50 protein-coding genes and 1 riboswitch (2 of these 51 only partly in view) are annotated in these 57671 nt (G+C 72.5%); of the genes, 30 read left to right on the top strand and 20 right to left on the bottom strand.

Going from position 1 to position 57671, the window contains the following annotated elements; translation table 11 throughout:
* The 4 genes from DEJ48_RS21915 to DEJ48_RS21900 form a co-directional block, all read right to left on the bottom strand.
* Positions 1-744, bottom strand: the 5' portion of a protein-coding gene (locus DEJ48_RS21915; RefSeq protein ID WP_150217797.1) for a DUF5707 domain-containing protein. The gene continues 96 nt to the left of window position 1, outside the view; the window shows 744 of its 840 coding nt (coding positions 1-744); its start codon is at positions 742-744; the stop codon falls past the left edge of the window.
* A gap of 204 nt (positions 745-948) precedes the next feature.
* Entirely contained in the window at positions 949-4170 is a 3222-nt protein-coding gene (locus DEJ48_RS21910; protein WP_150217796.1) for a sacsin N-terminal ATP-binding-like domain-containing protein, read from the bottom strand.
* Between the two features lie 170 nt (positions 4171-4340).
* Positions 4341-4784, bottom strand: a complete 444-nt coding sequence (locus DEJ48_RS39800; protein WP_190537523.1) for a hypothetical protein — start codon at positions 4782-4784, stop codon at positions 4341-4343.
* Positions 4785-4831: 47 nt separating this feature from the next.
* Positions 4832-5770, bottom strand: a complete 939-nt coding sequence (locus tag DEJ48_RS21900; protein ID WP_150217795.1) for a DUF3027 domain-containing protein — start codon at positions 5768-5770, stop codon at positions 4832-4834.
* Positions 5771-6738: 968 nt separating this feature from the next.
* Between DEJ48_RS21900 and DEJ48_RS21890 the strand changes: the two genes are divergently transcribed.
* From DEJ48_RS21890 to DEJ48_RS21875, 4 genes are all read left to right on the top strand, one after another.
* Positions 6739-8136, top strand: coding sequence for an MFS transporter (locus DEJ48_RS21890; protein WP_150221305.1), 1398 nt, complete (start codon positions 6739-6741; stop codon positions 8134-8136).
* Positions 8137-8211: 75 nt separating this feature from the next.
* Entirely contained in the window at positions 8212-8721 is a 510-nt protein-coding gene (locus DEJ48_RS21885; protein WP_150217794.1) for a DUF2771 domain-containing protein, read from the top strand.
* 70 nt (positions 8722-8791) lie between these two features.
* Positions 8792-9418 carry a futalosine hydrolase gene (locus tag DEJ48_RS21880; RefSeq protein ID WP_263399449.1) on the top strand — a complete coding sequence of 209 codons (627 nt, stop codon included), beginning with the start codon at positions 8792-8794 and terminating at the stop codon, positions 9416-9418.
* On the top strand, positions 9408-10313 hold the full coding sequence (locus tag DEJ48_RS21875) for a 1,4-dihydroxy-6-naphthoate synthase (protein ID WP_190537521.1): 906 nt from the start codon (positions 9408-9410) through the stop codon (positions 10311-10313). Before DEJ48_RS21880 ends, DEJ48_RS21875 begins: the two co-directional genes overlap by 11 nt.
* Positions 10314-10355: 42 nt before the next feature.
* Here DEJ48_RS21875 and DEJ48_RS40965 read toward each other — a convergent pair whose 3' ends face one another.
* Positions 10356-10739, bottom strand: coding sequence for a cold-shock protein (locus DEJ48_RS40965; RefSeq protein WP_076685560.1), 384 nt, complete (start codon positions 10737-10739; stop codon positions 10356-10358).
* Between the two features lie 194 nt (positions 10740-10933).
* Here DEJ48_RS40965 and DEJ48_RS21865 point away from each other — a divergent pair, with 194 nt between their 5' ends.
* Complete coding sequence (locus DEJ48_RS21865) at positions 10934-11185, top strand: hypothetical protein (protein WP_150217793.1); 252 nt, start codon at positions 10934-10936, stop codon at positions 11183-11185.
* 12 nt (positions 11186-11197) lie between these two features.
* Here DEJ48_RS21865 and DEJ48_RS21860 read toward each other — a convergent pair whose 3' ends face one another.
* Positions 11198-11827: an HAD family hydrolase gene (locus tag DEJ48_RS21860; RefSeq protein ID WP_150217792.1), complete on the bottom strand. Its 630-nt coding sequence runs from the start codon at positions 11825-11827 to the stop codon at positions 11198-11200.
* A gap of 83 nt (positions 11828-11910) precedes the next feature.
* Here DEJ48_RS21860 and DEJ48_RS21855 point away from each other — a divergent pair, with 83 nt between their 5' ends.
* The 4 genes from DEJ48_RS21855 to DEJ48_RS21840 are packed head-to-tail and all read left to right on the top strand — an operon-like array spanning position 11911 to position 15834.
* Positions 11911-12909, top strand: coding sequence for a FecCD family ABC transporter permease (locus tag DEJ48_RS21855; RefSeq protein WP_150217791.1), 999 nt, complete (start codon positions 11911-11913; stop codon positions 12907-12909).
* Positions 12906-14003, top strand: a complete 1098-nt coding sequence (locus tag DEJ48_RS21850; protein ID WP_150217790.1) for a FecCD family ABC transporter permease — start codon at positions 12906-12908, stop codon at positions 14001-14003. Before DEJ48_RS21855 ends, DEJ48_RS21850 begins: the two co-directional genes overlap by 4 nt.
* On the top strand, positions 14000-14839 hold the full coding sequence (locus DEJ48_RS21845) for an ABC transporter ATP-binding protein (protein ID WP_150217789.1): 840 nt from the start codon (positions 14000-14002) through the stop codon (positions 14837-14839). The genes DEJ48_RS21850 and DEJ48_RS21845 overlap by 4 nt, the downstream gene beginning before the upstream one ends.
* Positions 14840-14850: 11 nt before the next feature.
* Positions 14851-15834, top strand: a complete 984-nt coding sequence (locus tag DEJ48_RS21840; RefSeq protein ID WP_150217788.1) for an ABC transporter substrate-binding protein — start codon at positions 14851-14853, stop codon at positions 15832-15834.
* Between the two features lie 31 nt (positions 15835-15865).
* Here the strand turns inward: DEJ48_RS21840 and DEJ48_RS21835 are convergent, their stop codons facing one another.
* A complete protein-coding gene (locus tag DEJ48_RS21835; RefSeq protein ID WP_150217787.1) occupies positions 15866-16960 on the bottom strand; it encodes a DUF2157 domain-containing protein in 1095 nt (364 codons plus the stop codon).
* A gap of 196 nt (positions 16961-17156) precedes the next feature.
* Between DEJ48_RS21835 and DEJ48_RS21830 the strand changes: the two genes are divergently transcribed.
* The 3 genes from DEJ48_RS21830 to DEJ48_RS21820 all read left to right on the top strand — a co-directional run bounded on the left by DEJ48_RS21830 (position 17157) and on the right by DEJ48_RS21820 (position 18962).
* On the top strand, positions 17157-17345 hold the full coding sequence (locus DEJ48_RS21830) for a hypothetical protein (RefSeq protein WP_190537519.1): 189 nt from the start codon (positions 17157-17159) through the stop codon (positions 17343-17345).
* Between the two features lie 89 nt (positions 17346-17434).
* Positions 17435-18649, top strand: coding sequence for a glycosyltransferase 87 family protein (locus DEJ48_RS21825; RefSeq protein ID WP_411757472.1), 1215 nt, complete (start codon positions 17435-17437; stop codon positions 18647-18649).
* Positions 18582-18962, top strand: coding sequence for a hypothetical protein (locus tag DEJ48_RS21820; RefSeq protein WP_150217785.1), 381 nt, complete (start codon positions 18582-18584; stop codon positions 18960-18962). Before DEJ48_RS21825 ends, DEJ48_RS21820 begins: the two co-directional genes overlap by 68 nt.
* A 16-nt stretch (positions 18963-18978) precedes the next feature.
* On the opposite strand, the gene DEJ48_RS21815 is transcribed toward DEJ48_RS21820, so the two are convergent.
* On the bottom strand, positions 18979-20619 hold the full coding sequence (locus tag DEJ48_RS21815; RefSeq protein WP_150217784.1) for a DNA repair helicase XPB: 1641 nt from the start codon (positions 20617-20619) through the stop codon (positions 18979-18981).
* A 120-nt stretch (positions 20620-20739) separates the two neighbouring features.
* Between DEJ48_RS21815 and DEJ48_RS21810 the strand changes: the two genes are divergently transcribed.
* The 3 genes from DEJ48_RS21810 (at position 20740) to DEJ48_RS21800 (ending at position 26590) form a co-directional block, all read left to right on the top strand.
* Complete coding sequence (locus DEJ48_RS21810) at positions 20740-21495, top strand: metallophosphoesterase family protein (protein WP_150217783.1); 756 nt, start codon at positions 20740-20742, stop codon at positions 21493-21495.
* A 70-nt stretch (positions 21496-21565) separates the two neighbouring features.
* Entirely contained in the window at positions 21566-24136 is a 2571-nt protein-coding gene (locus tag DEJ48_RS21805) for a helicase-associated domain-containing protein (RefSeq protein ID WP_150217782.1), read from the top strand.
* Between the two features lie 360 nt (positions 24137-24496).
* Positions 24497-26590, top strand: coding sequence for a HelD family protein (locus DEJ48_RS21800; RefSeq protein WP_223832142.1), 2094 nt, complete (start codon positions 24497-24499; stop codon positions 26588-26590).
* Here the strand turns inward: DEJ48_RS21800 and DEJ48_RS21795 are convergent.
* The 3 genes from DEJ48_RS21795 to DEJ48_RS21785 all read right to left on the bottom strand — a co-directional run bounded on the left by DEJ48_RS21795 (position 26587) and on the right by DEJ48_RS21785 (position 30465).
* Complete coding sequence (locus DEJ48_RS21795) at positions 26587-27228, bottom strand: DUF2165 domain-containing protein (RefSeq protein WP_150217781.1); 642 nt, start codon at positions 27226-27228, stop codon at positions 26587-26589. The two genes, DEJ48_RS21800 and DEJ48_RS21795, sit on opposite strands and share 4 nt — an antisense overlap.
* A gap of 87 nt (positions 27229-27315) precedes the next feature.
* Entirely contained in the window at positions 27316-28014 is a 699-nt protein-coding gene (locus tag DEJ48_RS21790; protein WP_150217780.1) for a copper homeostasis protein CutC, read from the bottom strand.
* 147 nt (positions 28015-28161) lie between these two features.
* Complete coding sequence (locus DEJ48_RS21785) at positions 28162-30465, bottom strand: heavy metal translocating P-type ATPase (protein ID WP_150217779.1); 2304 nt, start codon at positions 30463-30465, stop codon at positions 28162-28164.
* Between the two features lie 166 nt (positions 30466-30631).
* Here DEJ48_RS21785 and DEJ48_RS21780 point away from each other — a divergent pair, with 166 nt between their 5' ends.
* Positions 30632-31576: a hypothetical protein gene (locus DEJ48_RS21780; protein ID WP_150217778.1), complete on the top strand. Its 945-nt coding sequence runs from the start codon at positions 30632-30634 to the stop codon at positions 31574-31576.
* A gap of 805 nt (positions 31577-32381) precedes the next feature.
* Here DEJ48_RS21780 and DEJ48_RS21770 read toward each other — a convergent pair.
* Positions 32382-33059 carry a maleylpyruvate isomerase family mycothiol-dependent enzyme gene (locus tag DEJ48_RS21770; RefSeq protein ID WP_150217777.1) on the bottom strand — a complete coding sequence of 226 codons (678 nt, stop codon included), beginning with the start codon at positions 33057-33059 and terminating at the stop codon, positions 32382-32384.
* Positions 33060-33138: 79 nt separating this feature from the next.
* Here DEJ48_RS21770 and DEJ48_RS21765 point away from each other — a divergent pair, with 79 nt between their 5' ends.
* The 5 genes from DEJ48_RS21765 to DEJ48_RS21745 all read left to right on the top strand — a co-directional run bounded on the left by DEJ48_RS21765 (position 33139) and on the right by DEJ48_RS21745 (position 41551).
* Positions 33139-33783, top strand: coding sequence for a hypothetical protein (locus DEJ48_RS21765; RefSeq protein ID WP_150217776.1), 645 nt, complete (start codon positions 33139-33141; stop codon positions 33781-33783).
* A gap of 26 nt (positions 33784-33809) precedes the next feature.
* Positions 33810-34886: a GNAT family N-acetyltransferase gene (locus DEJ48_RS21760; RefSeq protein ID WP_190537517.1), complete on the top strand. Its 1077-nt coding sequence runs from the start codon at positions 33810-33812 to the stop codon at positions 34884-34886.
* 172 nt (positions 34887-35058) lie between these two features.
* Positions 35059-36285, top strand: a complete 1227-nt coding sequence (locus DEJ48_RS21755) for a Cmx/CmrA family chloramphenicol efflux MFS transporter (RefSeq protein ID WP_150221299.1) — start codon at positions 35059-35061, stop codon at positions 36283-36285.
* Positions 36286-36345: 60 nt separating this feature from the next.
* A complete protein-coding gene (locus DEJ48_RS21750) occupies positions 36346-36714 on the top strand; it encodes a hypothetical protein (protein WP_150217775.1) in 369 nt (122 codons plus the stop codon).
* Positions 36715-36724: 10 nt separating this feature from the next.
* Positions 36725-41551 (top strand): caspase family protein, encoded by a 4827-nt coding sequence (locus DEJ48_RS21745; protein ID WP_150217774.1) that lies wholly within the window; start codon positions 36725-36727, stop codon positions 41549-41551.
* Here DEJ48_RS21745 and DEJ48_RS21740 read toward each other — a convergent pair.
* Both DEJ48_RS21740 and DEJ48_RS21735 read right to left on the bottom strand, forming a co-directional pair.
* Positions 41532-41798, bottom strand: a complete 267-nt coding sequence (locus DEJ48_RS21740) for a DUF4031 domain-containing protein (RefSeq protein WP_150217773.1) — start codon at positions 41796-41798, stop codon at positions 41532-41534. The genes DEJ48_RS21745 and DEJ48_RS21740 overlap by 20 nt on opposite strands.
* A gap of 25 nt (positions 41799-41823) precedes the next feature.
* Entirely contained in the window at positions 41824-42180 is a 357-nt protein-coding gene (locus DEJ48_RS21735; protein ID WP_150217772.1) for a hypothetical protein, read from the bottom strand.
* Between the two features lie 165 nt (positions 42181-42345).
* Between DEJ48_RS21735 and DEJ48_RS21730 the strand changes: the two genes are divergently transcribed.
* From DEJ48_RS21730 to DEJ48_RS21710, 5 genes are all read left to right on the top strand, one after another.
* Positions 42346-43278 (top strand): MurR/RpiR family transcriptional regulator, encoded by a 933-nt coding sequence (locus tag DEJ48_RS21730; protein ID WP_150217771.1) that lies wholly within the window; start codon positions 42346-42348, stop codon positions 43276-43278.
* A gap of 50 nt (positions 43279-43328) precedes the next feature.
* Entirely contained in the window at positions 43329-44300 is a 972-nt protein-coding gene (gene murQ / locus DEJ48_RS21725; RefSeq protein WP_150217770.1) for an N-acetylmuramic acid 6-phosphate etherase, read from the top strand.
* Between the two features lie 49 nt (positions 44301-44349).
* Positions 44350-45903, top strand: coding sequence for a PTS transporter subunit EIIC (locus tag DEJ48_RS21720; protein WP_150217769.1), 1554 nt, complete (start codon positions 44350-44352; stop codon positions 45901-45903).
* A 104-nt stretch (positions 45904-46007) separates the two neighbouring features.
* Complete coding sequence (locus DEJ48_RS21715) at positions 46008-46367, top strand: type II toxin-antitoxin system RelE/ParE family toxin (RefSeq protein WP_150217768.1); 360 nt, start codon at positions 46008-46010, stop codon at positions 46365-46367.
* Positions 46364-46699, top strand: coding sequence for a helix-turn-helix domain-containing protein (locus tag DEJ48_RS21710; RefSeq protein WP_223832141.1), 336 nt, complete (start codon positions 46364-46366; stop codon positions 46697-46699). The genes DEJ48_RS21715 and DEJ48_RS21710 overlap by 4 nt, the downstream gene beginning before the upstream one ends.
* A gap of 45 nt (positions 46700-46744) precedes the next feature.
* Here DEJ48_RS21710 and DEJ48_RS21705 read toward each other — a convergent pair whose 3' ends face one another.
* Both DEJ48_RS21705 and DEJ48_RS21700 read right to left on the bottom strand, forming a co-directional pair.
* The gene (locus DEJ48_RS21705; protein ID WP_150217767.1) at positions 46745-47035 is read right to left on the bottom strand and encodes a hypothetical protein; all 291 of its coding nucleotides are present in this window, start codon (positions 47033-47035) and stop codon (positions 46745-46747) included.
* Positions 47035-47247 carry a hypothetical protein gene (locus DEJ48_RS21700; protein WP_150217766.1) on the bottom strand — a complete coding sequence of 71 codons (213 nt, stop codon included), beginning with the start codon at positions 47245-47247 and terminating at the stop codon, positions 47035-47037. The genes DEJ48_RS21705 and DEJ48_RS21700 overlap by 1 nt, the downstream gene beginning before the upstream one ends.
* 410 nt (positions 47248-47657) lie before the next feature.
* Here DEJ48_RS21700 and DEJ48_RS21695 point away from each other — a divergent pair, with 410 nt between their 5' ends.
* Positions 47658-48938: an esterase/lipase family protein gene (locus DEJ48_RS21695; RefSeq protein WP_150217765.1), complete on the top strand. Its 1281-nt coding sequence runs from the start codon at positions 47658-47660 to the stop codon at positions 48936-48938.
* A gap of 93 nt (positions 48939-49031) precedes the next feature.
* Here the strand turns inward: DEJ48_RS21695 and groL are convergent, their stop codons facing one another.
* The 4 genes from groL to thrC form a co-directional block, all read right to left on the bottom strand.
* The gene (groL, locus tag DEJ48_RS21690; protein WP_150169309.1) at positions 49032-50657 is read right to left on the bottom strand and encodes a chaperonin GroEL; all 1626 of its coding nucleotides are present in this window, start codon (positions 50655-50657) and stop codon (positions 49032-49034) included.
* A 318-nt stretch (positions 50658-50975) separates the two neighbouring features.
* Complete coding sequence (locus tag DEJ48_RS21685; RefSeq protein ID WP_005315736.1) at positions 50976-51179, bottom strand: cold-shock protein; 204 nt, start codon at positions 51177-51179, stop codon at positions 50976-50978.
* A gap of 418 nt (positions 51180-51597) precedes the next feature.
* A complete protein-coding gene (locus DEJ48_RS21680; protein ID WP_150217764.1) occupies positions 51598-51873 on the bottom strand; it encodes a MoaD/ThiS family protein in 276 nt (91 codons plus the stop codon).
* A 114-nt stretch (positions 51874-51987) separates the two neighbouring features.
* Positions 51988-53283 (bottom strand): threonine synthase, encoded by a 1296-nt coding sequence (thrC, locus tag DEJ48_RS21675; protein WP_150217763.1) that lies wholly within the window; start codon positions 53281-53283, stop codon positions 51988-51990.
* Positions 53284-53300: 17 nt separating this feature from the next.
* Positions 53301-53448: riboswitch (SAM riboswitch) on the bottom strand.
* A 169-nt stretch (positions 53449-53617) separates the two neighbouring features.
* Between thrC and DEJ48_RS21670 the strand changes: the two genes are divergently transcribed.
* The 3 genes from DEJ48_RS21670 to DEJ48_RS21660 all read left to right on the top strand — a co-directional run.
* Positions 53618-54562 carry a glucosyl-3-phosphoglycerate synthase gene (locus tag DEJ48_RS21670; protein ID WP_150217762.1) on the top strand — a complete coding sequence of 315 codons (945 nt, stop codon included), beginning with the start codon at positions 53618-53620 and terminating at the stop codon, positions 54560-54562.
* A 71-nt stretch (positions 54563-54633) separates the two neighbouring features.
* Positions 54634-56742, top strand: a complete 2109-nt coding sequence (locus DEJ48_RS21665; RefSeq protein WP_150217761.1) for a DUF11 domain-containing protein — start codon at positions 54634-54636, stop codon at positions 56740-56742.
* Between the two features lie 98 nt (positions 56743-56840).
* A protein-coding gene (locus tag DEJ48_RS21660; protein ID WP_150217760.1) for a trehalose-6-phosphate synthase crosses the window boundary here: on the top strand, positions 56841-57671 show its 5' portion. The gene runs 576 nt beyond the window's last position; only the first 831 of its 1407 coding nucleotides appear in the window; its start codon is at positions 56841-56843; the stop codon falls past the right edge of the window.

Here is a 57671-nt window from a genome sequence, read left to right as displayed (position 1 = left end):
GACGGTGGTCTTCAGGTTGCCCTTGGTGTCGGACTTGATGGTCTTGAGGGTGGTGTAGCTGCTGGCACCCTTCTTCTTGTACTGCAGCTTCACGGACTGCTTGGTGTAGCCGGCGTACTTCGAGGTCTCCCAGTTGGCGCGGGTCAGGGCGCCGGTGACCGTCAGGGTCTTGCCCTTCTTGATGGGCTCGGGAGAAGCGTTGGTGGTGAGGCGGGCGGCGCGCTTCACAGAGACGTTGGTGGCGTAGGCGCCCTTCTGGACGTAGTCGCCGTCCTTGCCCTGGGCGAGCGTCCAGACCTTCCACTTGCCGGCCAGGACGTTGCCGTAGATGTTCTCCTTCGGGTCGGCGACGACCGTCACAGTGCAGGTGGACGTGGTCGCGTTCACGGCCCTACAGTCGCCGCTCTCCGACTTGGGGACCATCGAACCGTCGATGTGGTTCCGGTCGAAGGACGTGCCGTGCCACAGGAGCGCGGTGGCGTCCTCGATGCCGGTCGGGTCCGTCGCGGTGATGGCGATCTTGACCGTCTTCTTGGCGGAGGTGCCGACGACGATGTCCTTGCCACCGTTGACGGTGACCTTCGTGATCTTGGTGTCGCCCTCGCTGGCGTCGGCCGATGCCTTGGCGGCGAAGGTGGCGGCTTCCAGCGCCTTCGGGGCGTCCGCGGCCTGGGCGGCCGGAAGAGCGAGTGCGGAAAGGGCCAGGGTGCCGGACAGTGCGGCCACGGTGGCACGGATGCGCATGTGTTTCCCCAGGTGGAGAAGGGGACCCGCGGAGCGCGAGGCGCGTCACGCGGGTACCGAGTGATCTAGGAGTCTGTTGACTCGGAAGATCCGACTCCCAACAGGGGCGACTGGTTGTACACCACGTGAAGAAAATGTGACCGCGCTTCCGAACGTCACATTCGACGCCCGTAGACGCCCTATAGTGCGCCTCCCCTCCTTCCCTCAGTCGAACCAACGGTCCCGCGCCAGTTCCTCCGTGCGTGAGGGATCTTCGAGCAGCGCCGCCACCTCGAAGCGGCGCGGCCACTGGCCCGCGGCCCATGCGAGGCCCGCCGCCACGCCCTCCAGGGTCGCCGCGTGCACCGCGCCGTCCGGCGTGCGGCGCCAGTCCAGCTCCACGCCCCCGGCGACCAGCTCGTCGTACTCGACGTACGTCTCCGGCGTGCCCTCCCCCAGCAGGATCCGCACCGACTCGGGGACGTCGTGCTCGACGCCCTCCCCCGACGGCTCCACCGCCGCCGTCTCGCTGAGCCGCCGCACCTGGAAGAGCTCCGCCAGATCCGCGGCCCGGCCCGGCTGCACCGGCAGCAGCGCCACCCCGCCGGCCACCGGCAGCAGGTCGGGGGCGTCGGCGACCACCGCGTCCGCCGCGTCGACCACCACGACCTCGCCGTCCACCACCGCACGCAGCTCGTCGGGGAGCGTCACCTGCTCCGGGTCGAGGTCGGCCAGCGCCCCGTACAGCGCGTGGAGCTGGTCCGCGGAAACGGTCCGCTCCGGGTCCGCGAGCCGGTCGAGCAGCTCGGCCGCCCCGCCCGGCTCGGCCAGCAGGGCGCTCACGGACGTCCGCACGCCCAGCGCCCGCAGCACCTGCTCGTCCTCGAAGCCGGACGCGTCCGCCGCGTCGTACAGCCCGACGAGCAGCGGATCGCCGCCCTCCGCCCGCAGTCCGGCGGGCCGGCGGCCGCCGAGGACCGGATGCCCGCGCAGCCACCACGCCGTGTACGAACGGACCGTCTCCGTCGTCCCGTCCGGCAGCAGCACCCTCAACGGCTGCGTCAGCGCGTCCCGCAGCGGCGGGCGCGACAGCATGGCGAGGGCCTGCGGCCAGCAGTCGTCGTCGACCAGGTCCAGGTCCCGTACGGCGACGATCTCGGTCGCCACCGGCGGCACCGGCGTGTCGGGCAGCCGGTCGAGGACGTCCTCGCACCACACGTCCACGGCGTCAAGCAGACCCGCGTCGTCCGGCTCGGGGAAGTCCCCGTCACGGGGCTCCAGTTCATCGGGGTCGAGGACGACATCCGTGGCACGTACGAGAGCGAACCCGGCGAGCACACCACACGCGGCGAGCGGCTGCTCGCCCCACCGGTCGGCCAGTTCCCGGTCGACGAGCGCCAGTTCGTCGTCCCTCATGACCTGCGCGAAGTCGCTGCCGGGGAGGACGAGTTCGCCGGCGGGGGCGAGCTCGCCGTCCTCGTCGGGCAGCGCGAGCGCGGCCAGCCACGGCTCGTCGCCGGGCGCGAGGTTCGCGTCCCGTACGAGCGCGAGCACGACGTCCGCCAACTCCTCGGCGTCCAGGGCCTCCTCGTCCCACGTGTCGTCGTCGAGCGACGCGGCGACGGCGGCACGGACCTGCGGGGTCGTGAGGACGGCGCGGGGCGTGGCGGGCAGCGCTCCGAGCTTCTCCAGGAGCGGATGGGCGGCGTCCGGGTGGGCGATCTTCAGGCCGAGCCGGGCGAGGACGGCGGGGTCGGCGTCGCCGCCGTGCCGGTCGTCTCCGCCGGGGGTGGGGAGGAGGACCTGGCGGGGGCCGATGGTCGTGCGGGTGGCGCGCCCACCGGTCTCCGGTGCGCCCTCCTCGTAACCGTGCTGCGCAGGCGTCGGCCCGCCCGCCAGCGGCACCGGAAGGCCCGAGAGCCGGTCCGGGTCGACCCCGGCCAGCGTGTCGTACAGCCGCCGCCACCAGCCGGGCTCACGCTCCAGGCCCGCGAGCCGGTCCACCGCCTCCGTCAGCGCGATCCGCGCCACGCCCAGCGTGCGCAGCTCGGCGCGGCGCTCCAGACCCGCGGGCAGCAGGCACGGCAGCACCTCGGCGAGAACCCGGACCGTGTCGGCGCCCGCGCCCTCGACGACCTCCGCGTCACGCGGCCGCAGGGCCTCCGGCAGCTCGTCCTCGTCGCCCTCGGCGCGGGGCAGCGCGGGCGGCAGGAAGGCGGTGCGGGGCAGCCGGTCCAGGATGCCCTGGCGCAGCGCGCCGTCCAGCTCGCTCTTGCCGAGCGGCCCCGGCACGAGGGAGATGATCCCCTCGGTGACCGGCCGCCAGTCGGCGAGCAGTTCGACGTACGCGTCGGCGGCCCGCTGCACCAGGAAGTCGGTGAGCGGCCCCGGAGCGGCGTGCCGCCGCGCGGTGTCCAGCGGGAACGAGGCGATGAGCAGCGCCGGTACGCCCAGCGGCTCGTCGCTCGGCGTCGGCGCGTGCACGACGGGGCTGGTGACCGGCCGCTCCGGGGCGCCGTCGGCCCCCGCGGGCACGGCCCACGTCACCGACCAGTGCGGACGCAGCCGCTCCTCGACGGGCCGGCCCTTCAGGAGCGCGGGCTCGATGGGTCCCTGCCTGCTGACGGTGCGCCAGCGGGTCGTGCCGTCACGGCTGTCCTCGATGACGGTGTACGGGGCCTCGGTGCGGCGGCGCAGCGTGCGCGTCGTCCCGTCCGGGGTCTCGATGCTGACTTCTTCGAGCCCCGGCAGGGCGAGGAGCAGCGCGTCGTCGACGCCGTCGAGGAGGCGGGCGACGAGGTCCTCGGCGGCGGCGTCGCGCAGCGGCAGGATGACGACGGTGTCGTAGCCCTCGGGGGCGGTGCCCTCGGCGGCGAACGGGAGGCGGAGCAGCGGCACGTGACCGTCACGCCGTCGCACCTCGTCCCCGAGGCCCGGACTGAACCGGGCGGTCTCGGCGGCCAGTGCCCGCGCCTCGGACAGCGACCAGCGGACGCCGCCGGTGCGGCCGACGACGGCGGGCTCGTCGGAGACGGCGAGGACGGCTGCGAAGCCGACGCCGAAGCGGCCGACGGAGCCGGGGCGCCCGTCCGTGGCCGCCTCCGCCTCTCTCGGCTCCCGCTTCGCGGAGGCCCTGAGCGTGGAGAGGGACTCGACCCCGGTGGCGTCGAGCGGCGCGCCGCTGTTGGCGGCGGCGAGGACCCCGCCGCGCAGCGTCAACGCGAGGCGGCCGGGAACGCCCGCGCGGGCGGCGGCGTCCGAGGCGTTCTGCGCGAGCTCGACGACGAGGCGGTCGCGGTAGCCGCCGAGGGCGAGGTCCTCCTCGGCGTTGGCGTCCTCACGGAAACGGGCCGGGGCGGCCGCCCATGCGTCGAGTACTCCGCGGCGGAGGCGGGCGGTGCCGAAGGGATCCGTGCCCTCGGCCGCCGGCCGCACGTTCTTGCTCACGGTCGACTGTCTCCTCTGGGGGTGGGCCATGCATGCGTGGGGTGGGGCGACGTGCCTTGCGGGCGAACGCTACCGCGTCCGGGGAGGCGGGTCGGGGGCCGGACGGCCCGGCGAAATCCCGTGACGGCCGGACCGTCGGGTGAGGTGGAAAGCGACGCATGGACATCGCTCTACTCGAACAGCACCTGGAAGAGACGTTCGACCACGCCGTCGTGCACCACGGCTCCACCAACTACATGCGCGACTACGAGGTCATCATCCACGCGACGGCCGACCCGCGCACCGGCGTGCCCCCGGCCTACCCGCGCCACCTCTTCCGGTACTGCGTCGAGGCCCGCTGCGAGACGTCCCTGGCCGCCGACACCTGGCGGGAGTCGCTGGACGACCGTCTCCTGGACCACGAGAGTGCCGACCCGGACCTCGGCGGCTACGTCTGGGGCGTGCAGTGCCACGCCATGTACCCCGGAGCGTCGCTGGTCCGGGAGTCGAAGGCGGCCGAGCGCTGGTCCAAGGAGATCGGCATCGACTTCCACGAGGTGCGCATCGACACCAACGCACACGACCTGACGCTGGTCTTCTCCGACCTGGCGGTCGGCGAGGTCCCGGTGGGTCACGCGCCGTTCGTGACGGACCAGCCGCCGACGGGGTCAGCGGCCCGCTCCTACGAGTGCCCGAGGTCCTCGCCGGGGCCCTCCGCGCTCACGGAGCCGGAGTCCGCGCCGGGGCGCAGCGGCAGCACGTCCACGCGCGTCTCGTCGAGGACGGGCGGCGCGGGACGCGGCGGCTTCGGCATGACCGCAGCCTCCGAGTGGCCCCCGCACCCGTACGACAGCGACACGACGTGCCCGTCCGCGGGCCCGAACTCGTTGCCGCAGATGCCGAACGCCTGCCCGAGCGAGCCGCCGATCCGCACGAGGAAGCCACAGCTGACGCACGCGGCGGGCGCCGCCTGCGCCATCGGGGTCTTCGCCCCGTACGCCTCGTCCCAGCGGTCCGCCGCGACATGCAGCCCGTACCGCGAAAGGACCCTCGCCCGGCGCATGCCGAGCTCCTCGGCGACCGCGGCGATGGAGCCGCGGGCGGGCGGCACCGGCAGCTCGGCGGGCGGCCCCGCCGTCACCTCGGCGTCCTCCGCCTCGACGAGCTCGGCCATCTCCTCCGAGACCACGGAGTTCGGCGGCGGCTCCTCCTCGCCGGAGTACCCGGGCTCGAGCCGCAGGTCTTCCGCATCGGTCGGCAGCAGGTCGCCCGGACCCATGTCGCCCGGCCGGAGCCGCTCGCTCCACGGCACCCACTCGGGGGCGAGCAGCGCGTCGGGGCCCGGCAGCAGCACGGTCTCGTCGAGGGTGACGACCTTCGCCCGCGAGGCGCGGGCCACGGTCACGGCCCAGCGCCAGCCCCGGTACCCGAACTCCTTGCACTCGAACAAGTGCGTGACGACGCGGTCGCCCTCGACGACGACCTCGACATGCTCACCGACCACACCGGGCGCGGCGGCCTCCTCGGCCGCGGCACGTGCCAGGCCCACCGCCTCGGCGCAGAGGCGGTCGGGGGTACGCGGGGTGCGCGGGGTACGGCTTCGCGTTGTCGCTGCGCTCACAAGTATCGCTTCTCTCCTACGCCGTCTCACGAGTGCGCCACCTTTACGCGGGGGTGCGGACGGAGCGGACCAGAGGGCCGCGTCAACGTCCGCGCCCGACGTTCCGGGGCGCACCTACGTCACCCATTCTGCGGGATGACCGAGAGGCGCGCGGCCAAGAACAACCGCCGCAGGCGCGCTACGCACGCTACCTTCTCCTGGCCCCTGGGCCTACACCGACGTACGCCACCGCGCCCCGAGCCGCCCCCGCACCCCCCGCCCACACCCACCACACCACCCCACCGATACCCCCCCAAAACCCCCCGACGCCCCCTCCCCACACCACAACACCCGCCACGCAGCCCAGTGCCTCCCGCACCACGACACCCGGCACGCAGCCAGGGCCCCCCGCACCACGACACTCGGCACGCGGCTCGGGGCCTCCCCCGCACCACTGCACCCGGCACACGGCGCCCGGCACCGCATCCCTCCCCCGTCGCCGCTGCGCGGCGTTTTCCCCACCCACCCACCCTTTCCCCGCGTGGCGGGCGGGTGTGACGCCGCGGAGCGGCGGGGTGTTGCGCCCAGCGCACGGTGCGGGGCAAACGGGTGGGTGGGTGGGGAACCCGCCGCGGAGCGGCGAAGCACTCCCGCCCGGACGGCGCAGGGCAACCACCCCCACGCCCACCGCACGGTGCGGGGCAAACGGGTGGGTGGGTGGGGAGTCCGCCGCGGAGCGGCGGAGCATTGCGCCCACCGCACGGTGCGGGACAAGCACCCCCACGCCCACCGCACGGTGCCGGGCAAACGGGTGGGTGGGTGGGAAACCCGCCGCGGAGCGGCGAAGCACTCCCGCCCGGACGGCGCAGGGCAACCACCCCCACCCCGCCGCGGAGCGGCGGAGAGGCGGCGCCACGGGCTCACAGCCAGTATCCGTACTAGTGAGGCCCCCAACAGGGCACTATGACGGGGTGGCCCCCACCAGGTCGATGTCCGCAGGAACAGGAACCGTCTCGCCGGGCCCGGCGAGACGGACCGCCCGCGCGCTCGGCCGCGCGCTGCACCTCCCCTTCACCGGCACCGCCCGCGGCATCCGCAAGGCCACCCACGCCCACGGAGCGGGCGAGTCGGGCCTCGGCAAGCTCATCGAGCTGCACGCCGTGAACGGCGCGGGCGACGTCATGATCACCGTGGCGCTCGCCTCGACCGTGTTCTTCTCCGTGCCGACGGACGAGGCCCGCGGCCGTGTCGCGCTGTACCTGGCGATCACGATGGCGCCGTTCACGCTCCTCGCCCCCGTCATCGGCCCGCTCCTGGACCGCCTGCCGCACGGCCGCCGCGCCGCGATGGCGGGCGCGATGCTGGCGCGGGCCCTGCTCGCGCTCGTGCTCTCGGGCGCGGTCGTGTCGGGCAGCGTGGAGCTGTACCCGGCCGCGCTCGGCGTGCTGGTCGCGTCGAAGGCGTACGGAGTGGTGCGAAGCGCGGTCGTGCCACGCCTCCTGCCACCGGGGTTCTCCCTGGTCAAGGCGAACTCCCGGGTCACGCTCGGCGGTCTGCTCGCCACGGCCGTCGCGGCGCCGATGGGCGCGGGGCTACAGGCGGTCGGTCCGCGATGGCCCCTTTTCGGCGCCTTCGTGATCTTCGTCTCGGGGATGGTCCTGTCGTTCTCGCTGCCGCACAAGGTGGACTCGTCCAAGGGCGAGAGCAAGGCACTGCTCGCCGCGGACGAGGAGCACCTGCATCTGCACGCCCGCGCCGAGGCGGCCTCCGACACGTCCCGCAAACGGCGCCTCGGGCTGCGTACGGTCGGCCCCGCCGTCACCCACGCCCTCGCCGCGAACGCGTCGCTGCGCTGCCTGTCCGGCTTCCTCATCTTCTTCCTGGCGTTCCTGCTGCGGGAGCATCCGCTCGCGGGCCAGAGCGCGGCGGTGTCGCTCGGCATCGTGGGCGTGTCGGCGGGTGCGGGCAACGCGCTGGGCACGGCCGTCGGCGCCTGGCTGAAATCGCGCGCCCCGGAGCTGATCATCGTGACGGTGGTCGGGGTGGTGCTCGGCGTGGCGATCACGTCCGCGGTGTTCTTCGGGGCGGTGGGCGTGGCCTGCCTCGGCGCCTGCGCCGGCTTCGCGCAGGCCCTCTCCAAGCTGTCCCTGGACGCGCTGCTGCAGCGGGACGTCCCCGAGCAGGTCCGCACGTCCGCGTTCGCCCGTTCCGAGACGCTGCTCCAGATGGCCTGGGTGGTCGGCGGCGGCATCGGCATCGCGCTGCCGCTGATCGGGACGCTCGGTCTCTCGGTGGCGGCGGCGATCGTGGCGGTGGGCTGGCTGTCGACCGTACGGGGCCTGCTCACGTCGTCCCGCCGCGCGGGCCCACGACCCCGGGTCCTGTGACCACGCCCGCCTCGAACGGCACGCCCATGCCCCCCGCGTAACAGCACCCCCCGGCGCGCCCGATAGCCTTCGCCCATGACCTCCCTGCTCCGCGGCGGAGCCGCGAATGTGAACAGCGCGGCGCGCCGCCGCCGCACCGCGGCCGCTCTTGGCGCCGTCTCCGCCGGACTCCTCGTCCTCTCGGCCTGCGACAAGCCGACGCCGCTCGCCACCGTCACCGTCGGCAGCGACTCGGTGAACACCGAGGCCTCCTGCTACAACGACGGCAAGGAGCTCGAGGAGGCGCAGATCAAGTCCTGCCTCCAGGACAAGGACGTCAAGTCCGTGAAGATCGACCCGGACGAGAAGGTCCGCTTCGGCGTCGACCCGGAGATGGCCGAGAAGGGCTGGACGCTGCTGATGAACGGTCAGCCGCTGACCGAGGCCAGCAAGAAGACGTACGTCGTCATCCCGGGCAGCGTCTTCTTCAACCAGCAGTACGGCGGTGGCGGCAAGAAGTCGACCGTCAGCCTCCTCGAGGGCGGCAAGGGCTCGGAGTCCAAGGCGACGGGTCTGTGGTCGTTCAAGTTCGAGAAGGACTCCTGACCTGATCCCGCACGCCGCGCCCGCCCCGCGCGTCCTCGTCGCCACCGCCGTCCCCGCCGAACGGGACGCGGTGGCCGGAGCGCTGACGGGGGCGGCGACCGGGCCGTCGATCGACGCTCTCGCCGTCGGCGTCGGCCCCGCGGCCGCCGCGGCGGGCACGGCTACCGCACTCGCCCGTGCCGCTGCCGAGGGTCGGCCCTACGGCCTCGTCGTGTCGGCCGGCATCGGCGGCGGCTTCCCGCCCGACGCGCCCGTCGGCTCCCTCGTCGTCGCCGACGAGATCACCGTCGCCGACCTGGGCGCCGAGACCCCGGAAGGGTTCGCGCCCGTCACCGAGCTCGGCTTCGGCGCGGTCACCCACCGCCCGCCGCCCTCCCTCGTACGGGAGACGGCCGACGCCTGCGGTGCCGCGACCGGCACCGTCCTCACCGTCTCCACCGTGACCGGCTCCGCCGAGCGCGCCGCCGCCCTGCGGCTGCGGCACCCCCGCGCCCTGGCCGAGGCCATGGAGGGTTTCGGCGTCGCCGAGGCCGCCGTGCTGCACGGCCTGCCCGTCATGGAGATCCGCGCGATCTCCAACCCCGTCGGCCCGCGCGACCGCGCCGCCTGGCGGATCGGCGACGCGCTGTCCGCGCTGAGCGACGCGTTCGGGAAGTTCGCGCCGGTACTGAGGAGTTGCACCACACATGACGACTGATGGCCCCGAGAGCCCCGCGGCCCCCCTCGACCGCCCGCTGCGCATCGCGTACTCGCCCTGCCCCAACGACACGTTCGTCTTCGACGCGTGGGCGCACGGCCGGGTGCCGGGCGCGCCCGCCCTCGACGTCACGTTCGCCGACATCGACATCACGAACGGCATCGCGGAGCGCGCCGCGTCCGCCGCCGAGACGTCCGACCTGGACGTCCTGAAGGTGTCGTACGCCGTGCTGCCGTACGTCCTCGACGCGTACGCGCTGCTGCCCTGCGGCGGCGCGCTCGGCCGTGGCTGCGGGCCCCTCGTCCTCACCCGTGAGCCGGGCGTCGACCTGACGGGCAAGACGGTCGCCGTGCCGAGCGAGAAGTCGACGGCGTACCTGCTCTTCCGCCTCTGGGCCGCGGACACGCTGTCCGGCGGCGGTGTCGGCGAGATCGTGGTGCTGCCCTTCGACCAGATCATGCCCGCGGTACGCGACGGCAAGGTCGACGCGGGCCTGGTCATCCACGAGGCGCGCTTCACGTACCAGAACTACGGTCTGCACTGCCTCGCCGACATGGGCGAGCACTGGGAGTCGACGACGGGTCTACCGATCCCGCTGGGCGCGATCATCGCGAAGCGGTCGCTGGGCGCGGAGCGGCTGCGCGCCCTCGCCGACGCCGCCCGCACCTCGGTCCGGATGGCGTGGGACGACCCGGAGGCCTCGCGCGCGTACGTCCTGGAGCACGCCCAGGAGATGGACCCGGCGGTGGCGGACCAGCACATCGGGCTGTACGTCAACGAGTTCACGGCCGACCTCGGCGAGAACGGCTACGCGGCGGTCCGCGGGCTGCTGACCCGCGCCGCGGCCGAGGGACTCGTACCGCCCCTCGGTCCGGACGCTCTGTCGTTTCCCTAGCGGGACTTGAGTCCGGAGCGGCCCCGCCCCGGACTCCCCGCGCTACACGTCCAGCTGGTCGGCGACCGCCCGCAGGAGGCCCGCGATCTTCGCGCCGGACGCCTTGTCGGGGTAGCGGCCCTTTTCCAGCATGGGTGTGATGTTCTCCAGCAGCGTCGTCAAATCCTGGACGATCGAGGCCAGTTCATCGGGTTTCCGCCGCTGCGCGGCCGCCACCGACGGTGTGGGATCGAGAATCGCCACGGAAAGGGCCTGGTCACCGCGTTGGCCCGCGACCACGCCGAATTCGACGCGCTGGCCTGGCTTGAGTGTGTCGACGCCGGCGGGCAGTACTGAGGAATGCACGAAGACGTCGCCGCCGTCGTCGCGGGAGAGAAAGCCGAAGCCCTTCTCGCTGTTGAACCACTTGACCTTGCCGGTAGGCACGTGAAGTCCTCGTCCTCGTACTCGTCGTACTCGTCTGTGCCGGGCCCGCCCGTCGGGGGACGACGGAGCGAAAACGGCTCTGGATAGCACTACAGCGGGTCGCCCGACCCGCCAGGAACCAAGACTATTGGTCCGTGGGCCGGTGACAAGACGTCCCCGGATTCTTCCTTCGCGCTGGGAACTACCCTGGTCGGGTGCGTGACAAAACCCAAGCGAATTCCAGCGGGCCGGGCGACGGAATGGTCCGGACCGGAGCAATCGTCTTCTTCGTCGGAGCCGTGGCCACACTGGTCACGGTGGCCCCGCTGTTCCTGGGCACCGATCCCTTTCCGTCCATCGCGTACGCGGTGTGCATGCTGATGGGCATCGGGTTCCTCATCGCCGCGGCCGGGGTGCTGCGCGGCATCGCCTTCCAGCGACGGCAGGCCAGGACCGGCACCGGCTGACGCCGGGCCGCGCTAGCGGACGGTCTGTCCCGCCACGTACGCGTCGAGCCAGGCCGGGAACTCCGTCAGTCCGCCGAGGACGACGTCGGCGCCCGCCGCGCGCAGTTCCGCTGCGTCGCACGGTCCGGTCGCCACCGCCACGGAGAGCGCGCCCGCCGTACGCGCGCCGCGTACATCACCGGTGTGGTCCCCGACGTACACCGTCGCGCCGTGCTCGCGCAGCGCCTGCGCCTTCGCCTCCGCCCACAGCCAGCCGATGACGGCGTCGGCCTCGATGCCGAGGTGCGACAGGTGCAGCTTCGCGTTGGGCTCGTGCTTGGCCGTCACCACGATCGCGCGCCCGCCGTGCGCGTGCACCGCCGCCACGGCCTCACGGGCCCCGGTCATCGCGAGGGTCGGCTCGATGGCGTGTGTGGTGTAGATCTCGCGGTAGAGGTCACCCGTCTCCCTGATCTTCTCCTCGGGGAACCAGTACCTCAGCTCCTCCTCCAGCGGCGGGCCGAGCCGCGTGACCGCCAGGTCGGCGTCGACGTACGTCCCCGTCCTCGCGGAAAGCGCCTGATAGGCGGCCTTGATACCGGGCCGGGAGTCGATCAGGGTCATGTCGAGGTCGAAGCCGACGGTCAGCGTGTGTGCACTCATGCGCCCCATTGTGCCGAGGGCGGGCACCCCGCCCGCCCCTAGACTTAGCCCACCCTTACCTCCCGGTGAAACGAGCCCAGCCGATGTCTGTGCCCGTCCGACGCGTCACCGTCCTGACGGCGGCCGTCGTGGCCCTGCTCCTCGCCGTCCTGCTGAGCCTCGCCGTGGGCGCCCGCGCCATCGCGCCGTCCGCCGTCCTCGACGCGCTGCTGCACGGCGGGCACGGCGACTCAGCCGAGGTGATACGCGAGATGCGGGTGCCCCGCACCGTCACCGGCGTACTCGTCGGCGCCTCCCTCGCACTGGCCGGCACCGTCCTGCAGGGCATCACCCGCAACCCCATCGCCGACCCCGGCATCCTCGGCATCAGCCAGGGCGCCTCCGTCGCCGTCGTCCTCGCCATCGCCTACGCCGGAGTCCACACCCTCACCGGATACGTCTGGTGGGCGTTCGCCGGCGCCGGGCTCGCCTCCGTCGCCGTCCACGCCATCGCGTCCGGCGGCCGGGGCGGCGCGACACCCGTGAAACTGGCGCTCGGCGGCGCCGCCATCAACGCCCTGCTCGTCTCCGTCACCACCGGCGTCCTCACCACCAAGGCGTCCGCGCTCGACGAGTTCCGGTTCTGGCAGGTCGGCTCGCTCTCCGGCCGCGACGCCGAGATCGTCGGCCGGATCTGGCCGTTCCTGCTCGTGGGCCTCCTGCTCGTCCTCTCCGTCGCCCGCGGCCTGGACGCGCTCGCGCTCGGCGAGGACGTCGCGAAGGGCATCGGCCAGAACGTCGCCGCGGTACGCATCGTCGGCGGACTCGGCGCGACCGTCCTCACCGGCGCGGGCGTGGCCGCCGCGGGCCCCATCGCCTTCATCGGCCTGGCCGTCCCGCACATCGCCCGCGCGCTCATCGGCGCCGACCACCGCTGGGTCCTGCCGCTCGCCGCGCTCATCGGGCCCGTGATGCTCCTGGTCTCCGACACCGTCGGGCGGATCGTCTTCCCGCCCAGCGAGGTGCCCGCCGGGGTGATGACCGCGCTCATCGGGGTGCCGTTCCTCGTGACGCTGGTCCGCCGCAAGGCGGTGGCGGCATGAGCGCCGTCGCCCCGGCCCGGGTCCGGCCCGCCGGGTACGCGGTGCTGCGCGTGCGCCGCGCCGCGTTCCTCGTGCACCGCAGGGCCGCCGCCGTCGCCGTGGTCCTCGCCCTGCTGCTCGCGGCGAGCTGTCTCGCGTACCTCTGTGTCGGCGAGTCCTTCGTCCACCCCGTCGAGGCCCTGAAGGTCGTGCTCGGGCAGCCCTCCGCCGACGCGCTCGTCGTGGGCACGCTGCGCGAACCCCGCATGGTCGTCGGGCTGTTGGTCGGCGCCGCGTTCGGGGTGGCCGGCGCGCTCATCCAGACCGTCGCCCGCAACCCGCTCGCCAGCCCCGACATCATCGGCATCAGCCACGGCGCGAGCGCGCTGACCGTCGGCGCGCTGACCCTCGGCGTCACCTCGTACACCGTCCTGCCCTACCTGTCCGTGCTCGGCGGGATCGCCGCGGCGGCCCTCGTGTACGTCTTCGCGTGGCGCGGCGGACTGCACGCCGGCCGCTTCGTCCTCATCGGCATCGGCTTCGCCATCGCCCTGCGCTCGGTGACGACGCTCTTCATGACCAAGGGCGACTACCTCGTCGCCCAGCAGGCGCAGATCTGGATGACGGGCTCCCTGAACGGCCGCGGCTGGCACGAGGCGAACCCGCTCGCCCTCACCCTGCTCGTCCTGTTCCCCTTCGTCCTGTGGGCGGCCCGCGCCCAGCGCGCGGTCGGCCTGGACGACGACACGGCGACGGCCCTCGGCACGCGCCTCGGCCACGCGCGCCTCGGGCTCGTCCTGCTCGGCGTCGTCCTCGCCTCGGTGGCCACCGGCGCCGCGGGCCCCGTCGACTTCGTGGCGCTCCTCGCCCCGCAGACCGCCCGCAGACTGACCCGCACCGCGCAGCTCCCGCTGCTCTGCTCCGCGCTGCTCGGCGCGCTGATCGTCGTCCTCGCCGACCTGCTGGCCCGGCGGCTGTTCTCCCCCACCGAGCTGCCCGTCGGCGTCCTCACCGCGGCCGTCGGAGCGCCCTATCTGATCTGGCTCATCGTCCGCGGCCGCTCCGTACGCTCCGCCCACTCCGTACGCTCCGTCCGCTCTGGAGGCACGTCGTGACCGCCGCCCGCCTTTCGGCCCGCGCGCTGACCCTCGCCTACGAGGACCGCACGGTCGTCGAGCGCCTCGACCTCACCATCCCCGACGGCAAGGTCACCGTGATCGTCGGCCCCAACGCGTGCGGCAAGTCCACGACGCTGCGGGCCCTCGGCCGTCTCCTCAAGCCGAGGAGCGGCGCCGTCCTCCTCGACGGCACGTCCCTCGCCACGCTCCCCACCAAGAAGATCGCCCAGCAGATCGGGCTGCTCCCGCAGACCCCCGTGGCGCCCGAGGCGATCACTGTCGCCGACCTCGTGGCGCGCGGCCGCCAGCCCCACCAGCGCTGGTGGCAGCAGTGGTCCGACGCGGACGAGCGGGCGGTGACGGAGGCGATGGAACGCACCGACGTCGTCTCCCTCGCCGAACGCCCCGTCGACGAGCTGTCGGGCGGCCAGCGCCAGCGCGTGTGGATCGCGATGGCCCTCGCCCAGGACACCGGCCTGCTCCTCCTCGACGAGCCGACCACCTACCTGGACATCTCCCACCAGGTCGAAGTCCTCGACCTGGTGCGCCAGTTGAACCACGAACGCGGCCGCACGGTCGTGGTCGTCCTGCACGACCTGAACCAGGCGGCGCGCTACGCCGACCACCTCGTCGCCATGAAGGCGGGCGAGGTCGTCGCGGAGGGCGCGCCCGCGAAGATCGTCACCGAAGAGCTCGTGCGCGAGGTCTTCGGCCTGGAGTGCGTGGTGGTCCCGGACCCCGTGACCGGCTCCCCGCTGGTCGTCCCCGGGGCGCCGTGGTCCGCGACCGCTCCGCCCCCTCTCCCTCCTGCCCCCTCCCGCCTGACCCCATGAAAGGCGTCCCCATGCCCCGTTCCCGCGCCCCCATCCACCGCCGCGCGCTGCTCACCGGCTCGCTGGCCCTCACCGGCACGCTCGCGCTGACCGCCTGCGGCTCGTCGGACTCCGGCGACACGGCCGCGGGCTCCGGCGGGACCCACACGGTGAAGACGGCCATGGGCGACGTGAAAGTGCCCGTGAACCCGCGCCGCGTCGTCGTCCTCGACACCGCCGAACTGGACTCCGCGATCACCCTCGGCGTGAAACCGGTCGGCTCCACGCACGTCGAGGCGTCGTCCGGGTTCCTGGGCTACCTGCCGAAGGACGAGGTCAGCGGCATCAAGGACGTCGGCGAGATGATGACGCCCAACATGGAGGCCATCGCCGCGCTGAAGCCCGACCTCATCCTGACGTCGAAGATCCGGCACGCCGCCAAGTACGACCAGCTGAAGGCGATCGCGCCGACCGTCATGACGGAGACGACCGGCTACCCCTGGAAGGAGAACTTCCAGGTGCACGCCGACGCGCTCGGCAAGCGGGCCGAGGCGAAGAAGGTCGTCGCCGACTACACGGCACACACGCGGAAGGTCACCAAGGCCATCGGCGGCCCCGCGAAGGCCGAACAGACGAAGGTCAACGTGCTGCGCTTCATCGAGGGCGCCGACATCCGCCTCTACGGCGACCGGAGCTACATCGCCACCCTCCTCAAGGACGTCGGCCTCGGCCGCGCCCCGATCTCCGCGAAGGCCAAGGACGGCTTCTCCTACGACCTGTCCCCCGAGAAGATCGACCTCGCGGACACGGACGTCATCTTCCGCTCCACGTACGGCGATCCGAAGAAGTCCAAGGAGACGCAGACCGTGGGCAGCGGCCTGTGGAAGAACATGAAGGCGGTGAAGTCCGGCAACGTCCACACCGTCGACGACGAGCTGTGGATCCAGGGCATCGGCTACACCGCGGCGGACCGCATCCTGGACGAGATGCAGGCCGACCTGACGAAGAAGCGGTAGCGGCGGGGCTGTTCGCGGTCGTTGCCGCTGCTCACGGCCGTTGCCGCTGCGACCTCCACAGCAGGAACAGCGCGGAGGCGACGGCCGCCCCCCGCACCACCCACGGCCAGGTGTCGCCGATGGCGTCGCTCATGTGCCCGTCCCTGATCGGGTCGCCCCAGCGCCCGTCGCCGCGCCCCCACAGCCAGGTGATCCCGGCCGCCACCGCGAGGGTCGGCAGCCCGATCACGGCGAACTTCACCTCGGCGCGGGTGAGCCTGCGGGAGGCGTAGGCGATGAGCCAGCCGACGCCGAGGACGACGAGATTGCCGAGGACCGCGCCGACGGTGAGGAGCGCGGCGGCGAGCAGGAGCAGCGGGTTGCTGAACGTCGGCCCCGTGCCGACGGCGGCCCGCGCCCCCGGCAGCCGCCACCTGCGCCGCCCAGGCTCCTCCACCGCCTCCTCGTACGCGGACTCTTCCTCGCCCTCCTCCTCGTCGCCGTCCTCCTCGTCCTCGTCCGACTCTTCCCGGACCTTCTTGGGGCCCGCCTTGGACGGGGGCTTGAGGATCTCGGGGATCTCGATGCCCCCGACGAAGCCGGGGACGCTGTCGGCGTGGCCGAACGGGCTGCTGTCCACGCGCCACCAGTCGGGCTGGGAGCCGCTGGGGCCGAGCTCGTCGATGCCCGCGAGGTGCGGTGGCGCGGCGCCCTCGAACAGGTCCGGCAGGTCGGGCGGGCGGCGTGGGTCGGGGATGCGCGATGACTCGGGGGACTCGGCAGCCTCCGGGGCCTTCTTCGTGGTGCGGCGGGGCTTCGGTACGCGCAGGGCGCGAAGTTTCGCCGGTACGTCGTCCGGCGCCTGCCCCTGCGCCTGCCCCGGCGTGTGTCCCGGCACGTCGCTCCGTACGTCCCCGGAGGCGCCGCCCGCCGCCTCCACGACCTCTTCCGGGGTGCCGAGGCGGGCGAGGATCCGGCGGACGGAGGCGGGGTTGTCGCCGGTGGCCCCGCCTCTGCCCCGGTCGATCCGGTTCCGCAGGTCGGCGACCAGCCGCATCCGGTCGCCGGACGGCAACTGCCGCTGCTGGGCCAGGTCTCCGACCCGGCTCAGATAGTCGTAGACCAGCTGATCGCTCTCGATCCCCACGAAGTCCCCTCCGGGGCGGCTGCGTTGACGCGCCGCGGTTGTACCCAGCGCTCTCGACGGTACCTTCTCCGGAGGCCCTAGGGGTCGGCCTCCGCCTTTAGGCGTACGGGCTCCGTCGCAGGTTGCACCCCAGACCGAGGGGAGGGTTGCACCGCAGGCCGATGTGCGTGGGACGCGCGAGAACCATCATGGACACATGAGCGCAACCACCTTCACCCCCGTGTCCGCCCAGTCGTCCGCCGACCCCGGCGCCGTGCCGCACGGCGCCCCGCACCCGCGCGGCATCGGCGGTGCCCTGCGCGCCGCCAAGGTCCTCATGAGCGCCGCGTTCGGCGTCGTCGTGCTCGGCGAGTTCGCCGAGGAAGCGGGCGTGCGGACCCGCTGACGCGGCGCCGGCCGGGTCCGGCACGCCCACCCCTTCTCCGCCGTCCACCGACCTCGGTCCACTAAAGTCACGCCGTGCAACCACGGATCGTGACGACTCGTTCACTCACCGCGGCTCGCGTGCTGCTCGCGGTCTCCCTCGCCGCTCTGGCCGTCCTCTGCGTCGTCCAGCACGTCCCGATGGCCGACACCCTGGTCTACCGGGCCGAGGGCGCCGCCGTCGCCAACGGCAGCGACCTGTACGGGTTCACCGTCACCGAGTGGGAACTTCCCGCCACCTACCCGCCGTTCGCCGCGATCCTCTTCGTACCGACGACCTGGCTGCCCCTGGGCGCCCTGAAGACGGTCTTCCTCGTCGGCAACGTCGCCCTTCTCCTCCTCCTGGTCCGCCTCTCCTGCAAGCTGGCCGGCCGCCCCGCCCCCGCGCCGTTCCTGTGCGCCGCGACCGCCCTCGCCCTGTGGCTCGAACCCGTCTTCCAGACCGTCCTGTTCGGCCAGATCAACCTCGCGCTCGCCTGCCTGGTCCTGTGGGACCTCACCCGGCCGCCCGGCGCCGTCGGCAAGGGGTTCGCGGTCGGTGTCGCGGCCGGGATCAAGCTGACGCCCGCCGTGTTCGTCGTCTTTCTCCTGCTGCGGGGCCGCGTCCGCGAGGCGGCCGTCGCGTGCGCCGGGTTCGCCGGCACCGTGCTGCTCGGTGCGCTGGTGCTGCCCGCCGCGAGCGTCGACTTCTGGACGCGGCGGGTCTTCGAGACGGGCCGCGTCGGCAAGGCGTGGATCGTCGACAACCAGTCGCTCCAGGGCCTGGTCGCGCGCCTCCTGCACGACGCGGAGCCGGGCGCGGCCTGGGCGGTCCCCGCGGCCGTGACCGCCGCCGTCGGTCTCTGGCTGGTCCGCCGCGCCCCTGACGAGCCGCGCGCGCTGCTCCTCGCCGCGTTCACGGCCCTGCTGGTCTCCCCGATCAGCTGGTCGCACCACTGGGTGTGGTGCGTGCCGCTCCTGGTCGTCCTGATCGCGGAGGGCCGCCCGCGCCCGGCGGCGGCGGTGGCGGCCCTCTTCACGGCCCGCACGTTCTGGCTGCTCCCGCACGACGGCGCCCTGGACCTCCACCTGCCGTGGTGGCAGCAGGCGTTGGCTTCGCCGTACGCGCTGCTCGCCCTCGCGTCGGCGCCGATGTTGAGTACGTACCTGAGTACGCGGACCGAGGTGCCGGCCCCGCGCCGCCGGGTTGACTCGTTCCATGCACCCCAAGACGGACCCCGAGACGGCTCCCGCGACGGAGCCCCGCCACGAGTGGGCCGCCCGTAACGCCGCCTACGCCGCCGCGCACCCCGTCCCGCAGCAGTCCCGCGTCGTCGCCCTGGCCCTGGCGACACCCGTCGTGCTGCTGCTCCTCACGATCGGCTGGTACCTGGTCGCCCTCGACGCGGAGCTCGGCGACGCCTCGTCGCAGGCCCACCAGGACGTGGTGGCACGCTGCGTCCTCGCGACGCTCGGCGGCCTCGGCTGCCTGACGGCGGGCTGGCTCACGCCGCGCGGCTCGCGCGCGGCGTGGCTGCGGACGGCGTTCGCCCTGACGTCGGTCCTGGTGATTCCCGCGGCGATGTTCGCGGGGGCCTGACCGCGGCCCGCGCCCGCTATCCCGCCAGCAGCTCGTCCGCGTCCACGATGCGGTACGCGTAACCCTGCTCGGCGAGGAACCGCTGCCGGTGGGCGGCGAAGTCCTGGTCGATGGTGTCGCGCGCGACGACGGAGTAGAAGCGCGCCTCGTGCCCGTCGGCCTTGGGCCGCAGCACGCGGCCGAGGCGCTGCGCCTCCTCCTGCCGCGACCCGAACGTGCCGGACACCTGGATGGCGACCGTCGCCTCGGGCAGGTCGATGGAGAAGTTGGCGACCTTGGAGACGACGAGGACGGAGATCTCGCCCTCGCGGAACGCGTCGAAGAGCTTCTCTCGCTGCGCGTTGGTCGTCTCGCCCTTGATGACGGGCGCGTCCAGGTGTTCGCCGAGCTCGTCGAGCTGGTCGATGTACTGCCCGATGACCAGCGTCTGCTCGCCCGCGTGCTTCTTGACCAGCGCCTCCGTCACCTTCCGCTTCGTCGCCGTGGTGGCGCAGAAGCGGTACTTCTCCTCGGCCTCCGCGGTGGCGTACGCGAGCCGCTCGCTGTCGGTGAGGTTGACCCGCACCTCGACGCAGTCGGCGGGCGCGATGTAGCCCTGCGCCTCGATCTCCTTCCACGGGGCGTCGAACCGCTTGGGCCCGATGAGGGAGAAGACGTCGGACTCGCGCCCGTCCTCGCGTACGAGGGTCGCCGTGAGCCCGAGACGGCGGCGGGCCTGCAGATCGGCGGTGAACTTGAAGACGGGCGCGGGCAGCAGGTGCACCTCGTCGTAGATCACGAGGCCCCAGTCGCGCGAGTCGAAGAGTTCGAGGTGCGGGTAGATGCCCTTCCGCTTGGTCGTCAGCACCTGGTACGTGGCGATCGTGACGGGCCGGATCTCCTTGCGCGTCCCGCTGTACTCACCGATCTCGTCCTCCGTCAGGGAGGTCCGCTTCACCAGCTCGTGCTTCCACTGGCGGGCGGAGACCGTGTTGGTGACGAGGATGAGCGTGGTGGCCTTGGCCTGCGCCATGGCCCCCGCGCCGACCAGGGTCTTCCCGGCCCCGCAGGGCAGGACGACGACGCCGCTGCCGCCGTGCCAGAACCCCTCGACGGCCTGCTGCTGGTAGGGCCGCAGCGACCAGCCCGCCTCGTCCAGGTCGATCTTGTGCGCCTCGCCGTCGACGTATCCGGCGAGGTCCTCGGCGGGCCAGCCCAGCTTCAGCAGCGTCTGCTTGATCTGGCCGCGCTCGGAGGGGTGGACGGCCACGGTGTCCGGGTCGAGGCGCGCGCCGACGAGCGGCTGCACCTTCTTCGACCGCAGGATCTCTTCGAGCACCGGCCGGTCGGTGGTGGTGAGGACGAGTCCGTGGGTGGGGTGCTTGGAGAGCGTGAGGCGTCCGTACCGCGCCATCGTCTCGGCGACGTCGACGAGCAGCGCGTGCGGCACGGGGTACCGCGAGAACTCCACGAGCGCGTCCACGACCTGCTCCGCGTCGTGCCCGGCGGCCCGCGCGTTCCACAGCCCGAGCGGGGTGACCCGGTAGGTGTGGATGTGCTCGGGCGCCCGCTCCAGCTCCGCGAAGGGCGCGATGGCACGACGGCAGGCCTCCGCCTGCTCGTGGTCGACCTCGAGCAGGAGGGTCTTGTCCGACTGGACGATGAGGGGACCGTTCACGCGAGCGCCCTTTCCGTAGGCCAAACGTCCAGTGTGCCGCACCGGCGGCGGTACGCGGGCGGTACGCGGGGGGCGAAAGCGGCTGTACCGGGGCGCGGCCGCCGCCCCACATTGGTGATCATGCTGACCCGAGTGGCCGTTCTCTCCGACATCCACGGCGTCCTGCCCGCCCTCGAAGCCGTCCTCGCGGAGCCGGAGGTGCGCGCGGCGGACCGGGTGGTGCTGACCGGCGACATCACAGCGGGCCCACAGCCCGCCGAGGTACTCGACCTGCTGGCCGAGCTCGGCGACCGCGCCGTCCCGATCAGCGGCAACGCCGACCGTGAGCTGCTCGAATACCGCCGCGGCCACCGCGACACCATCCCCGACCCCATCGGCCCCTGGGCGGCGGACCAACTCCGCACGGACCACCTGGACCTCCTGGAGCGGCTCCCGCGGTCGGCGCGCCTCACGCTCACGGGCCTCGGCGACGTCCTCTTCTGCCACGCCACGCCCCGCGACGACGAGGAGATCGTCCTGGTCGACTCCCGCCCCGAACGGTGGGCGGAGGTCCTCGACGGCGTCGACCCCGCCGTGCGCACGGTGGTCTGCGGCCACACCCACATGCCGTTCGTCCGCCTCGCCCACGGCCGCACGGCCGTCAACCCCGGCAGCGTCGGCATGCCCTACGGCCGCCCGGGCGCCCACTGGGCCCTCCTCGGCCCCGGCATCGAGCTGCGCACCACGCCGTACGACATCGACGCCGCCGTGGCCCGCCTGACCCGGGAGTGCGGCTACCCCGACGTCGCGGACTGGGCGGACCACTACTTGCGGGCCCGCGACAGCGACACGGACGCGCTCGCGGTGTTCGGGCCGCTGGACGGGCGGGAGCGGTAGGCGGGCGCAGGCGGTCCCGCAAGGGCGACAGCACACCAGGGATGCGGCTCGACCCGCTACCGTGAACCGGATGAGCACCGAGCCGCAGTACACGGACAACGCCGACGCGAGCGTCACCGCACCGCCGCGTGCGGCGGACGTGCCGCGGTCTCTCGCCGAAGCGCTCAGGTCGCGGGACGACGACGCGCTCGCCGGCCTGCTGCGCGCCCGGCCCGATCTCCTGAACCCCGTGCCGAACGACCTCACGCAGCTCGCCACCCGCGCGGGGACCCGCGCCTCCGTGGTGCGTGCGCTGGAGCGGCTCGACCGGTTCGCGCAGCAGGTCGCCGAGGTGCTCGCCGTGGCGCCCGATCCCGCCTCGTACGAGGAGGTGCGCCGCCTGCTCGCGGGGGACGACGGCGACGCCGCCGTCGAGGCCGCCCTGCCGCGCGCCCTCGCCACCCTCCACGCGCAGGCCCTCGTGTGGGGGCCCGACGACCGGCTGCGGCTCGTGCGCACCGCCCGCGAGCTCCTCGCCCCGGCGCCGCAGCACCCCTCCCCGACCGGTCTCGGCCCCACCGTCGCCGAGGCCACCGCCGGGATGTCGCCGACCCGGGTCCAGGACATCGTCACGGCGGCAGGACTGCCGACGACCCACGACCCGGTGTCCGCCGTACAGTCGTTGACCGCGCTGTTCACGGACCGTACGCGGATGTCGGCGCTGCTCGACGAGGCGCCGGCGGAGTCCGTGGAGGTGCTGTCCCGGCTCGTGTGGGGCCCGCCCTACGGCCAGGTCACCGCCGACCCCGCCCGCCACCTGCGCTGGCTCCTCGACCGGGGCCTGCTCCTCCCGACCGCGCCCGGCACGGTCGTGCTGCCCCGCGAGGCGGCCCTGCACCTGCGCGCGGGCCGCGCGCACCGCACCCCGGAGCCCGTGCCGCCGACCGTCGAGGTCGCCCGCGAATACCGTCCACAGGTTGTGGACGCGGCCGCCGCCGGACAGGCCTACACCGCGCTCGCCACCGTCGAGGAGCTCCTCAAGGACTGGGACGAGGGCGGGCCCGCGGTGCTGCGCGCGGGCGGGCTGAGCGTGCGCGACCTGAAACGGACCGCGGTGGCCCTCGACACGTCCGAGCCGCTCGCCGCGTTCTGGGTCGAACTCGCGTACGCGGCCGGGCTGCTGGCCTCGGACGGCGAGGCCGACGAGCGGTACGCGGCGACGCCCGCGTACGACGAGTGGCAGGAGCTGCCCGCCGCCGAACGCTGGTCGGCGCTGGCCACGGCGTGGCTCGCGGCGACGCGGACGGCGGGGCTCGTGGGCGGCCGCGACGGCAAGGACCGCACGCTCTCCGCGCTCGGCCCGCACCTGGACCGCTCGACCGCCCCCGAGGTACGGCACCGGGTCCTCGCGCTCGCCGCCACGCTGCCGGAGGGCACGGCGCCCGTCCCCGAGACGCTCCAGAACCGGCTCCGCTGGGAGCGCCCGTCCGCATCGCGCGGCCGCCCCGCGCAGGACGGCGCCGCGAACCCGTCCGACTCGCCGACCCCGCAGGACCTGCGGTCGCGCATCGCGCAGTGGACGCTGAACGAGGCGGAGATGCTGGGTGTCACGGGACGCGGGGCGCTGTCGTCACACGGCCGAGCACTGCTGTCCGCCTCCTCCGGAGCATCCGCCTCCACCGGCCCCGAGGGCGCGTCCGCCGACCCGTCCGTCGAGCAGAGCCTCGCCGCCGCCCACGCCACGCGGCTCCTCGCCCCGCTCCTCCCCGAGCCCCTCGACCACGTCCTGCTCCAGGCCGACCTCACCGCCGTGGCCCCCGGCCCGCTGGAGCGGCCGCTCGCCGACGCCCTCGCCGTCCTGGCCGACGTGGAGTCGAAGGGCGGCGCCACCGTCTACCGCTTCACGCCGGGTTCCGTACGCCGTGCGCTCGACGCCGGGCAGTCCGCGTCCGACCTGCACGCGTTCCTGGCGGCACACTCCCGCACGCCCGTCCCGCAGCCCCTCGCCTATCTCATCGACGACGTGGCGCGGAAACACGGCCACCTGCGGATCGGGGCCGCGTCCGCGTACGTCCGCTGCGACGACGAGGCCCTCCTCAACGAGATCCTCGCCGACAAGCGCACCCAGAGCCTGCGGCTGCGCCGCCTCGCGCCGACCGTGCTCGCCGCCCAGGCGGACCCCGGCACGCTCCTCGACGGACTGCGCGCGATGGGTTTCGCGCCGGCCGCGGAGAGCGCGGAGGGCGACGTCCTGATCACCCGCGCGCACGCCCACCGGACGCCTCCGCGCTCGGCTCCCGAGCCGGTGCCGGACGGGCCGCCGCTGCCCGGCGCCACGCTCATCGGCGCGGCGGTGCGGGCGATCCGGGCGGGCGACCTGGCGTCGACGGCGCCGCGCAAGGAGGCCCCGACGTCGCCGTCGGACGGCCGTCTGCCGCGTACGACGGCGGCGGAGACCCTCGCCACGATGCAGGCGGCGGTGCTGACGGGCGAGGCGCTCTGGATCGGGTACGTGAACGCGGAGGGCACGGCGAGCCAGCGGGTCATCGCTCCGGTGCGGGTGGAGGGCGGCTTCGTCACGGCCTACGACCACACGGCGGACGAGGTCCGCACGTACCCCTTGCACCGCGTAACAGGCGTCGCCGAACTGGCCGACGACTGACCGAGCACGGGGTGGTGCACCCCGCACCCCGTGCACCGGCCCGTGCCGGCCGCTCGCGCGGTTCCCCGCGCCCCCAAACCCACCCGCACCCCCGCACCCGGCACGCCCACCCCCGCCCTCGGTCGCCGGACGATCTCGCGCGGGCCTCTTTTCAGGGGCGCGGGGAACTGCGCGACCAGCCATGGCCGGCCTGCGCCCGGAGAGCCGCCCCCGCCGCCCCCCGTAAGAATTCGTTGGCCCCCGCAACCGCGCCCCGCCTAAGATGCCCCCTTCCCGCCTCCCCCCGCGGAGCGCCGTCGGCCGGACGGAAACCGGTCGGCCACCTCGCCCTAGCAGCAGCAGAACCGCCGGAGGCACCCCGTGCATGCCCAGAACGACCCCCACGAGCCCGCTGGGCCCCTGGCCAGAGAACGCGGTCATCTCGCCGCGTCCCGTTCCGCCCTGCGCGCCATGCGCGAGGACGCCGAGGCCCTCGACATCCGTGACGTCACCGCGAACTGGGTGAACGCCGCCGTCCTGTCGCGGCAGCTCGACGAGCGGATCAAGTCGCTCGCCGATCTCGCGCACACCCCGCTGTTCTTCGGACGGCTCGACTATCTGCACGCGCCCGGCGCCGAGCAGGCCGAGGGCGCCGAGGGGGAGCAGTTCTACATCGGGCGGCGGCACGTGCACGACGCCGACGGGGACCCGATGGTCATCGACTGGCGCGCACCCGTCTCGCAGCCGTTCTACCGCGCCTCGAAGAAGGACCCGATGGACATCGCGCTGCGGCGCCGCTTCGGGTACACGGGCGGCGACCTCACCGCGTACGAGGACGAGCACCTCAGCGACCCGGGCGAGGCCGAGCGGACCAGCGAGCTGCTGCAGCGGGAGATCGAGCGGCCGCGCGTCGGCCCGATGCGGGACATCGTCGCCACCATCCAGCCGGAGCAGGACGAGATCGTCCGGAGCGGGCTCGGCGGGAGCGTGTGCGTGCAAGGGGGGCCCGGGACCGGGAAGACCGCCGTCGGGCTGCACCGGGTCGCCTACCTGCTGTACGCCCACCGCGAGCGCCTCGCCCGCACCGGCACCCTCGTCATCGGGCCGAACGACTCCTTCCTGCACTACATCGAGCAGGTCCTGCCCGCCCTCGGCGAGCTGGAGGTCAAGCAGGCCACCGTCGACGACCTCGTCGCCCACGTGGAGGTGCGCGGCACGGACGACGCGTCGGCCGCCCTCGTCAAGGGCGACGCCCGCATGGCGGAGGTGCTGCGCAACGCCGTGCGGTCGCACGTCACCCTGCCCACGGAGCCCGTCGTGGTGGTGCGCGGGTCGCGCAGGTGGCGGATTCCCGCGTACGAACTGGAGGAGATCGTCGGCGAGTTGCTCGCGCGGGACATCCGGTACGGCGCCGCGCGCGACGCACTGCCGCAGCGCATCGCGCACGCCGTGCTCGTCCGCATGGAGCAGGCGGGCGAGGCGCCGGACGACCGCGTGCAGGACGCGGTGGCCCGCAACGCCGCGGTGAAGGCGGCCGTGAAGGCGGTGTGGCCGCCCGTGGAGCCCACGAAGCTCGTGCTGCGGCTGCTGTCGGACGCCGGGTTCCTCGCCGAGCACGCGGAGGGCGTGCTGAGCGATGACGAGCAGAAGGCCGTGCTGTGGGCGAAGCCCGCGCGGAGCGTGAAGTCAGCCAAGTGGTCCGCCGCGGACGCCGTCCTCATCGACGAGGCCACCGACCTCGTCGCGCGCACCCATTCCCTCGGTCACGTGGTGCTGGACGAGGCGCAGGACCTGTCGCCCATGCAGTACCGCGCGGTGGGCCGCCGCTGCACGACCGGCTCGGCGACCGTGCTGGGGGACCTCGCGCAGGGCACGACCCCGTGGGCGACGCGGAGTTGGGACGAGGCGCTGGCGCACCTCGGCAAGGAGAGTGCCGTGGTGGAGGAGCTGACGGCCGGTTTCCGCGTACCGCGCGAGGTCATCGCGTACGCGTCGCGGCTGCTGCCGGACATCGCGCCCGGCCTCACGGCGGTCGACTCGGTGCGCGAGTCGCCGGGTTCGCTCGCGGTGCGCCGGGTGGCGAGCACCACGGACGACACCGCGGACGACGCCGCGGAGGCCCTCGACGCCGGCTGTCTCGACGCGTGTGCGGAGTCCCTGCGGCAGGAGGGGTCCGTCGGGCTCATCGCCGCGGACGCCCGCGTGCCCGCCCTGGCCGACGCGCTGACGGCCGCCGGGATGCCGTATCTCGACCCCGGCCAGGAGACGACGCCCGACACCCGGCTCACGCTCGTGCCCGCGTCCCTCGCGAAGGGCCTGGAGTACGACTACGTGGTGCTCGACGAGCCGTCCGCGGTCGTGGCCGGTGAGCCCGACGAGCGGACGGGTCTGCGCCGTCTGTACGTGGCGCTGACCCGTGCCGTGTCGGGCCTGATCGTCGTCCACGCGGCCGATCTGCCGGTACAGCTGGGTTAGGGTCTGCCCTCCTTGAGGGCGCCGCCCGCCGCGTCGGTGGCGGATGCCGTATCGGCGGCGGATGCCGTATCGGCGGCGGACTGCGTTCTCGCGCCGGCCGTCGCCGCCGGCAGGTGCGTGGCGATGAGCGCGATGCCCGCGAACGTGATCATGCGGATGGCGGCGTCCAGGCCGTTCCAGGCCTCCGACTGCCACATGGCGAACCATTCGCCGCCGATCCCGATGAAGCCGACTCCGAAGAGGAGAAGGATCATCATCAGGCCGATGCTGCCCGTCAGTTGGGCGCGCCGCAGCCCCTCGGGGCGCCGCAGGGCGCGGGCCCACAGGACCGTGGCCGTGCCGAGGATCAGCGCGGCCAGGGTCTCCCAGGCGATGATTCCGACGTACGCCGCGTCCTGCAGCGCGGTGGATTCCACCGCGCGCCACTTCAGGCCGTTGTCCTTGAAAGTGGTGTCCATCGCGAGGACATGGCGTACGAACTGCTGGTTGGTCTCGAAGTCGGTGATGTTCCCGAACGCGACGAGCGCTATGTACAGCGCGATCGTTCCGGTGAGCAGCGTCGCGGCCACGGGCAGCGTTCCGGCCGCGAGCATCCGCTCCGCGGGACGCGTGGATGGCGTGTTCTCTGGTGTCGGCATGAAGTCCCCTCAGTGTCGACCCAGTTCTATCGCGTCCGGCGGAGGAACGATCACGCGGGAAAGCGGAACGACGGCGCGGGAGTTCGGTCAGTCGTCGAGCGCGGCCCGCCACTCGGCGACGGCCGCGGCACAGACGGGCGCCGACCAGCCGTCGGGGCGTGCGGCCCCGCCGATGTGGAACGCGTCGACACCGGCCGCCCGCAGCTTCGGCAGATGGTCGAGGCGCAGGCCGCCGCCGATGAGGAGCTGCGGCTCGTACCCGGGTTCGCCGCGCCGGGCCGCCTCGGCGAGGAGGGTCGGCAGGCCGTCGTCGACGCCGTCCGCGGAGCCCGCGGTGAGGTAGGTGTCCAGGCCGGGCAGGTCGGCGAGCTGCTTGCGCAGGGCGTCGCGGTCGGCGGCGCGGTCGATGGCCCGGTGGAAGGTCCAGCGGCAGCCGTCGAGTACGTCGACCAGGGCCTCCACGGCGGGCAGGTCGGCGCCGCCCGCCTCGTCGAGGAAGCCGAGCACGAACTCGTCGGCGCCCTCGCTCCTGAGCTCGCGGGCCCGGCGCACCAGCTCGTCGACTTCGCTGCCGTCGCCCGCGGCGAACCCGTCGGCCAGCCTGAGCATGACGCGCAGCGAGATGTCGACGGAGGCGCGGATCGTGGCGAAGGTCTCGCGGGGCGGGGTGAGGCCGTCCGCGGCCATGTCCGTCACCAGCTCGAGGCGGTCCGCTCCGCCGGCCTGGGCGGCGACCGCGTCCTCGGCGTCGAGGGCGATCACCTCCAGGACTGCACGCTTGCTCATGGATGTCTCTTCCTTCTGCTCGCGATCCCAGGCACAGTCACAGCCACAGTCACATAGGTCTAGTCCAATTGACAGCCTACGCGCAGAACACCCCGGCGCGAGCCGAGTCGCTCGCACCGGGGTGCCGGAAGTGATCGTGGGGCCGGGTCAGGACAGCGGCTTGAATCCCCGCAGCCGCAGGCTGTTGCCGACCACGAAGACCGACGAGAACGCCATGGCCGCGCCCGCGATCATCGGGTTGAGGAGACCGGCGGCGGCCAGCGGCAGGGCGCCGACGTTGTAGGCGAACGCCCAGAACAGGTTGGACCTGATCGTGCCGAGGGTGCGGCGCGAGAGCCTGATCGCGTCGGCCGCCACCCGCAGGTCGCCCCGTACGAGCGTCAGGTCGCCCGCCTCGATCGCCGCGTCCGTGCCCGTGCCCATCGCGAGCCCCAGGTCCGCCCGGGCCAGCGCGGCCGCGTCGTTGACGCCGTCGCCGACCATCGCCACGCTGCGCCCCTCGGCCTGCAGCCGCTTCACCACGTCGACCTTGTCCTGCGGCATGACCTCCGCGATCACGTGCTCCGGGGCGATGCCCACCTCCGCGGCGACCGAGGCGGCGACCGCCTCGTTGTCGCCGGTCAGCAGGATCGGGGTGAGCCCGAGCGCACGCAGCCGCTCGATGGCCTCGGCGCTGGTCTCCTTGACCGCGTCGGCGACCTCCAGGACCGCCCGCGCCTCGTCGTCCCAGGCGACCGCGATGGCGGTACGTCCCGCCGCCTCGGCCTCCGACTTGGCCCGCGCCAGCTCGGCGGGCAGCCGGATCTCCCACTCGGCGAGCAGCTGCTCGCGGCCGACCAGCACCGCGTGGCCCTCGACGACGCCCTGCACGCCGAGCCCCGCGACGTTCGCGAAGTCCTCGGGGACGGGCAGCTCGCCCACCTCGGCGACGGCACCGGCGGCGACGGCCCGGGCGATGGGGTGCTCCGACGCGTGCTCCAGGGCGCCGGCCAGGCGAAGGACGTCGGAGGCCGGGGTGCCGGGGGCGGTGTGGGTGGCGAGGAGCGTCATCCGTCCTGTCGTGACGGTGCCGGTCTTGTCGAGGACGATCGTGTCGACCTCGCGGGTGGACTCCAGGACCTCCGGGCCCTTGATGAGGATGCCGAGCTGGGCGCCGCGCCCGGTGCCGACCATGAGGGCGGTCGGCGTGGCGAGGCCCAGGGCGCACGGGCAGGCGATGATCAGGACGGCGACCGCGGCGGTGAAGGCGGCGGTGAGTCCCGCTCCGTTGCCGAGCCAGAACCCGAGGGTGGCGAGCGCGAGGCCGATGACGACCGGCACGAACACGGCGGAGATCCGGTCGGCGAGGCGCTGGGCGGCGGCCTTGCCGTTCTGCGCGTCCTCGACGAGCCTGGCCATGCGGGCGAGCTGCGTGTCGGCGCCGACGCGGGTGGCCTCGACGACGAGCCGCCCGCCGACGTTGAGGGTGGCGCCGGTGACCGGGTCGTCCACGCCCACTTCCACGGGCACGGACTCGCCGGTGAGCATGGCGGCGTCCACGGCGGAGGTCCCCTCGACGACCCTGCCGTCGGTGGCGAATTTCTCGCCGGGCCGGACCAGGAACCGGTCGCCGGTCCTCAACTCGCCCACGGGAACGGTCTCTTCACGCCCGCCCTCCCGCAGCACGGTGACGTCCTTCGCCCCGAGCCGCAGCAGCGCCTTGAGCGCGGCGCCCGCCTTCCGCTTCGACCTGGCCTCGAAGTAGCGCCCGGCGAGGATGAACGCGGTGACGCCGGCCGCGGCCTCCAGGTAGATGTTCCCCGCGCCGTCGCTGCGGGCGATGGTCAGCTCGAAGGGGTGCGTCATGCCGGGTGTGCCCGCGGTGCCGAAGAACAGCGCCCACAGGGACCAGAGGAACGCCGCCGACGTGCCGACGGAGATCAGCGTGTCCATCGTCGCCGCGCCGTGCCGCGCGTTGGTGAACGCCGCCTTGTGGAAGGGCCAGGCCGCGTACGTCACGACGGGCGCGGCGAGGGTGAGCGACAGCCACTGCCAGTACTCGAACTGGAGCGCGGGGGCCATCGCCATCGCGATGACGGGCACGGAGAGCAGGACCGCGGCGGTCAGCCGCTGCCGCAGGGGCCTCAGCTCGTCGTCGGCGGCCCGCTCGTCGCCGTCGCCGTCGCCACCGCCCACCTCGGTACGCGGGAGAGCGGGCTCCTGCGCGGTGTAGCCGGTGGCCTCGACGGTGGCGATCAGGTCCCGCACGGAGACGTCGCCGCCGCGGTAGGTGACCTTGGCCTTCTCGGTGGCGTAGTTGACGGTCGCCTCGACGCCGTCCATGCGGTTGAGCTTCTTCTCGATGCGGGCGGCGCAGGAGGCGCAGGTCATGCCACCGATGGCGAGTTCGACCTCTGCGGCGGACGCGGCGGACGCCGCCGCCTCGGCGGCGCCGGGTGTGGTGGTGGCCATGTCGTGGGCTCCTGTACGAGTGGGACGCCGATACCCGGGCCGGGTATCGCTGACGAGATCCATGTATACCCCTGGGGGGTACCTGGCGCAAGCGTCGCGGCGACTTGACTTAATACCCCCCAGGGGTATCTTCGTGACTACACACCCCGCACTCCGAGGAGCCGTCATGAACACCGGCCTGAAGATCACCGCATTCGCCGCGGCCGTCGCCGCGACCTTCGGCACCGCGTACGGCGTGGGCACGGGCATCGACCCGGTCACGGACAGGGACAAGACGCCGTCGGCACGGCACGCAGAACACGAGGAGCCGAAGGAAGAGGGGACGAGGGCGGCGGCACACACCCCCGGCGGCCTGCAGGTCTCCGACCGCGGCTACACGCTCGACCTCGCGGACCCCCGCATCGAGGCGGGCAAGAAGCAGCGGCTCCGCTTCACCGTCGTCGAGGACGCGACGGGCCGGAACGTCACCGCGTACGCCAAGGAGCACGACAAGGAGCTGCACCTCATCGTCGCCTCACGCGACCTGACGACCTACCGCCACCTCCACCCGACGCGCGCGGCGGACGGCACCTGGTCGACCGACGTCCGCCTCCCCGAGGCGGGCGGCTACCGCGTCTTCGCCGACTTCCGCCCCGAGGGCGCGAAGGAGGGCCTGACGCTGGGCGCGGACCTCGGCGTCGCGGGAACGTACGAGCCGCGGGACCTGCCCGCGACCGGCACGACCACGAAGGTCGACGGCTACGACGTCACGCTGAAGGGCGACCTGAAGACGGGCGCGGGCGGAGACCTCACGCTGAGCGTGGCGAAGAACGGCAGGCCGGTGACCGACCTGCAGCCCTACCTGGGGGCGTACGGCCACCTGGTGGCGCTGCGCTCGGGCGACCTCGCCTACCTCCACGTCCACCCGAACGGCACGCCCGGCGACGGGAGGACGAAGGCGGGCCCCAACATCTCGTTCGGCACGGCGGCGCCGAGCAAGGGCGCGTACCGCCTGTTCCTGGACTTCAAGCACGGGGGCGAGGTCCGTACGGCGGCGTTCACGGTGTACGCGGGCGGGGCGCCGGAGAAGGGGGACGGGGCGGCGGAGGAGGGCGGCGGCCACGAGCACTGAGACCCGAACCGAGCCGACCGAACGCCACCGCCGACGCCCCCTTGGCCGCCCTGCCTGCCCGACCACCCCGGCCTCCCTGGCCGCCCGGCCTCCCCGGACACCCGACCACCCTGGCCGTCCCGGCCACCCTGGCCACCCCGGCTTCCCCTGGCCACCCCAGCCGCCCTGGCCGCACGGCCTCCCTGGCCACCCCAGCCGCCCTGGCCGCCCGGCCACCCCGGCTGCCCCGGCCTCCCTGGCCGCCCCGGCTTCCCCGGCCTCCCTGGCCGCCCCGGCTGCCCCGGCCGCCCCGGCTTCCCTGGCCCCCGGCCTCCCTGGCCACCCCGGCTTCCCTGGCCCCCCGGCCTCCCTGGCCACCCCGGCTTCCCTGGCCCCCCGGCCTCCCCGGACACCCGACCACCCTGGCCACCCCGGCCGCCCCGGCCTCCCTGGCCGTCCCGGCTGCCCCGGCCTCCCCGGACGCCCGGCCTCCCTGGCCACCCCGGCTTCCCCGGCCTCCCTGGCCGCCCCGGCTGCCCCGGCCGCCCCGGCCTCCCTGGCCACCCCGGCTTCCCCGGCCTCCCTGGCCGCCCCGGCTGCCCCGGCCGCCCCGGCCTCCCTGGCCACCCCGGCTTCCCTGGCCCCCCGGACACCCGACCACCCTGGCCACCCCAGCTGCCCCTGGCCGCCCCGGCTGCCCGGGCTGCCCGGGCTGCCCCAGCCATCCCAGCCACCCCGGCCACCCCGGCCACCCCAGCCGCCCCAGCCGCCCCAGCCGCCCCAGCCGCCCCGGCCTCCCCGGCCGCCCGGCTCCCCCTGGCTTTCCTCAGCCGAACAGCGCCAACTCCTTCTCGGTGGCGCCCGCCAGCTCGTACCGCGTACCGGCCAGCGGGCGCCCCGCGATCAGCCGGATCAGCGTCGGGGCGTCCCCGATGTAGCGGGCGGGCGGGCGCTTGCCGTCGGCGGGGCCCAGGGTCAGCGGCTCGTCCCTGCCGTCCAGGTCCGCGTGGAGCGGCAGCGGCGACGCGGCATGCGCCGACCTGCTGAACTGTTCGAGCAGCGCCAGCGCGTCGTCGAGCCCGTCACCCCCGTACGCACCCGGCTTCCCCCACGCCTCGCGTACGTCACCGGCGTGCACCCACTCCCCCAGCGCGACGCCGTCCAGATACCCCTTGGCGGCAGCGAGGACGGGCCCGGCCTCCGTCATGGCGTGCTCCAGCTCGTCCACGACACGGGCGTGCGACCAGCCGGCACGCTCGGCGATGTCGCGTTCGTTGCACTCGGGCGAGAACACGCCCTCCTCGAATCGGCCCTCCACGACGCGCATCAGCGCCGAACCGCAGTGGGCGATGACGTGCCGCACGGTCCAGCCGGGGCAGCAGGTGCGGATCGCGTACGCGTCGTCGGGCGCGGCCCGCAACAGCGGTACGAGGGCGTCGCATTCGGCGCGCAGGAGCCGTCCCGCGCGCTCGGGGTCGTATGTGGTCTCGTCTATGGCGGTCATGGCGGCAGCCAACCGCTTACGGCCACGCATGGCAACGGCACGACGGTCCGGCCGGGGTCGTCGGGCTAGGGTCGGCTGCATGGCCGACGACAAGGACCTCCACGCCCGCTGGGCCGCGACCCTGCTCCGCGCGAGCGGAGGCGCGTCCGGCGCCGACCCCGCCCCCTACGCGGAGCGCCTCCTCGCCCGCTGGGCCGAGCCGCAGCGCCGCTACCACACCACCGAGCACCTGGCGGCGGTCCTGGACCACATCGACGTACTCGAAGAGCACGCCGAGAACCCCGAACTCGTACGCCTGGCAGCCTGGTTCCACGACGCGGTGTACGCGCCCGACCGCTCCGAGAACGAGGAGCGCTCCGCCCGCCTGGCCGAACGGGCGCTGCCCGAGGCGGGCCTGACGGAGGAAAGGACGGCGGAGGTCGCCCGTCTGGTCCGGCTCACCGTCACGCACGACCCCGCCGAGGGCGACACCAACGGCGAGACGCTGTGCGACGCCGACCTGGCGATCCTCGCGGCGCCCTCGGACACGTACGCGGCGTACGCGGCGGCGATCCGCGAGGAGTACGCGTTCGTGCCGGACGAGGCGTTCCGGCAGGGCAGGGCGGAGGTCCTGCGGCAGCTCATCTCGCTGCCCCGCCTGTTCCGCACCCCGTACGGGACGTCGAACTGGGAGACCCCGGCGCGCGAGAACCTGGCGACGGAACTAAAACTCCTGTCGCCCTGACCACGCTCGTACGTACTGTCTCCCTCATGTTGCACATGGGTGGGGACCAGATCGACGAGGCCGTCGCGCACGCGGCCGCGGTACTGCGCGCGGCGGCGGACCGCGACTGGAGCGGGAAGGCGGGCGGGCTCGACTGGAGCGGCCTGGAGACGTCCGAGCACATCGCGGGCGTACTCGCCGCGTACGCGTGCCAGCTGACGGGCCGCGCCACCGACGGCTGGGTGCCCCTCGACAGCGCCCTCGACGAGGGCACGGGCCCCGAGGGGGCGATCCACGCGATCGAGGCGGCCGCCGGCCTGCTCTCCGCGGTGGTCCGCACGACACCGCGCGGTGTCCGCGCCTACCACTCCTACCCGTCGGGCGGCGCGGACGCGTCGGGCTTCGCGGCGATGGGCGTGACGGAGCTCCTGCTCCACACGTACGACATCGCGCACGCTCTGGACGTGGACACGGAGCCGCCCGCCCCTCTCGCCGAGGCGGTCCTGTCCCACCTCTTCCCGCACGTCCCGCCGACGCCCGCGGGCGGCACGCCCTGGACGACGCTGCTGTGGGCCACGGGCCGCGGCGACCTGCCGGGCCGCGCGCGCGTCACGCAATGGCGCTGGCACAACCCGCACGCACTGCCCGCGGGCGAGCTCTCCCTGCGCGAGGTCACCCCCGCGGCGGCGGCGGACCTCGCCGAGGGCGGCACGGGCGGACTCACGTGGCTCGGCGGCGCGCCCTTCGGCGGTACGCGGGGGGCCGCGGGCCAGCTGTTCAAGTCGTACGTCGCCGGGGTGCACCGGCCCGGGTGGGGCATGTACGCCGTGGTCCGCACCGCGGACGAGCTGGCCGTCGGCGGCATGGGCTTCCACGGGCCGCCGGACGACAACGGGTGCGTCGAGGTCGGCTACGACCTGGTGGAGCAGGCGCGCGGCAACGGCTACGCGACGACGGCCCTCCGGGCGCTCTCCGCGTGGGCCCTCACGCACCCCGAGGTCCGGTCCCTCCTGGCCCTCACCACCCCCGAGAACACGGCGTCCCAGAAGGTGGCCACGGGCGCGGGCTTCTCCCGCCTGCCGGACCGCACCCCACATCGTGCTTACGGGCTGCACCGGGCGTAACCGCCAAGCCCGCCGCTTCGCGGCGGATACTTCCCACCCGCCCACCCGTTTGCCCCGCACCGCCCAGCGAAGCAAGGGCAGCCCCCTCCAGGGAATGACGGTTCCCACCTCAACGTTCACTCCTGTTATGCCGAACTCCGTCCCCCCACCCAAGCCCGGCGCAGCCGCCCGCATGCCCGTCGCCGTCTACATGCTCGGCCTGGCCGTCTTCGCGCTCGGCACCAGCGAATTCATGCTCTCCGGGCTCCTCCCGCCCATCGCCGACGACATGAACGTCTCCATCCCCCGCGCCGGCCTCCTCATCTCCGCCTTCGCCATCGGCATGGTCATCGGCGCGCCCCTCCTCGCCGTGGCGACCCTCCGCCTCCCCCGCCGCACCACGCTCATCACCCTGATCACGGTCTTCGGCCTGGGCCAGGTGGCAGGCGCGCTCGCCCCCACCTACGAGATCCTCTTCGCGTCCCGCGTCATCAGCGCGCTCGCCTGTGCCGGGTTCTGGGCGGTCGGCGCGGCCGTCGCCATCGCGATGGTCGAGTTCAACCAGCGGGCCCGCGCCATGGCGGTCATGATCGGCGGCCTGTCCATAGCGAACGTGCTCGGCGTCCCCGCGGGCGCGTTCCTCGGCGAGCACCTCGGCTGGCGCTCCGCGTTCTGGGCGGTCGGCGCCGCGTCCGCCGTCGCACTCGTCGGTGTCGTCACCCTCATCCCCCGTATCCCGCTCCCCACCGAGAAGCCCCGCCTGAAGAAGGAACTGTCGATCTACGCGGACCGCCAGGTCTGGCTGTCGATCGCGATCACCGCTCTCGCCGCGGGCGGCGTCTTCTGCGCGTTCTCGTACCTCTCCCCGCTCCTCACGGACGTGTCCGGCCTCTCCGAGAGCTGGGTCCCCTCGGTCCTCGGCCTCTTCGGCGTCGGCGCGCTCGTCGGCACGACGATCGGCGGCCGCGTGGCGGACGCCCACCTCTTCGGCGTCCTCCTGACCGGCATCGCCGCATCCACGGTCTTCCTCGTCTCCCTGGCCCTGTTCGCGGCGACCCCCGCCGCCGCGATCACCCTCTCCTTCCTCATCGGCGTCTCCGCGTTCTACACGGCCCCGGCGCTCAACGCCCGCATGTTCAACGTGGCCGGAGCCGCCCCGACCCTGGCGGGCGCGACCACGACAGCCGCGTTCAACCTCGGCAACACGGGCGGCCCGTGGCTGGGCGGCACGGTGATCGACCTGAAACTCGGCTACGAGGCGACGGCGTGGGCGGGAGCGGCGATGACGGCAACGGCGATAGCAGCGGTGGCCGTCTCCCTCCGCCTGCACCGCAGGGCTCCGAGCCGCGTCGTCACGACCTCCTCGGCAACCTCCGTGGACCCGGCCGAGGAGGTCACCAAAAGCCCCTCCTGGAACTAAAGTTGACGGACCCCGGCGATCAGGGAGGTCCCGGGGTCCACGGACCAGGGGTGGGGCGGCATGACGACGGCGAACGACGACGCGACGGACCGGATCGAGGGCCAGTCCCTGACCTTCTGGGTCGAGGCCACCGACGAGGACACGGACCTCGAAGGACCGGGCGCCGACACCAAGGGCCTCTTCAGCCGGGACGGCGACTCCGTGCTCCGCTCCGTCCCGCTCGGCCCGCTCCGCAAGAACCTCGCCGAGACGGTCGACGCGTTGCAGAAGGTCTTCAAGGAGGTCGCGGACCGGGACGACACGCTCGCCTTCGCCGAGGCGCAGCTGTCGTTCCAGGTGACCGCGAGCGGCTCCATCCAGCTCATCGGCACCGGACAGGTGCAGGGGACCAGGGGCCTGACCCTGACGTTCAAGCGTCCGACGGCCTGAGCGCGCGACGGTGGCGCACAAGGCCCTGCTGATCGGGGCGAGCGACTACGACGAGCCGCTCCTCGACAGCCTGCCGTTCATCCAGGACGACCTGGCGCGGCTGCGCGATGTCCTCACCGACCGCGGCTTCCGGTCGGCGGAGATCGTCGAGAGCAAGCGGGGCATCATCCCCAGCGTCGTCCACGCCCAGGCCCGCGCGTTCCTGCGGGACGCCCGGCCGGACGACACGCTGTGGATCGTGCTCAGCGGACACGGATTCCACTTCGAGGGCAGGGACTACCTGGTCCCCGAGGACGCGACCTACGCGGTCGAGCCGTTCTCCGACGCGTGCGTCGAGATCGACTGGCGCAGGGAGTTGGAGGAGTCCCCCGCGAGCCACGTCGTCTTCCTCGTCGACGCCTGCCGTGAGGGCGTCCAACGGGACGCGAAGGCGGGCCCGCCCGGCATGCAGAGCTGGACCCGCCGGGCGATCGCCGCGTCGCTGCGGCGCAAGGTGGCGTACGTATACGGATGCTCGGCGGCACAGAAAGCGCTGTTCGTCCGGGAGTCGGAGGTCGCCGCGCCCGACTCCGACACCGGCATCGCACCCGGCGAGTCCTTCAGCCTCTTCACGCGGGCCGTCGGCGACGTGATCGAGAAGAACCCGCACGCGATGCGGCTGCAAGAGTTCTTCCAGGAGGCCCAGACCCGCGTCACCGCCCTGCACCGCGCCTACAAGCGGCCGTCCCGCGCCCCGCAGCAGATCAGCGTGGTCTCCGAACTGCCCCCCGGTGAGCAGGACTTCCCCCTCCTCCCCGGCCCCGACCGGCACACCGAGGCCCATCCGTGGATCCGGTCGACCGCCCAGCACCCGGTGTGGCAGCGCACGCGCCCCGGCCCGGCGCGGGACACCCTGCACGAGCTCTGCGGCACCCTCGCGACGGGACTCGCCGCCGCGTACGAGAAGGCGTGGGCCACGCTCCACGCCGACCCGTGGCACGACTCCGAACTGGCCCTGCGCACCCACGACAGGCTCGGCTTCCTGACGCACCGCCTCGCGGACGGCGTGGAACTGTCCCCGTCCGAGGCCGCACTCGCCGTCCTGCTCCCCCTGGTCGAGCAGACCTTCTGGGCGCAGGAGGCGGAGCGTCGCCGCGACGTCCTGTCCGACGACACGAAGGGGCCGGCCCCGGACCGGGACCGCTTCCGCAAGTTCGCCCAGGGCTTCCCGCGGATCAAGCGCAGGCTGCGCGCCCTGGAGCAGGCCAAGGTGGCGGACGGCTCGGTGGAGCGGATCCGCTGGTGGCTGTACCACCGCTGGCTGATCCAGCAGCCGGAGGTGTACGCGGCGGAGTCCCTGAAACTCCTCGTCGGCGCCCCCGCGAACGGCTCGGACCACCCTCGCTGGGTGACGGAGTCCCTCTCCGAGAAACGGCTGATGCGCTTCCTCCAGGAGCATCGCGCCGCCCCCTTCGCCACCGCGCGCGGCGACGGCCTGCACGACAGCGACACGGTCGCCGCGAGCGCGCCCGACGAGCACGAGGTGCGCGAGCCGCTGGTCGCCGCGCTCACGAAGGCGGCGTACGCGATGGCGGTGGACCCCGTCGATCTCCCCGAGATCGTCGTGGAACACCTCGGCATCTCGGACAGCGTGAACCTGGACGAGCTCCGCACGACGGTCCGGAGCTCGGACTGGCGCACGTCGGGCACGGGCCGCTCCCTCAACGCGGTGTGCGGCCACCCGGCGGTACAGATCGCCCTGCGCGAGCACGCGTCGCGCGTCGACGGCCTGCTCCGCGACATCAACAAGGCGAACAACCCGACACTCGCGCCTCTGTCGACGCTGCCGCCGTACGCGGACGGGTCGCGGGTCCGCCTCGGTGACAACACGCCCGATCAGCTGTCGAGCGGCATCCGCTTCCAGCTCGCGGAGGACCGGGTCCAAGAGCTGCTGATGGGTGAAGAGCTGTACGGTGAACGTGAGTTGGCCGTCCGGGAGCTGTACCAGAACGCTTTGGACGCGGTGCGCTACGCCGACTGCCGTACGCAGTTCCTGCACCGCACCGGTCGGACGTCCGTCCGCTGGGAGGGGCTGATCGAGTTCGTCCAGGGGGTCGGCGATGACGACCGTCCCTACCTGGAGTGCCGTGACAACGGCATCGGGATGGGTATCGACGAGCTGAGCAACGTCTTCTCGCAGGGCGGCGCCCGATTCGTGGACCTCCCCGAGTACATCGAGGAGCAGGCGGCCTGGGCGGAACTGCCCGACCCGAAGATCGAGCTGCACCCCAACTCGCGTTTCGGCATCGGGGTGCTGAGCTACTTCATGCTGGCCGACGAAATCGTCGTACGCACCTGCCGGATGGGCCGGGACGGCCGCCCGGGCCGCCTCCTCCAAGTGTCGATCGCCGGGCCCGGCAACCTGTTCCGGGTCAAGGATCTGGGACCCGGGGACGTGTCGGGCACCACGGTGCGGTTGCTCCTGCCCCAGCACGGTGCCCCCGTGTCGTGTGTGACCGCGCTGCAGAGGGTGCTGTGGGTCGCGCCGTACCGTACGACGGCCGAGCACGGGTCTCGGCAGCACGAGTGGCGGCCGGGAGAGCCGTCGCCGATCGGCATGGAACTGCAGCTGACCAGCAGCTGGGTCAGCCTGCGGGGAGGCGGCGTCTGCTTCCCCTCGGACGACCCCGACCTTTGGTGGGTGGACAGCCGGGGCTGGATCCTGGCGGACGGCGTGTACGCCAGCACCGACAACCTGATGCACCGGACCACGCCACACGGCGCCCTGGTCAACTTGCACGGGGAGCGTCGCCCCGAACTGACGGTGGATCGGCGGAACCTCCGCTCCTTCGACCGGGACCACGTGGAGCAGCGGATGACGGCGGCGGTGCCCAGCCTCTTCGCGCCGGGAACACCGCTGCCCACCGCGCTGTGGCTGGCCCGCGCCTGTGACCATTCCGTCTCCTTCGGGGACCGGGTCGCCGAAGAGGCTCAGCGCGTCAATCAACCCTGGCAGTTGGGGGACGTCTCGCTGCCCTACGCGGAGGTCGGCTTCTTTCCTCCCGACGAGACCCTGCTCCCCCTGGTGACCGGTCGCTATCCAGGGAACGCGCGGCACCACACCGCCTCGTTCCTGCTCAATCTTCCGGAGCAGGTGCTGCGTTGGCGTCTCCTGACGCTGTATCGGGCGGGGCTGGGCGTGCCGCTCGCGCTGCCCGCATCGGCCCTGGAGGACCTTCCGTGCGCACGCCCGTCGGACATCGCGCTGCTCGCCCGGCACGGAACCATGTTCCCCCGCTGGGATACGAGACTGGAGGGCTGGGTCAGGGGGCCGCTGGCCACCGGTCGGCTGTTCGGCAATCCGTCCACCGTGCTCGCCGGTTTCGGCGTACTCAGTCTCAACGCGTTGTTCCACTGGCAGGACCCGGCCCAGGAGCTCACGGCGGCCGACATCTTCGAGCGGGTCGAGCTCACCGGGCTGTCCGCGGCCGAGACCGTCGACCGCCTGACATCGCTCGGCTACTGCACCGCGCCACTGCACGGGGCGACCGCCGTGCTCCGCAAGGACCTTCCCCTGTTGCACCCGCTCGGCAACCCGGACGGCTGGCTCAAACCCGGGTCGTCCCTGCCCGCCGCACAGGTCTGCATGAGCGCGGCACTGGCCGAGATCCCGAGCTCCCGGGCCGCACAGCGGCTGCGGGAGCTCGGGTTCACGGTGGCCGAGGCATGTCCCGAACGGCACGGATGGACCGCCGACGAGGAATCGATCTTCAGGATGCTGTGGAACGGGTACGCGAAACCTCCCGCTCCGGAGGCGGCCCGGCAGATCTCACCGGCACAGCTGGCATCGGTGGCCCGGGCCACCGGCGTCGGACTCCGTCAGGTCGCCCTGCTCCTGGAAGGGCTCGGGTTCGCCGTTCCGCCGCACGGCTCCTCGGCGGACACGCTGACCGACGACGACCGGGCGCTCCTGGAGTACGAGGGTGACTCGCCGGACGTGGACCGCCCTGTCCCACTCCGCTACCTGACGGCGGTCGCCCGGCGGACCGGTCAGTCCGTGGCCGCCGCGGCGGCCCAGCTCCGTGCGTTGGGGTACGACGTGCCCGTCACGCCGGACGACGAAGGGGAACTGCCGACCCGGGAGGAAATCGCCTTCTTGGGTACGGGAGTCGTAGGGGCCGGTCTCGCAGAGGCCGGTGAGGACACCCCCGTAACCCTGTTCAGCATCGCGTCACGAGCCAACACGGCCGACATCTCCCTCGCGGAGGCGGCCTCCCGCCTCGTCTCCCTGGGGTACGCCTGCACCCCGGACCCCTCCGCGCTGTCCCGGCTGCCCGACGAGGACGTGACCTCGGTGCTCTACGGAAACCTGCCCGAACCGACCGAATACGGCCCGATCCCGCCCATGGAACTCCGGGCCATCGCACTGCACGTCGGAATGGATCCCCACGCGATGGACGCCGAAGACGCAGGCGACGGCCCCTACACGGACTCCGTGGCCGCGCATCTGACCGGTCTCGGGTTCGAGATCGCCGCGCCCTCCCCGTCCCACGAGCACGAGACGGAAGCCGAGATCACGCTCCTCGACGCGCTCACTCCGGGTGCCTGGACGGACATCGAGGCCTGGCGCAACGAGCGGCCCGGCACACGCGTCTCCCTGGCCACTCTGGCTTCCGTGGCCATGCGGCTGGCGCTGCCCTTCCACGACGTCGCGCTCTCCGCGACCGAGCTGGGCATGCGCCACGAGGCGGAGACGTGGTTCAGCCCGGATTCCCTGACGCGGACCACACCTCTGGACGCGGAGCCTGACGGCCGACGCAGGTCGCCGGCCCCACCACCTACACCGCCCGCCCCTTAGGCCTCCGCAACCCCGCCCCCGTAAGCCTCCGCACCAGCTCCTTCGAGCCGACCTCCACCGCCCCCGCCCGCACCGCGTCCGCGTACCGTTCCGCGGGTACGTCGTAGTGGTCGCGCTCGAAGGCACGCGGCGGGCAGCCCACCGACGCCGCGAACGCGTGCAGCTCCTCGAAGGAGACGTCGCTGACCAGGTGGGACCACATGCGGCCGTGGCCCGGCCACGTGGGCGGGTCTATGTAGACGGTCACGTCGGGCTCCCCACCGGATAGACGGTCACGTCAGGCTCCCCACCCGCGCCACCACCACGCCCGCCTTCCCGCACACCCAGTGCGGGTCGGGGCCGAGCTCCGGTTCCACGTCCAGTGCGTGGGGGTCGCCCGAGCCGCAGACCGGGCAGAGCGGCCAGCGCCCGTACCGCTCCAGGAGGGCGTCCTGGACGTCCTGGGCGACGAGGCCGGCGACGTACTCGATGCCTTCCGGCCACTGTTCGACCCACCAGCGGCGGTGCGCCACCGATTCCTCGACCAGCGAGACGACCTCGGCCTGTGCGACCTCGCGGGTCACCAGGTCGGCGAGGACAAGGGCGCGAGCGGCGTGCAACGCCTGCTCCAGGGGGTCGATCGTGTCCATGCAGCCATTGTCGCCCCGTACGCGACAGCCGCGAAAAGAGCGGGCGCCGAGGGGCGAGAGCCGAGGCCGAGGACTGAGCACCGAGGCCCGAGGGACGTTGGTCCCGGCCCACCTCGGGACCTACAGGGTCTTGACCGGCCACCAGTCCGAAAATATCTTTCAGATGTGACCCATGATGTGAAGGAAATTTTCGCGGACGCCGCACCCCCCGCCCCCGCCGCCCTCGCGGCCAAGGTGCGGACCCTCGCGCCGTCGATGACCCGCTCCATGCAGCGGGTCGCCGAGGCCGTCGCCGGCGACCCCGCGGGATGCGCCGCCCTCACGGTCACCGGACTCGCCGAGCTCACCGGCACCAGCGAGGCGACCGTCGTGCGCACCGCCCGCCTCCTCGGCTACCCCGGCTACCGCGACCTGCGCCTCGCCCTCGCCGGACTCGCCGCCCAGCAGCAGTCGGGCCGCGCCCCGGCCGTCACCGCGGACATCGCCGTCGACGACCCGATCGCGGACGTCGTGGCGAAGCTGGCGTACGACGAGCAGCAGACCCTCGCCGACACCGCCGCGGGACTGGACACCGTGCAGCTCGGCGCCGCCGTCGCCGCGCTCGCCACCGCCCGCCGCGTGGAGATCTACGGCGTCGCGGCCTCCGGCCTCGTCGCCCAGGACCTCGCCCAGAAGCTGCTCCGCATCGGGCACATCGCGCACGCGCACTCCGACCCGCACCTCGCCGTCACCAACGCCGTGACGCTGCGCGCCAAGGACGTGGCGATCGCGATCACGCACTCCGGTTCGACCGGCGACGTCATCGAACCCCTCCGCGTCGCCTTCGAGCACGGCGCGACCACGATCGCGATCACCGGGCGGCCCGGCGCTGCCGTCTCGCAGTACGCCGATCACATACTGACCACCTCCACGGCCCGCGAGAGCGAGCTGAGGCCCGCCGCGATGTCGTCCCGTACGAGCCAACTCCTCGTCGTGGACTGCCTGTTCGTGGGCGTGGCCCAGCGGACGTACGAGACGGCGGCGCCCGCGCTCGCCGCCTCCTACGAAGCGCTCGCCCACCGCCACCGCCCGCGCGGCAACGGCAACGGCAACCGCTGACCCGTTCCCGACCAGCCCCCCGCACCGGACACGAAAGAGCCGCAGACGCCATGACCTCAACCACCGACGCGACCGGCACGAGCGAGCCCCGCGACAACTACGGAGAGCTCCGCGCCCAGCTCGCCACCCTCACCACCGAGGCGTTCCGGCCCGAGCTCTCCGAGATCGACCGGCTGCCCACCGAGGAGATCGCGAAGATCATGAACGGTGAGGACGCCTCCGTGGCCACCGCCGTCGCCGAGCAGCTCCCCGCCATCGCCGCCGCCATCGACGGCACCGCGGAGCGCATGGCCCGCGGCGGCCGGCTCATCTACGCGGGCGCGGGTACGGCGGGGCGCCTCGGCGTGCTCGACGCCTCCGAGTGCCCGCCCACGTTCAACACCGACCCGAGTGAGGTCGTCGGGCTCATCGCGGGCGGGCCGAGCGCCATGGTCAAGGCCGTCGAGGGCGCGGAGGACAGCAAGGAGCTCGCCGCCGACGACCTGGAGGACCTGAACCTCACCGAGGACGACGTCGTCGTCGGGATCTCCGCGTCGGGCCGTACGCCGTACGCGATCGGCGCCGTCGAGTACGCCCGCGACCGCTACGGCGCGCTCACCATCGGCCTGTCCTGCAACGCGGACAGCGCGCTCGCCGCCGCCGCCGAGCACGGCATCGAGGTCGTCGTCGGACCCGAACTCCTCACCGGCTCCACCCGCCTCAAGGCGGGCACGGCCCAGAAGCTCGTCCTCAACATGCTGTCGACGATCACGATGATCCGCCTCGGCAAGACGTACGGAAACCTGATGGTGGACGTGCGCGCGTCCAACGAGAAGCTGCGGGCCCGCTCCCGTCGCATCGTCTCCCTCGCCACCGGCGCCGGTGACGAGGAGATCGAGGCCGCCCTCGCCGCGACCGACGGGGAGGTGAAGAACGCCATCCTCACCATCCTCGGCCAGGTCGACGGCCCCACCGCCGCCGAACTCCTCGCCACGTCCGACGGCCACCTCCGCGCGGCCCTCGACAACTCCCGTACGAACTGAGCCACGAGTCGAAGCACCGCCGCTCCACGCACAGCAAGGCACACGCACCATGGCACCTGACAAGAACCGCGCCACCGCCGCCGCGATCCTCCCGCTCGTCGGCGGTGCCCAGAACATCACGTCCGTCGCCCACTGCATGACCCGGCTCCGCCTGGGCCTCGCCGACCGTTCGCTCGTCGACGACGACGCGCTGAAGGCCCTGCCCGCCGTGCTGGGCGTCGTCGAGGACGACACGTACCAGATCGTGCTCGGCCCGGGCACGGTCGCCCGGGTCACGCCGGAACTCGAAGCCATGGTGGCGGAGAGCGGTGCGGGCGCCGAGCCCCGGCCAAAGGGCGCCTCGTCCCGCCCGGGGGTCGCCGAGCCTCGTCCCGAGGGCGCCGAACACGCGCCCACCGCCTCCGAACTGGCCGCCCAGGGCGCCGCCATCAAGGAGGCGCGCAAGGCGAAGAACGCCACCCCGTTCAAGCTGTTCCTGCGCCGGATCGCGAACATCTTCGTGCCGCTGATCCCCGCCCTGATCGGCTGCGGCATCATCGCCGGCTTCAACGGCCTCCTGATCAACCTGGAGTGGCTGCCGTCGATCACGCCCGCGCTCGCCGCCATAGCCTCCGGCTTCATGGCGCTCATCGCGGTGTTCGTCGGCTACAACACGGCGAAGGAGTTCGGCGGTACGCCGATCCTGGGCGGCGCGGTCGCGGCGATCATCGTGTACGCGGGCGTCGCGAACATCGAGGCCTTCGGGCAGAAGCTCTCACCCGGCCAGGGCGGCGTCCTCGGCGCGCTGGGCGCGGCGGTCCTCGCCACGTACGTCGAGAAGTGGTGTAGGAAGTGGGTGCCGGAGGCGGTGGATGTCCTGGTCACCCCCACCCTCACGGTGCTCGTCTCCGGCCTCGTCACGATCTTCGGCCTGATGTTCCTCGCGGGCGAGGTGTCCACCGGCATCGGCACGGCGGCGAACTGGCTCCTGGACAACACGGGCGCGTTCGCGGGCCTCGTCCTCGGCGGCCTCTTCCTCCCCCTGGTCATGCTGGGCCTGCACCAGGCCCTGATCCCCATCCACACGACACTCATCGAGCAGCAGGGCTTCACCGTCCTGCTGCCCATCCTGGCGATGGCGGGCGCGGGCCAGGTCGGCTGCGCGATCGCGGTCTACAAGCGCCTGAGGCACAACACGTCGATCCGTACGACGATCAAGTCGGCGCTCCCCGCGGGCTTCCTCGGCGTCGGCGAACCCCTCATCTACGGCGTCTCCCTCCCTCTCGGCCGCCCCTTCGTCACGGCGTGCGTGGGCGGGGCCGCGGGCGGCGCGTTCATCGGGTTCTTCTCGATGCTCGGCGACAAGGTCGGCTCGACGGCGATCGGCCCGTCCGGCTGGGCCCTCTTCCCTCTCCTCGACGGCAACGAGAACCTCGGCCTGACGGTCGCGATCTACGGCGGCGGCCTCCTGGTCGGCTACCTGGTGGGCTTCCTCGCCACCTACTTCTTCGGCTTCAGCAAGCAGATGCTGATCGACCTGAACGCGGACGTCGACGCGGGCGAGTCCCCCACGGCCCGCGCAGAGGCGGAACCGACCCCGGCGAAGGCGCCGGCGACGGTCTGACGACACCCCGTACCGCACGTCACACGATCCGGCGAACCGGCTCACGGTCCGCTATTATGTCGCAGACGACATAATGCGGTCGTCGCACGGACGCCCTCTACAACGTGGAGCTCGAGCCGGAAGTCCGCACCTGGCTCGAGCTCCTCACCGATCGGCACTACCGAAAGGTCGAGGAGTACGCCGACCTGCTCGCGAGCCTGGGCGCGGCCACTCCCATGCCTTTCGCCCGCCCCCTGCGCGAGGGGGTGTACGAGCTCCGGCCCACGCGGGACGGGCGGGACACACGAGCCACCTACTGGTTCACGGCCGACCGCCGCATCGCGCTGCTCACGGTCTTCCACAAGACCCGGATACGGGAACGAGAGCAGGTCGACCGCGCGGTACGGGCTCGTGAAGTGTGCGAGAGCGAGCACCTTCCAGCCCATCTGACATACGACCGAGCCGAGGACGGAGACACGGAGTGAGCCACACCCGGTGGAAGCTGACCCGCGAGCGGGAGCTCCTCGAAGGCCACATGGAGACGCCCGAGGCCGCGGCCGACCGCGCCGAGATCCGCCTCGCCATGACCTTCGCCAAGGCCGTCTACGACCGCCGCACCGAACTCGGCCTCACCCAGACGGAAGTCGCCGAGCGCGCGGGCCTGACCCAGGCCAAGATCTCCCGCATCGAGGGCGCGGACGCAGTCCCGACTCTGCCCCTTCTGCGCCGCGTCGCCATGGCCTTGGACGCCTCCCTGAACATCGCCCTCGACGCCGACCACGAAGAGGTCAGGTTCGTCGGTCACCCAGCGGCCTGACTCAGCCGCGGAAGCCGTGGCCCCACGGCTTCCAGCGAGCAGAATTCACCGCGGCCACGCCTGGACCCGCCGGTTCAGCTCCCGTACCCGTTCCCGCAGCACCTCCCCCGGATCGGCCGCGCCCACCGCATCCGGCGGGCAGTCCCACTCCCGCCCTCCGCCCAGCGGCCGCAGCTGCACGAGCCCTCCCTCGCATCCCATGACCTGCCCGACGCTCCCGTCCCGGTAATCGACGGCGTACGTCCCCGCCTCCGGGACACAGGGATCCTCCTCCGGCAGGACCGGATCCTCCCCCGGCGCAACCGGATCCTCCTCCACCCCCTTCTCCGCCCCCATCACCGCTTCTCCCCCTCCAGCACCGCGGCCAGCCGCAGCGCCGTGTCGAGGTTGCACCGCCCCAGCTCCACGAGCGGCAGCCCCTCACTCGCCACGCTCAGCGGGTCCACCCGCAACGACGGCAACGTGACCCCGGCCTCCGCGAGGCCCGCCTTCAACTGCCGTACGGCCTCCTCGGCCGCCCGCACCCGTTCCTCCGCCGTCAGCGCCATGACCACTGCCTCTCACACCGAGTGTTGCTGTTTCATCACTCAGCGTGTCCGCAACTGACCACCCTTAAAAGCCTTGGCGACCCAACACCCCTCCGTGTCCGGGCGCCGCCCCACCCCCGCGTCGTCTTCGCGACATACTTTCGCCGTCGGCCGGGCGGCCGACACCCCCCGCCCAGGCGTCCCGTGGCCGACGCGCCACCGCTCCGCCGTCACCCCGGCGCCGTACCGCCCGGTCACCCCCGCCCCGCCGCCACGCCCCCGCCGACGCCCCGCGCGGGAACGGCCGAACGCGTACTGGCCGAAAGGCCGCTGAGGCCCCGCCTTCGATCACGGCGCGTGCCGATGATGGCACCCCACGTCATCGAAGCGGCACGACCGGACACGACTGGACACGACCGGAGGGGACCCTCATGACCGACTCCAACGAGCCCACTCAGCCCGATCTGGAGCAACTGGACGAGCGCGAGATCGCGGAGGCGATCGGAGCCGCCGCCCGTATCACCCTGGCCCCCGGCCCGCGGGAGGCACGGGAGGCCCCCGCCGAGGCGCCCGCGCCCGACGACGAGTGGGCGCTGCCCGGCGGCACCGCCTGGGTGTATCTCGCCGACCCCAAGAAGGGGCTGGCCAAGCCCGTCCTCATCGGTGACGGGTTCAGCAGCGGACCCAGTGACCTCGACTTCTCGTGGGAGATCATGGAGCGTGGCCCGTACGCGTTCCTGAGCGAACTGCGCAACCGCGGCCGCGACGTCGTGCTCATCGGGTACGACGAGCGCAGCGCGTCGATCCTGGAGAACGCGGAAGTCGTACGGGCCGCGATCCTGGAGGCCATCGCCCGCCGCACGGGCGACCACCCGCTGACCGTCGGCGGCTTCAGCATGGGCGGCCTCGTCACGCGGTACGCGCTGGCGAAGATGGAGCACGAGGGCGGGCAGGCGAACGACCACCAGACGGCGCTGTACTTCTCGTACGACAGCCCGCACCGCGGCGCGTGGATACCCGTCGCGCTGCAGGCGTTCGCGCACTACATCCGCAGCCTCAACGCCGCGTTCTCGCACCAGATGAACAGCCCGGCCGCACGGCAGCTGCTGTGGCAGCACATCAGCGAGTGGGGGGACACGCCGGAGACCGACAAGGAGCGCGGCACGTTCCTCGCCGAGCTGGAGCGGGTCGGCGGGTGGCCGTCGCGGCCGAAGAAGATCGGTGTGGCGAACGGGGTGCGCATCGGGGAGAGCAACGGGATCCGGCCCGGTGAGCAGGCGTTCCACGGGAAGGGGCTGGCCATCACCGGTACGCGGCTCTACACGCAGTCCGCGGGCGAGGACGAACTCGTGGGCCAGTTGCGGGTGGTGACGTTGCGTCGGCCGCACGTCAACACGTCGGGGCTGCCCGAGATCGACGGGGCGCCGGGCGGCACCCTGGAAGGCTTCGGCATCCTCGCCGACGAGTTGAACAAGATCCCGGCCTTCATCGGTCTCCGCTCCGCGGCGGACATCCGTGAACACTGCTTCGTGCCCACGGTCAGCGCCATCGCCCTGCGCGACATCGACACGCACGAGAAGCTGTACGAGCCGGTGACGGCCGCGGCGGAGAGCGAGAGCGAACTCGACGAGTTCCTCTGCGCCTCGCGGAACGAGGGCCACACCCTCGTCACCGAGGAACTCTGCACCTGGATTCTGGACCGGCTGCCGTAGCCGGTCCGCGCGGCGAACGCCCGAGGGCGGCACCCCTTCCGGAGAAGGAGTGCCGCCCTCGGTACGTCAGGACAGTGATCAACCAGAGGTCGATCAGAAGTCCATGTCACCGCCCGGCATGCCACCCGGGGCGGCGGCAGCGCCGGCCTTCTCGGGCTTGTCGGCGATGACGGCCTCGGTGGTGAGGAACAGCGCGGCGATGGAGGCGGCGTTCTGCAGGGCGGAACGCGTCACCTTCGCCGGGTCGAGGATGCCCTCGGCGATCATGTCCACGTACTCACCGGTCGCGGCGTTGAGGCCGTGGCCGACGGTGAGGTTGCGGACCTTCTCCACGACGACGCCACCCTCGAGACCACCGTTGACGGCGATCTGCTTGAGCGGGGCCTCCAGGGCGAGCTTCACGGCGTTGGCGCCGGTCGCCTCGTCACCGTCGAGCTCGAGCTTCTCGAAGACCGCGGAGGCCTGGAGGAGAGCGACGCCACCACCGGCGACGATGCCCTCTTCGACGGCCGCCTTCGCGTTGCGGACGGCGTCCTCGATGCGGTGCTTGCGCTCCTTGAGCTCGACCTCGGTCGCGGCACCGGCCTTGATGACGGCCACGCCGCCCGCGAGCTTCGCCAGGCGCTCCTGGAGCTTCTCGCGGTCGTAGTCCGAGTCGCTGTTCTCGATCTCGGCGCGGATCTGGTTGACGCGGCCCTGGACCTGGTCGCTGTCACCGGCACCGTCGACGATCGTCGTCTCGTCCTTGGTGATGACGACCTTGCGGGCGCGGCCGAGCAGGTCGAGACCGGCGTTCTCCAGCTTGAGGCCGACCTCCTCGGAGATGACGGTGCCACCGGTGAGGATGGCGATGTCGCCGAGCATGGCCTTGCGGCGGTCACCGAAGCCCGGGGCCTTGACGGCGACGGACTTGAAGGTGCCACGGATCTTGTTGACGACCAGGGTCGACAGGGCCTCGCCCTCGACGTCCTCGGCGATGATCAGCAGCGGCTTGCCGGACTGCATGACCTTCTCGAGGAGCGGAAGGAGGTCCTTCACGTTCGAGATCTTCGAGTTGACGATCAGGATGTACGGGTCGTCGAGCGACGCCTCCATACGCTCCATGTCGGTGGCGAAGTACGCCGAGATGTAGCCCTTGTCGAAGCGCATGCCCTCGGTGAGCTCGAGCTCCAGACCGAAGGTCTGCGACTCCTCGACGGTGATGACGCCTTCCTTGCCGACCTTGTCCATCGCCTCGGCGATGAGCTCGCCGATCTGGGTGTCGGCGGCGGAGATGGAGGCCGTGGAAGCGATCTGCTCCTTGGTCTCGACATCCTTGGCCTGCTCGAGGAGGGCGCCGGAGACGGCCTCGACGGCCTTCTCGATGCCGCGCTTCAGGGCCATCGGGTTGGCACCGGCGGCCACGTTGCGCAGACCCTCGCGCACCAGGGCCTGGGCCAGGACGGTCGCGGTCGTCGTGCCGTCACCGGCGACGTCGTCCGTCTTCTTCGCGACCTCCTTGACCAGCTCGGCACCGATCTTCTCGTACGGGTCCTCGAGCTCGATCTCCTTGGCGATGGACACACCATCGTTGGTGATCGTGGGGGCGCCCCACTTCTTCTCGAGGACGACGTTGCGACCCTTGGGGCCCAGGGTCACCTTGACGGCGTCGGCGAGCTGGTTCATGCCGCGCTCGAGGCCGCGCCGTGCCTCCTCGTCGAACGCGATGATCTTGGCCATGTGAAGTGGTCCTCCCGGACGGGGTGGCATGCAAACGGATCGTGCTGGTGCCCGCGACGGACGGCCTGCAAGCCTTGTGGTTCCTTGCCCCACCCGGCCTGCGGGCCTCACCGACCCGATCCAAGTTCTGTCACTCTCACTGGGAGAGTGCTAAGCCCAATGATTAGCACTCGACCCCTGCGAGTGCAAGCGCCTCTCATGGATCCCGGACAGCTTCCGGGCGCACGCCCCCGCGTACCCCGCGCACACGAGGGGCCCGTACCCCTGTTGGGATACGAGCCCCTCGCGATGCTTGCTTCGGTGGTCGGTCGCGCCGAGCTAGACGGCGAGCTTGACCATGTCCGCCTGCGGACCCTTCTGGCCCTGCGAGATCTCGAACTCGACTCGCTGACCTTCTTCAAGGGTGCGGTAACCGTCCATCTGGATCGCGCTGTAGTGGACGAAAACATCCGCACCACCGTCGACCGCGATGAAGCCGTACCCCTTCTCCGCGTTGAACCACTTGACGGTGCCCTGAGCCATGCCTAACTCCCCTATTACTGGCCCTTGCACAGGACCGCACTTCGCGGACCCGGGTCAGACCTCACCCCCCACTGGTAGGGGTGTGCGCCGGAACGCGTCGACCGCCGCTGAATGTATCTGTCCAACTGCCGTCTGCAACAGGTCAATCGGACGAGAATTCTGGGCGCGCCCGATCGGTAATTTACGGAGATTCCGTCCGAATTCAGGGCAAGTCGGGCCAGGCGAAAGCCGCAAAAGGTTCAAATGGGCAGTGCTCTTTGGCTACTTCTTGTCGGCCCGAGGCCGACTTCGTATATGCGCTCGGCACGGGCGGCGGAGCACGCTTCCCAACTGTACCGCGCTCAACCATGCAGAATTGCCCCCTCCGTTTCTCTCGCGGAGGGGGCAATTCAGATAACGCAGGGTGCTTGCGAAAAGATCAGCCGCCGGCGACGGCGGGAATGATCGAGACGCCCGCGCCGTCCGGAGTGGCCGTCTCGAGACCTTGCTCAAACCGGACGTCGTCGTCGTTCACGTACACGTTGACGAAACGGCGCAGCTTGCCCTGGTCGTCCAGGACGCGGGCGGCGATACCGGTGTGGTTCTTCTCCAGGTCGGCGATGACCTCCCCGAGGTTCGCCCCCTCGGCGGCGACCTCGGCCTTGCCGCCGGTGTAGGTGCGAAGAATGGTGGGGATCCGGACGTTGACGCTCATGGGTTCACCTCAGGGGGTAGGAGGGGGGCGACGGCGCCCCGTGAGGGGCGCGGGGAACTGCGCGAGGACGGACCACGGCCCGCGGCCGGCAGCGGACACGAGGCCCTACGGCGACTAACCGGCGAGCCCCGCGGAGCGAAACGCCTCGAGGCTCGGCTTGATCGTCGCCGTGGCCTGCGACGTCTCGGCGACGGCGTCAAGCGTCTTGAGGCCGTCACCCGTGTTGAGGACCACCGTGGTCAGCGAAGGATCGATGAGCCCCGCCTCGACCAGCTTCTTCGTGACGCCCACCGTCACCCCGCCCGCGGTCTCCGCGAAGATCCCTTCCGTGCGGGCCAGGATCTTGATCGCGTCGACGACCTGCTCGTCGTTCACGTCCTCCACCGCACCGCCCGTCCGCCGCGCGATGTCCAGCACGTACGGCCCGTCGGCCGGGTTGCCGATCGCCAGCGACTTGGCGATCGTGTTCGGCTTCTGCGGGCGGACGACGTCGTGGCCCGCCTTGAACGCCGCCGACACGGGCGAGCACCCTTCCGCCTGCGCACCGAAGATCTTGTACGGCTTGTCCTCGACGAGGCCGAGCGCGATGAGCTCCTTGAGCCCCTTGTCGATCTTCGTGAGCTGCGAGCCGGACGCGATCGGGATGACCAGCTGGTCGGGCAGCTCCCAGCCGAGCTGCTCGCAGATCTCGTACGCGAGGGTCTTGGAGCCCTCGCCGTAGTACGGCCGCAGGTTGACGTTGACGAAGCCCCAGCCCTCGCCCAGCGGGTCGCCGATGAGCTCCGAGCAGAAGCGGTTCACGTCGTCGTAGTTGCCCTCGATGCCGACGAGCTCGCCGCCGTAGACCGCGGCCATGACGACCTTGCCCTGCTCCAGGTCGTGCGGGATGAACACGCAGGACCGGAAGCCGGCGCGGGCCGCGGCGGCGCCCACCGCGCCCGCGAGGTTGCCCGTGGAGGAGCAGGACAGCGTGGTGAAGCCGAAGGCGCGGGCCGCTTCGAGGGCCTGCGCGACGACGCGGTCCTTGAAGGAGTGCGTGGGGTTGCCGGAGTCGTCCTTGACGAACAACTTGCCCTGTTGGACGCCGATTTCCCTGGCGAGGTTGTCGGCCTTGACGAGCTTGGTCCAGCCGGGGTTCAGGTTCGGCTTGTCGGCCACGTCGGCGGGGACGGGCAGGAGCGGGGCGTAGCGCCAGATGTTGGCGGGGCCTGCCTCGATCTGCTTGCGGAGGGCTTCCGGGTCACCGAGCGGCAGGTCGTACGCGACTTCGAGGGGGCCGAAACACTCGGCGCAGGCGAAGATCGGGCCGAGCGGGAACTTGGTGCCGCACTCACGGCACGAGAGGCCGGAGGCGGGCCCGAGGTCTACGGAAGAGGTGGTGCTTTCGGTGGCGACAGTCTGCACAGCCATGGAGGCGAGGCCCTTTCTCCTCATCTTCCTCGCGACGCATCTCGCCGCGAGACGGAATTGGCACCTTCGCTAGCCGGGAGCCTCGCTGCGCTTGACTGCGCGAGACCGACTGGGTGGTTGCCGGGGCTTCAACGGGCCGTATCCCTCTGCCCCTCTGGATGAGCGGTATTCGATTGTGGGTTTCAGTTGTGGATCTCGGATCTCGCCCGAGAACGCGGTGGTGACCCCGACATGCGATGGCCACCGGCGTTGTTCAAGACTGTAACCGAAGCCCCGGACCCTTGAGATAGTCGTCCGAACCGCGAGATGGATCACATATGGGAGGACCACGACCGTGCTGGAAGAGGTCGAGCACTGGCTGAGCAGGCGTTCCTGGTCCGTCGCCGACCGCCCGCCGGACCGCCTCGCCGCCGCCAAACGGGCGGGTGGCACGTCGGTGAGCGTCGTGCTGCCCGCGCTCGACGAGGAGGGGACGGTCGGCGAGATCGTCGCCGAGATCCGCCGCGAGCTGATGGAGAGGGTCCCGCTGGTCGACGAGCTCCTGGTGGTCGACTCCGGCTCCACGGACCGTACGGCGGAGGTCGCCGCCGCCGCGGGCGCCAAGGTCGTCCACCGCGACGCGATCCTGCCGCGTCTGCCGGCCGTCGCGGGCAAGGGCGAGGTGCTGTGGCGTTCGCTGCTCGCGACGAGCGGCGACATCGTGGCGTTCGTCGACGCGGACCTGAAGGAGTTCTCGGCGGACTTCGTCTCCGGGATAGTCGGCCCGCTGCTGACCGACCCGGACGTGGCGTTCGTCAAGGCGATGTACGACCGCCCGCTGGCGGGGGCGGACGGGCAGGGCGGCCGGGTGACGGAGCTGATGGCGCGGCCGCTCCTGAACATGCACTGGCCGCGGCTGGCCGGGTTCGTGCAGCCGCTGGGCGGCGAGTACGCGGCCCGCAGGTCGCTCCTCGAACGGCTGCCGTTCCCCGTGGGGTACGGCGTGGAGCTGGGCCTGCTCGTCGACGCGCTGCACACGGTGGGCCTGGACGCGCTGGCGCAGGTCGACGTGGGGGTGCGCAGGCACCGGCACCAGGACGGGCAGGCGCTCGGGCGGATGGCGGCGGCGATCTACCGGACGGCGCAGGTGCGGCTCGCGCGTGGTCATCTCGTACGCCCCGAGCTCACGCAGTTCGTCCGCGGTGAGCACGGGTTCGAGCCGAGGACGCATCCGGTGGACACGGAGGAGCGGCCGCCGATGGCTGATATCTCCGAGTATGCGCACCGTCGCGTGGCGTAACCGACGAATATCATGCGCTTTGCCTACATTGCCCTTTTATGTGGGTCAGATATGCGTGGGCAAGAGATGCCATGAGAGTCATGCGGCGGGCGGGCGCACTGACGCTCGCCACCGCCACCGCCGCCGCCGGGGTCCTCACCGCGACCGCGGCGCCCGCCGCCGCGGAGGTCGTCGAACCCTTCGCCAAGCGCTACGACGAATCGCTGTACGGCGACTTCAAGACCATCGGCAACACGGTCCTGGACTGCCCGACGAGCCCGGCCGCCACCGCCGCCTCCTGCAAGGAGACCCAGCAGGCCAAGGGCACGAAGAACAACAACAACTTCGTCGAGCGCCGGATCGACACCGCCGGGCTGACCGGCACCTTCGACTCCAGCACCGGACAGGTGACGATCCCGCCGGGCGCCCGGGTCGACTACGCGCGCCTGTTCTGGGGCGGCAACGCGGGCACGCACCGCTTCGGCCGCACCGTGCGCGACATCTGCGACCTCAACCGCGAGGGCAACAAGCCCGTCGACCCCGCGCCCGGCGACCCGCTCACCACGAGCCCCGTCATCCGCGTCGGCGGCGGCGCCCAGTCCACGGTGCACGTCGAGAACGCCGTGCGCTCCCCCGACGCGACGCAGGGCCCGCACTACTACACCGCCGAGGCCGACGTCACCGACGCCTTCCAGGGCGCGCCCACCGGCAGCCCCGTCGAGGTCGCCGTCGGCAACGTGTGGGCGCCGTCGGGACAGGGCTGCGTCGGCGGCTGGTCGCTGACCGTCGTCTACAAGTACGACGGGCCCGACGAGCAGTACGCGCCGGACCGCCGCAACGTCTACGTCTGGGGCGGCCACGTCATCCAGCGCTCCACCAAGTCCCGCGCCGCGGCCCCGAACGGCTCCACCACCGTCCCCGTCGACGGCTTCTACCGCACCGCCGGTGACATCCACGCCAGCACCACCGCGTTCGAGGGCGACTGGAACACCAAGGGCGACCGGTTCCTCGTCGACGGGAAGCCGGTCACCGAGCCGCACACCGGCAAGACCGACAACTTCTTCGTCAGCGAGGACGACGGCGCGGTCAAGCCCAAGTACCGCAACAACCTGAGCATCGACGCCAAGGCCTTCGAGGTGCCGGACGGCGCGATCCCCGTCGGCGCGCGGTCGGCGAAGCTGACGTTCACCAGCACCGGCGACGTGTACGTCCCCTCCCAGCTCGCGCTCTCCGTGCCGGTGCCCGACCTGCGGGTCACCAAGACCGCGTCGCCCACGAAGGTGAAGCCCGGCGGCAAGCTGACCTACACGGTCAAGGCGAAGAACATCAGCCAACTGCCGTACCCCGGTGCCCGGTTCAGCGACGACCTGAGCGGCAACCTCGACGACGCGACGTACAACGAGGACGCGAAGGCGACCACCGGCTCCGTCTCGTACACGAGACCGAAGCTCGGTTACGTCGGGGACATCGGCCCCGGCGAGACCGCGACCGTCACGTACTCGGTCACCGTCAAGGACCCGGTCCGCGGCGACGGCAAGCTGCTCAACGACGTCGACGTGGAGACCCCGCGCTCCAACTGCGACAAGGGCAGCACCGACCCCCGATGCGCGGCGGACCCCGTCCTCGACATCCCGCGGCCCCCGGTCACGGTCGTCAGCTCCCCCGCCCGCCGCACCGTCCAGGCCTGCGGCTCGACCACCAACACGATCACCGTGAGGAACCCGTCGCGCCACCCGCGCGTCGGCGCCACCGCGTCCTGGCCCGTACGGCCCGGCGGCCGGCCCGTCGCGAGCTCCGGGAAGGTCACCGAGAAGGGCTCCCGGTACGTGTGGCAGGGCACCGTCCCCGCCAAGGGCAAGGTCACCGTCACACAGAAGGTCAAGGTGTCCTGCACCCCCGGCAAGGTCACCGTCATCACCGTGACGGCGCCCGGCAGCAACTGCGCCAAGACCCGGCGCGGCGGCGACGACCCCTGCACCTCGGCGATCCGCGCCACGCGCGTGCAGGGCAGGCCCGCACCCGCCCAGGGCCACCCCGGGCAGCGGTCAGGACCCCGCGAGTCCGGCGAGGAGCGGCACTCCGCGAGTGACGAGCTCGCCGACACGGGAAGCTCCAGGACCCTGCTCTACGGCGGGGCCGCGGCCGCGCTCTGCGGACTCGGCGTGCTCGTGATCGTCGCCGCACGCAAGCGCCGCGACTGACCCACAGGACACAGCGGCACACGGCGGCCGGATTCCCTTCCCGGGGAGTCCGGCCGCCGTACGTTTGAGGGTTTACGGGACGGGCTACGTTTTGCCACATGGTCTCCGAGTCCGCACCGTCAGCAGCGCAGGTCCTCGTCGCGTCCAACCGCGGCCCCGTCTCCTACACCGTCGGAGAGGACGGTGAGCTGACCGCGAAGCGCGGCGGCGGCGGGCTCGTCTCGGGACTCAGCGCGATCGGCGACGAGGCCGACGCCCTGTGGGTGTGCGCGGCGCTCAACGAGGGCGACCGCGAGGCCGTGCGGCGCGGCGTCGGGGAGCCCGGCGTGCGGATGCTCGACATCGACGCGCGCGTCCACGCCGACGCGTACAACGGCATCGCGAACTCGGTGCTGTGGTTCGTCCACCACATGCTCTACCAGACGCCCCTGGAACCGGCCTTCGGGCCGGAGTTCCGCGCACAGTGGGCGGCGTACGAGACGTACAACCGGGCGTTCGCCGAGGCGCTGGCCCGGGAGGCGGCGCCGGGGGCGGCCGTCCTGGTGCAGGACTACCACCTGACGCTGGTGCCCGGCATGCTGCGCGAGCTCCGCGACGACCTGCGCATCGGCCACTTCTCGCACACCCCGTGGGCGCCCGCCGACTACTTCCGGATGCTGCCGGACGACGTCGCCGAGCAGGTGCTGCGCGGCATGCTCGGCGCGGACCGGCTCGGCTTCCTCACCGGGCGGTGGGCCGACGCGTTCACCGACTGCTGCGTGCGGGTCGTGGGCGGCACGTCGGGCACCCGCATCGGGGTGCACGGGCTCGGCGCCGACGCGGACTTCCTGCGGGAGCGGTCGCGGCGGGACGACGTCGAGGAGCGGATGCGGGCGCTGCGGGAGCAGACGGGCGAACAGGACGGCGAGGCCCGCAAGCTGATCGTGCGG

The organism is Streptomyces venezuelae (assembly GCF_008642315.1).
Taxonomy (GTDB): domain Bacteria; phylum Actinomycetota; class Actinomycetes; order Streptomycetales; family Streptomycetaceae; genus Streptomyces; species Streptomyces venezuelae_D.
This window is presented reverse-complemented; position numbering and strand designations above follow the sequence as displayed.

Coding starts and splice junctions, on each gene's coding strand:
- DEJ48_RS21705 (WP_150217767.1), bottom strand. CDS start 47,035: ATGGGGGCGGAGAAGGGGGTGGAGGAGGATCCGGTTGCGCCGGGGGAG.
- DEJ48_RS21830 (WP_190537519.1), top strand. CDS start 17,157: ATGAGCGCAACCACCTTCACCCCCGTGTCCGCCCAGTCGTCCGCCGAC.
- groL (WP_150169309.1), bottom strand. CDS start 50,657: ATGGCCAAGATCATCGCGTTCGACGAGGAGGCACGGCGCGGCCTCGAG.
- DEJ48_RS21890 (WP_150221305.1), top strand. CDS start 6,739: ATGTCCGCAGGAACAGGAACCGTCTCGCCGGGCCCGGCGAGACGGACC.
- DEJ48_RS21735 (WP_150217772.1), bottom strand. CDS start 42,180: ATGGACACGATCGACCCCCTGGAGCAGGCGTTGCACGCCGCTCGCGCC.
- DEJ48_RS21700 (WP_150217766.1), bottom strand. CDS start 47,247: ATGGCGCTGACGGCGGAGGAACGGGTGCGGGCGGCCGAGGAGGCCGTA.
- DEJ48_RS21720 (WP_150217769.1), top strand. CDS start 44,350: ATGGCACCTGACAAGAACCGCGCCACCGCCGCCGCGATCCTCCCGCTC.
- DEJ48_RS21685 (WP_005315736.1), bottom strand. CDS start 51,179: ATGGCTCAGGGCACCGTCAAGTGGTTCAACGCGGAGAAGGGGTACGGC.
- DEJ48_RS21790 (WP_150217780.1), bottom strand. CDS start 28,014: ATGAGCAAGCGTGCAGTCCTGGAGGTGATCGCCCTCGACGCCGAGGAC.
- DEJ48_RS21695 (WP_150217765.1), top strand. CDS start 47,658: ATGACCGACTCCAACGAGCCCACTCAGCCCGATCTGGAGCAACTGGAC.
- DEJ48_RS21755 (WP_150221299.1), top strand. CDS start 35,059: ATGCCCGTCGCCGTCTACATGCTCGGCCTGGCCGTCTTCGCGCTCGGC.
- DEJ48_RS21820 (WP_150217785.1), top strand. CDS start 18,582: ATGCACCCCAAGACGGACCCCGAGACGGCTCCCGCGACGGAGCCCCGC.
- DEJ48_RS21840 (WP_150217788.1), top strand. CDS start 14,851: ATGCCCCGTTCCCGCGCCCCCATCCACCGCCGCGCGCTGCTCACCGGC.
- DEJ48_RS21785 (WP_150217779.1), bottom strand. CDS start 30,465: ATGGCCACCACCACACCCGGCGCCGCCGAGGCGGCGGCGTCCGCCGCG.
- DEJ48_RS21855 (WP_150217791.1), top strand. CDS start 11,911: ATGTCTGTGCCCGTCCGACGCGTCACCGTCCTGACGGCGGCCGTCGTG.
- DEJ48_RS21780 (WP_150217778.1), top strand. CDS start 30,632: ATGAACACCGGCCTGAAGATCACCGCATTCGCCGCGGCCGTCGCCGCG.
- DEJ48_RS21805 (WP_150217782.1), top strand. CDS start 21,566: ATGAGCACCGAGCCGCAGTACACGGACAACGCCGACGCGAGCGTCACC.
- DEJ48_RS21750 (WP_150217775.1), top strand. CDS start 36,346: ATGACGACGGCGAACGACGACGCGACGGACCGGATCGAGGGCCAGTCC.
- murQ (WP_150217770.1), top strand. CDS start 43,329: ATGACCTCAACCACCGACGCGACCGGCACGAGCGAGCCCCGCGACAAC.
- DEJ48_RS21765 (WP_150217776.1), top strand. CDS start 33,139: ATGGCCGACGACAAGGACCTCCACGCCCGCTGGGCCGCGACCCTGCTC.
- DEJ48_RS21760 (WP_190537517.1), top strand. CDS start 33,810: ATGTTGCACATGGGTGGGGACCAGATCGACGAGGCCGTCGCGCACGCG.
- DEJ48_RS21850 (WP_150217790.1), top strand. CDS start 12,906: ATGAGCGCCGTCGCCCCGGCCCGGGTCCGGCCCGCCGGGTACGCGGTG.
- DEJ48_RS21810 (WP_150217783.1), top strand. CDS start 20,740: ATGCTGACCCGAGTGGCCGTTCTCTCCGACATCCACGGCGTCCTGCCC.
- DEJ48_RS21875 (WP_190537521.1), top strand. CDS start 9,408: ATGACGACTGATGGCCCCGAGAGCCCCGCGGCCCCCCTCGACCGCCCG.
- DEJ48_RS21795 (WP_150217781.1), bottom strand. CDS start 27,228: ATGCCGACACCAGAGAACACGCCATCCACGCGTCCCGCGGAGCGGATG.
- DEJ48_RS21680 (WP_150217764.1), bottom strand. CDS start 51,873: ATGAGCGTCAACGTCCGGATCCCCACCATTCTTCGCACCTACACCGGC.
- DEJ48_RS21665 (WP_150217761.1), top strand. CDS start 54,634: ATGAGAGTCATGCGGCGGGCGGGCGCACTGACGCTCGCCACCGCCACC.
- thrC (WP_150217763.1), bottom strand. CDS start 53,283: ATGGCTGTGCAGACTGTCGCCACCGAAAGCACCACCTCTTCCGTAGAC.
- DEJ48_RS21770 (WP_150217777.1), bottom strand. CDS start 33,059: ATGACCGCCATAGACGAGACCACATACGACCCCGAGCGCGCGGGACGG.
- DEJ48_RS21885 (WP_150217794.1), top strand. CDS start 8,212: ATGACCTCCCTGCTCCGCGGCGGAGCCGCGAATGTGAACAGCGCGGCG.
- DEJ48_RS21860 (WP_150217792.1), bottom strand. CDS start 11,827: ATGAGTGCACACACGCTGACCGTCGGCTTCGACCTCGACATGACCCTG.